This is a genomic window from Agrobacterium sp. DE0009, assembly GCF_007680755.1.
Classification (GTDB): Bacteria; Pseudomonadota; Alphaproteobacteria; order Rhizobiales; family Rhizobiaceae; genus Agrobacterium; species Agrobacterium tumefaciens_B.
On sequence record NZ_VEIU01000003.1, the window covers coordinates 1 to 55,391 of the forward strand.

The window sequence follows — 55,391 nt, forward strand, 5'->3', positions numbered from 1 at the left end:
GGAGCAGCCCGGTAGCTCGTCAGGCTCATAACCTGAAGGCCGCAGGTTCAAATCCTGCCCCCGCAACCAATTCAAAATATTTAGACAAGATATGCCGCCCTTCATGGGGGCGTTTCTTTTTTGGGCGCGAACGGGGCACGAGGACCACGTTTCGATCGGCCATCGCGAGTATAATGTGGCCGATTCCTTGGCTCGCAACTCGGCCATACCACCCGTGACCGGGCCGTATGAAACCCTGTAGAAATCGGTAGCGACTGACCTGAGACCCAACTTCCCTCCAGATTTCGGGAGAGTCTTGGGTTTTCAATCTGGCCTCATGCGGCTTGTTTTTCCATAGCCATTTTCATTGCGAACTCGCTGGGGGGTGATATTGCCCAGCGACGAGTGCGGCCTGTTCCTGTTGTAATCCTCCTTCCATACAGTGATGGCGGTGCGGGCCTGAGCGAGCGACGAGAACAGCGTCTCGTTCAGGCATTCGTCACGGAAACTGCCGTTGAAGCTTTCGACGAAGCCGTTTTGCATCGGCTTGCCGGGAGCGATGTAGTGCCATTCGACCTTTGTCTCCTGGCACCATTTGAGGATGGCCATGCTGGTCATCTCCGTGCCGTTGTCCGAGACAATCGTTCTCGGTTTTCCGCGTTTGGCGATGAGACTGTCCAGCTCGCGGGCAAGCCTTGCCCCCGACAGGGATGTATCGGCGACCAGGCACAGGCATTCACGGGTGAAGTCGTCGACCACCGCCAGAATACGGAACCGGCGGCCGTCGGTGAGGGCATCGCTGATGAAGTCCAGGCTCCAGCGCTCGCCCGGACGCGACGGCAGAGCCAGAGGACGTCTTGTGCCCAAGGCTCGCTTTCTGCCGCCACGCTTGCGCACCGTCAGCTTCTCCTCCCGGTAGAGACGCCGAAGCTTCTTCAGGTTCATGACGATCCCCTGCCGGTCGAGCATGACGTGAATGCGGCGGTAACCGAAGCGCCGCCGCTCTGACGCCACCTTCTTCATTGCCTCGCGGATTAACGCATCGTCCGCCCGCACGCTGCGATATCGCATGCTCGACCGATCTACCGATAGAACCTCGCACGCCCGACGCTGGCTCACTCCATGCTGCGCACAGACATGAGCCACCACATTCCGCTTCACATCGGGCGTCACCATTTTTTTGCAGCGACATCCTTCAGGATCGCATTGTCCAGCATCGCTTCGGCCAAGAGCTTCTTCAGTTTGGCGTTCTCGTCCTCGAGCGCCTTCAACTTGCGGGCATCGGACACGTCCATGCCGCCATACTTCGCCTTGTATTTGTAGAAGGTTGCATCCGAGATGCCGTGCTTGCGGCAGACATCAACCCTCTTCGCGCCCGCCTCCTGCTCCTTCAATATCCCGATAATCTGCTCTTCCGTAAACCGTGAACGCTTCATCCGTCCGTCTCCTAGCTGTGACGGACTCTACCAAATTCTGGAGGAAGTTCGGGGTCTCAGGTCAAAACTCTTCGGCCATGCAATCCTTAGACCTTCATTGCTGCGCGGGAATTCGTCAGGCTGGCTGCATGTAAGACCCTCCGTGCTTTAGAATTGCCCAGGCGACGCGAGCCATCTTGTTCGCTAGCGCTACGATCGCGAGCATCGGTGGCTTTCTGTGGAGGATGCTGGAAGGCCAAGCGCTTGGCTTGATCTTCCCACGCCTTACCCAAGAAACGACGGCACTGGCCCCCATGATCAGCAGACGTCTGAGCGTCCGTTCGCCCATCTTGGATATTCGTCCGAACCGCTGCTTTCCTCCGGTGGATCGCTCGAGCGGGGTTAAGCCAACCCATGCCGCGAAGTCACGTCCCTTCCGGAAAGTCGCCGGATCGGGAGCCAGGGCCGCGATCGCTGCCGCTGTCACAGGTCCGATCCCTGGCACAGAAGTCAATCGACGGGCAACAAGGTCGTCACGCGTCGGCTTTTGGATTTCCCTGTCGAACTCTGTTAGCTGAGCTTCACACGATGAGAGATGCTGCCATAGTGAACGCAGGATGCCTTGAGCTGCGGGCGGCAGATTATCATCACTCTCGATGACCTCCTGCATCTTTGCAGAAGCGACGGCACCCTGGGGGAAGATGTAACCAAATTCCGCCAAATGGCTTCGTATCGCATTCAGAAGCTGGGTCTTCTGGCGTACCACCAGATCTCGTGCGCGAAAGACAATACTCGCGGCCTGCGATGCCTCACTCTTCACATGAACGAAGCGCATGTCCGGCCGCTGCGCCGCCTCCGCGATGGCCTCGGCGTCAGCAGCATCGTTCTTCTGCCTCTTCACAAACGGCTTGACGTAATCTGGAGGTATCAGAAGCACTTCATGCCCCAACTCTTGCAGCTGCCGCCCCCAATAATGCGCGGTGCCGCAAGCCTCCATCGCTGCCCGGCAGTGGGGAAGTGACATCAGCAGCGTGATGAGCTGTGCTCGCCGGACCTGTCGGCGGAAAACGACATGTCCGTCTGCAGCTACGGCATGCAGTTGGAAAACATGCTTGGCGACATCCAAGCCGATGAGAACGATCTGGGTCATTGGGTCAACCTCCTGGTGCTGGACATCCTCGATACTGCCACAAGGTGGCGAAGGAGGCGTCCACTCCATCAGGCTTATGTCTAACGACCATCGAGACCTTGAATTGCTGACGGCGATGTTCGCCGCAGTGGTGGACAAGCGAGCAAAAGCTGACAACCATTTATACCATCGCTCAATGATCAGAACTCATTGGCCCATTTGCGGTGACCGATGGACATGATGCGCCATGGCTGACTTTCGAGTTTCCGCCAGGCCTCGCAGCAATGGTCGACGACGGCGTGCGCGTCGCCATCGACATGGCGGAAGATTTCGGCCAGATGCTACGTCATCGCATAGGTGTCGCACCACGGCATGACGACTGCCGCCGCTTTGCCGAACTTCGAACAGATTGCACCGAAGATGTAGGCCGACCCTGTGCCCTGGTCGTGGGGTGCTGAAGGTCGCGTTCCGCGCTTGGCCCAACGGCGCGTGATTTTGTTCTTCTGGCCGATCCGGGCCTCGTCCCGGAACCAAATCTCAACTTGTTTTCCTCGGGCTGCTCCGGCAGCAATTTCTGCCACAGCGGTAGGGGAGTTTTTTTAAATTCCTCAATCGCTTGGCTATCCTGAGCATGATGTTTCGGCCGGGCCGTGAGTTTGCGATAGCCCATCGCATTCAGTTCGCGCCCAAGCGTCTGACGGCTCACCGAGATACGGTGTCCCTGCCAAAGCCACTGCACCGATCGACAAGCCTCCAGCGCACGACACCATCGAGATAGGGAACGGGACCTTCCTCGACCGCCTCGATGAGCGCCTTGCGTTGCTTGTCGTTCAGTAACGGCTCACGGCCCTTGGCCTTTCCGGTCTTTAGACCGTCTGGGCCGTGCTGATTGAAACGCTCGACCCAATCGCGGATGATCTGCAAACCGACCGCACCAATTGATGCGGCATGGCTCCGAGAACCGCCTTCGTAGATCACCGACAAAGCAAGTAATCGGCGGGACCAGTCCGCGTCCCAGCTCTTTCTTGCAAGCTGACGCAGATCATCTGCCGTGAAGTCCTGACGCATATTGGGGGCCGTTCCCATGGCGAAATCTCCTTCCCCATGTTGAATCATGATTTGCCTGAAAAGGGAATCCCGTGAGTCAACTTCATCGAGCCTCGGTATGAGCAGAGTTCCGAGCCAGGCGAGACAGTATCGTCGACCGCTCGCCGTCATGGCGTCGCGCCCAATTTCCTTCATCGGTGGCGCAGGCTCTTGAGCGAGGGAGGTGCTGCTGCCGTGGATTCTGACGAGCCGGTTATCGGGAATTCAGAAGTGAAGAAACTGGAAGATCGCGTCCGGGAGCTGGGGTGCATGCTCGGTCGCAAGACGGTGGTGGTTCAAATCCTCCGCGAAGCCGTTTCCAAAGCGGACGCAGAAAAAACGCATTCGCGGCCGATCTTGCTGCGGAAGGACGGTTCGCTATGAGGGCGGTCGCAGACGCGCTGGGCGTATCCCGTTCCTACCTCGCTGAGCAGCTGAAGGGCAAATCAAAGCCGCGTGAGCCATACCACAAGGTCGAGGATGCAGAGCTTCTGTCCGCCATTCGCAGGCTGGTGGATCAAGGGCCGACCTACGGCGATCGGCGGATCGCCGCGCTCCTCAATCGCGAAAGGCGAGCCGCCGATAAGCCTGTCGTCAACGCCAAACGGGTTCATCGCATCACGGGCAACCACGACATGCTGCTGGAGAAGCACTCGGCCGTTCGCAAGGGGCGCCTCCACGACGGTAAGGTGATGGTCATGCGCTTGAACTTGCGCTGGTGCTCGGACGGCCTGAAGTTCACTTGGCTCGGAATGGTGAGGTGATTGGTCTCGCCTTCATCATCGACGCCTTCGACCGCGAGATCATTGCCTGGACAGCAGTTGCCAATGCGGGAGCGCGGCAAACGACGCAGGGTCGAGTCTGTACAGATGGTTGAGCCATAAGGGGAGGGGGACGATGATGATGGCGTCGACCTCCCCGGTGTCGATCTCGGTGCCATCGATCCGTTGCTCGCACGATCGGAAGCCAAGATCGAACAGGCAAAGCGGCCCGGGCGAGCTGACGCCGGTGAACGAGGCATTCTCGTCTATGATTTCGACTGGGACGAGGATGCGCGGCTGGACGAGTGGCGCGGCGTGCTGCGCCAAACCGAACACCTGCCGGCAGTGCTGCAGGCGATCGTCGCCCTCGACGCCCAATATAGACCGAGTGGCCTGTTTCATGCCCCCGCGGTCCTTAGGCGGTAGGCCAGTTGCGCTCGACTCAAGCCCAGGGATTGCGCGGCTTTCGCCACGTTTGCGTTCGCGCGCTCCAGGGCAAGCTCATAAATCAAGCGGTTGAATTCTTCGAGCTCGAAGCCCTTTTCGTCCAGCGCGGCCTCAGCCAATGACCGGAGCACGGGATCGCGATGATCGGCTTGCGACCACACGGCGGCCGCTTTTTCGATGGCGCCGGCGTCGATCCGTTTCAGAGGCGAAACCGCCATTTGCGCATTGGCAAGGACGGCCTCAAGGGTCAGCAGATTTTCCGGCAGAGCCAGCGATGCCAGTTTTTCCAGGGCTGTGGGGTCGATGTCGCGCGCCGGCAGGTGCAATTTTTCCGCCACGACATCCGCCAAGGCAAGAGCAAGCGCCGGAATATCGCCGCGTCTTGCGCCCAAGGCAGGCATGACGACCGGCTTTATCGAAAGCAGGCGGCGCAAAGCGGGGCGCAGGCGCGTATCCGACAGGAAGGCGGCGGGCGAGGCTTCCGTCAGCACGATCAGAAAGGTCTGCGTGGTGACCTGGCTATGCGATCGAAGGTGATTTTCAAGCAGGGCCTGACACGCCGCGTCGAGATGCTCGACGTCCTGCAACAGCGCCACGGGCTGTCTGCCCGAGCGTGTCGAGGAGGGCGACAAAAGACCGCGCAAGCCATCGGGGGCCAATCCGTGGCCCGACGTCCATTCGGGCATCGCGCCGCCGGGCGCGGCGATGCTCGCCATCTGACTGGCGGCTATTCGTTTGCCGCTGCCCACGGGACCCGAAAGCAGCACGGGCAAACGCGCGCGCGAACAGGCTTCGATCTGGTCCATGACCGGAGACAGGACGGCAAGATCGTATCTTGCCGATGCATCGCCTTCCGAGGGGCTGGATTTGCTCTTGACTGGACGCGCGGCGATTTCCTCGCTCAGATAACGCGGCATGATCTGCCGGCGAAAGCGTTGAACATCGGGATCGTTTTCGCCCCAGGCATCGGCCGGCTTGCCGACGACGCGGCAATGCCTGTGACCCATCGCCTTGCACTCGATCTCCTTGTAGACGATCAGCTTGCCCAGCGCATGGGTCGCATAGCCGGAGGCGTAACCGATCAGCGACCAGCAAACCGGCTCGATCGCGTCGCCGTAATGCTTGCGGTGTTCGGAGGCTTCGGCGCTTTCGTGCCAGAGAAATTCGCCTGAGAACTTGCCCTTCTTGAAGTCGAAATCATTGTGGACCGTTTCGACGCGCGTCACGCCGCTGACGGTGTGAAGGCGCGTGCCGGCGGTGAAGGCGTCGCCGGGGTCGAGATTGGGCCATGAGACCTTGACGAAGCGGGAATCCTCGACGCCGGCCTGAAAGCCGAGCCGCATCAGCAAAACGAAGGCATCCTCGCGTCCATAGCTGCGCACGATCTCTTCGCGCAGATGGCTTAGAAAGCTGGTTCTTTGAAGCACCATTCGCGTATCGCCGAGGCGCAACACGCCATTGACGGGACTGAAGACGAGATGGGTGAGAAGTTCGCGCAAGGTGGGCCGCCCGCCCCGATCGAGAAGGGCTTCCTGTCCGCCGTTGATCTTCATGTCCGCCTCCCGTTCACGGCGCGCCGGCACCACCCATGTCTTTGCGCCGCATCGTTGATGAAATGATAAACACGAATTGATCTTTTCATAAATACACAATTCAAATACGCGCCGCAGCGTGCCGTTTCATTGCCGTGCGCCTGCGAATTATGAATAGATATTTCAGTGCGTTATAAGGATTTTTCCGAAAGTCGCGGCCGGCCGCCGATTATCCCGTTGACCCTTGGCAGGCACGAAACACAGACTGGCTTCAACTTGCTGAACCACGGAAAATCGGGAGGAGATTTCCATGAACAAGCCGGCCCATATCGTCAAGCTTCCGGAAGAGCCCCACCATCAGACGATCCTGAAATATGCGCGCGAAGGAGCCCATATTCCGGGAGACGACGACAGGAACCCCTGGGTTCCCTTCGGCGACAGCGCTGCCATCAAGCACTTCTGTTTCGACGTGCGGACCAATTCGGTCGCCAATATTCTCTGGGTCAAGGGCGGCGGCCGCATCGGCACGCATCGCCATCGCGGCGTCGTCTCGGCGCTGACGCTTGAAGGCTCCTTCGCCTATTACGAATATAGCTGGGTCGCCCGTCCCGGCGATTTCGTCTACGAGCTGCCGGGCACCGAGCATACGCTCTATTCGGACGATCCGAACGGCGTGAAGGCGATTTTCTGGATCAACGGGCCGATCGAATTCTACGACGAGCAGGGCAAGTACGATTTCACCGCGGACGTATTCTGGTTCATCGATCACTATACGAGCTACTGCGAAAAGAAGGGCATTCCGATCAACAAGGAAATGTTCATCTGACAGCCCTCAAACGAGAGCATCCCGGCCCTTCGCCAATGCTCCGGCTCTTTGTTTCGTCGCGGTTTTTGACAGATGACCGCGTGACGGTTCCATTCAAAACGCTCGAAAACGGATTGTTCGCATGTCATTGCAGGAAATGTTCGACGTCGCCGGAAAAACGGCCATCGTGACGGGGGCGGCCAGCGGTCTTGGCCGCGCCTATGCGGAAGTTCTCGCCGAAAACGGCGCCAACGTCTGCCTCTTCGACGTCAACCGCTCGGCGCTGGAGGACACGCTCGACGCGTTGGCCCGCGCCGGCGGCATTGTTTGGGGCGGCAATGTCTGGGGACAGATCGTTGACGTCACCGACCGGGCGAACATGGAGGAAGCCTTTGCCCGGGTCTTTGCCGAACGCGGCAGCATCGACATCGTTTTCGCCAATGCCGGCATCGATGCGGGGCCGGGCTTCCTGACGCCCGAAGGCGAGCGCAATCCCGACGGCGAGATCGACAATCTCGAAGACAAGCACTGGGACAAGGTGATCGCGACCAACCTGACGAGCGTGTTCAACACGATCAAGCTTGCGGCGCGCTACATGAAGCAGACCGGCGGCGGGCGGATCATCGCCACCTCGTCCTGCGCGGCGCTCTACAATGACGGCATTGTCGGCACGCCCTACATGCCGGCCAAGGCCGGGGTCGCGCATCTGGTGCGCCAGGCGGCGATGGAACTCGGCCGCTACAACATTCTCGTCAACGCGATCGCGCCAGGTCCCTTCGTCACCAATATCGCCGGCGGACGGCTACGCAATGTCGCGGACCGGGCCGCCTTCGAAAAATGGTCGGTGCTGCATCGCGTGGCCGAAACATCGGAAATCAAGGGCCTGGCGCTTTATCTCGCCTCGCCCGCGTCGTCTTACGTAACGGGCGCTCAAATGGTGATCGACGGGGGACTGCACCTGCGCCCCGGAGATTGATCCAGTCAGGCATCGGGTCGTGGAGGAGACGAGCCGATGCAGGTATTTTTAAAACTTGGGAGGAGAGCATGAATACACTATTGGAAGGCATAAGCCAGACGCGGCTTTCGCGTCGAACGGCGTTGAAAACCATGGGCGCCGCCGCAGCGACGCTCGCCATGCCCGGTTTGACACGCGCATCCGGCGGCAAGATCAAGGTGGGTTTCATCAGTCCGCTGACGGGACCGCTTTCGCCCTTCGGCGAATCCGACGGCTACACCGTCGAGATCATCAAGACGCTGCTGGCCAACGGTATCCAGAACAACGGCAAGACCTACGAGGTCGATATTCTGGTGCGCGACGCCCAGTCCGATCCGAACAAATCGGCGGAACTGGCGGGCGAACTGATCCTGAACGAGAATGTCCAGCTTCTGATCCCGGCATCGACGACGGATGTCATCAATTCGGCCGCCGATCAGGCGGAACTGAACGGCGTTCCCAGCATTTCGTCAGCCGCGCCCTGGCAGGCTTTCGTCATGCCGCGCGGCGGCGACAAGAAGCCGTTCGACTGGACCTACCATTTCTTCTGGGGACTTGAGGATGCGCTCGCAACCTTCGTCGGTCTCTGGCAGTCGCTCGAAACCAACAGGAATGTCGGCATGCTGTTTCCGCGCAATGCCGATGGCGAGACCTGGGGCAATCGCGGCTACGGCCTGCCGCCGGCGGTCGAAAAAGCCGGCTTCAAGACCATCGTGCCGAGCATGTTCCAGCCGCGCACGAACGACTTCTCCGCGCAGATTTCCCAATATAAGAGCGGCGGCTGCGACATCGTCGGCGGCATCACCTATGTGTCGGACCTGAAGACCTTCATCACCCAGTGCAGCCAGCAGAAGTTCAATCCGAAGGCCGTCACCGTCGCCGCGGCACTTCTCTTCCCCTCGGGCGTCGAGGCCATGGGGCCGCTCGGCAACGGCATGAGTTCGGAAGTCTGGTGGACGCCGGCCTTCCCGTTCAAGTCGTCGCTGACCGGCGAAGTCAGCCGCGATGTCGCCAATGCCTGGGAAAGCAAGATGAAAAAGCAATGGATCCAGCCGCTGGGCTATGCCCACGCGCTCTGGGAGGTTGCCATCGATACGCTCAAACGCGCCAAGGACCCGATGGACCGCACCTCGGTGCGCGACGCGCTCAAGGCGACCGATCTCAACACGCTTGTCGGCCCGATCAAATTCGGCGCCGGGCCGCATGCCAATATCTGCAAGACCCCGATCTTCGGCGGCCAGTGGGTGAAAAGCGACAGGTGGATGTACGATCTGAAGATCGTCGACAATTCCGTCAGCAAGCTCATCGAGCCCGAAGCCAAGCTGCAACCGATCAAATGGTCCTGATCGCGTGAACTGTCCACTGACAGGTCGAAGGCGATCTGTCCGTGGACGACAATTCCAATGCAGACGAAGGGCATGCGATGGCGCAGACGATTCTATCGGGGACGGGGATATCCAAGTCCTATGGCGCGCTGAGGGTTCTCCATGGCGTGAACATCGACGTCCGCGAGGGCGAAATCCTCGGAATATTGGGCCCCAACGGTGCGGGCAAGACCACATTGTTCAACATGATCAGCGGCGACGCGACGCTGGATGCCGGGGAGTTGACCTTTAACGGCGAAACGCTCCGTTCCGAGGCGCCGCACCGGCGCTGTCGCCGCGGCATCGGCCGCACCTATCAGATTCCGAAGCCCTATGCGGGCATGACCACATTCGAGAACCTCATGGTCGCAGCCATGTTCGGCGCTGCGTTGAGCGAACGCCGCGCCAACGCCTTCTGCGCGGCCATTCTCGAGGAATGCGGCCTCGCGGCGAAGGCGAACCTGGCCGCCGGTTCGCTAACGCTTCTCGACAGAAAGCGGCTCGAACTGGCGCGCGCGCTGGCGAGCGATCCGAAGCTGCTGCTGCTCGATGAGATTGCCGGCGGCCTGACCGAGGAGGAGGCGCGCCAGCTCGTCGCGCTCGTTCGCCGCATCAGGCAGCGCAACATCACGATCGTCTGGATCGAACATGTGCTCAACGCGATCATGGCGGTGGCCGACCGGCTCCTCGTGTTGAATTTCGGGGAAAAGATCGCCGACGGTCCGCCAAGAGAGGTGATCGCCAATCCGGATGTCCAGCGCGTGTACATGGGGATCGAAGCATGATGACGACATTCGATCTTCTCTCCACCCGAAGTCTCAATGCCCGTTATGGCGACTTTCAGGCGCTTTTTTCCGTCGATTTCCGCATTGCCGAGGGAGAGGTCGTCGCCCTGATCGGCGCGAACGGGGCGGGTAAATCGACCTTCCTGCGCGCCCTTATGGGCCTTCTTCCCGTCGGTCGCGACATGGTGCTCTTTGAAGACCGCCCGGTCGGCGGCGGCGCGCCGCACCGCATGGTGCAGCTCGGCATCGCCATGGTGCCGGAAGGGCGGCGGCTGTTTGCCGGCATGTCCGTCGAGGACAATCTGAAGGTCGCCGTCGACCATGCCCGAAAGGCAGCCGAAAAGACGTGGACGCTCGAACGCATCTACAGGCTGTTTCCGATCCTTCAGGAAAGGCGAAGGAGCCAGGTCGAGAAGCTGTCGGGCGGCCAGCAGCAGATGGTGGCCATCGGCCGGGCGCTCCTGGCCCAGCCGCGGCTTCTGCTTTGCGACGAGATATCGCTCGGGCTCGCGCCGAAGGTCATTCGCGAGATCTACGAGGTGCTACCGCAGATCGCCGCCACCGGCACGTCGATCGTGCTTGTCGAACAGGACGTGATGCTGGCCCAGCGCGCCTCCGACCGCCTCTACTGCATGCTTGAAGGCCACATCACGCTCGAAAGCCTGTCGTCGAACGTTACCCGCGCGGATATCGCGCAAGCCTATTTTGGAGCCGGTCATGACGTGGCTTGACGCATTGATACAGGGTGTTCTGCTCGGCGGAATGTATGCGCAATACGCGCTCGGCATGGCGCTGATGTTCGGCGTCATGCGGATCGTCAACATCGCCCATGGCGACCTCGTCGTCCTGCTCGCGCTGATCGGCATATCGGCCTCCGTCGCCTTCGGCGTCGGGCCCTTGCCGCTCGTTCTGCTGCTCGTACCCCTGGCGGCCGTCATCGGCTGGAGCCTGCAGAAATTCGTGCTCAACAAGGTGGTCGCGGCGGATTCCCTGCCTTCCCTGATCGCCACCTTCGGCGTCTCGATCGCGCTGCAGAACCTGATGCTCGAAATCTGGTCGGCCGATACGCGCTCGATGAGCGGCGGCGGCATCGAGGCGGCGTCCGTCGATATCGGCGGCATCTATATCGGGCTTCTGCCGGTGATGATCCTGATCGCGGCGACGCTGCTGACGCTTGGGCTCGACCTGACCATGCGCCGCACCCGTTTCGGCCGGGCCTTGCGCGCCGCCGCCGCCGACACGGAAGCCGCGGCCATGACCGGCGTGAACCCGCGCGTCGTCTACGCTTATGCGACAGCGATCGCGGTCGGCATTCTCGGCCTTTCGGGCGTCTTCTTCGCGCTGCGCGCCACCGTCTCGCCGGCCGACGGTCCGGCCCAGCTGATCTATGCCTTCGAGGCGGTGATCATCGGCGGCATGGGCTCGATCTGGGGCGGCTTTGTCGGTTCCATGGTTCTCGGCATCGCGCAGGCCATCGGCTTTCGCATCGATCCCGGCTTCGGAACGCTGGCCGGCCATCTCGTTTTCCTCACCGTGCTGGCCACCCGTCCGCAGGGCCTGATGAGCAAAGGTTGAACCCATGATACTGGCAAACCCCGTCCCTCCGGCCGATGCCGGACCGTTTGCGGCCGAACCGGCCCATGTCGCCGTTATCCGTCACACCGGGTCCAGCCGCGTTGCGGCGGCTGTCTCTCTCCTCATCCTGGCCGCCATGGTTTCGATGCCCTGGTGGGGGCAACCCGGTCACATGCGCTGGGTGGTGGAGTTTTCCGTTTATCTGGCCATTGCCCAGATGTGGAACCTGCTTGCCGGATATGCGGGGCTTGTCTCCGTCGGTCAGCAGGCCTTTATCGGCGTGGCGGGCTATGCGATGTTCGTGCTGGCCTCGAATTTCGGCATCAATCCGTTTCTGGCGGTCTGGATCAGCATTCTTGTCTCGGGCCTGCTGGCGCTTCCCACCTATGCGCTGCTGCACCGTCTCGACGGTCCTTATTTCGCCATCGGCACCTGGGTGGTGGCGGAAGCGGTGAAGCTCGTCGTGTTGAACATCGACTATGTCAACGCAGGCTCGGGCATGACGCTTCGCGTCATGAGCCAATATTCCCTGCATGAGCGGCAAGTCGGACTGATGTGGCTTTGCGCCGCGATGCTTCTGGTGACGGTCGGCGGCAGCTATTGGCTCCTGCGCTCGCGCCATGGCCTTGCCCTGACGGCGATGCGCGACAATCCCGTCGCCGCCGAAAGCCAGGGGGTGAACGTCAAGCGGCTGCGCTTCCTGATCTTCGTGGCCGCCGCCATGGGCACGGGGCTTGCCGGCGCCGTCTACTACATGGCGCAGCTGCGCATCACGCCGGCGGCCGGCTTTAATCCGAGCTGGGCCAATATCGCCATCTTCATCGTCATGGTCGGCGGTGTGGGGACCATTGAAGGCGTTCTCGTCGGCGCGCTGATCTATTTCGTCGCCGATCGCTTCTTTGCGCAATACGGCGCGGTCTACATGGTGGTGCTCGGTCTCATGACCCTCCTGACCGCCCTTTACGCGCGCCAAGGCATCTGGGGGCTGATCTCGAGCCGCATCCACGTTCCCCTCTTCCCGGTGGGCCGAAAGCTGGTCGTCTCGAGCACCGTTACGAAAGGGTCGCATCCATGAAAGCCGCGCTTTTCGACCGGATCGGGGCGCCGCTTGTCGTCGGCGATGTCGATGATCCGAAACCGCAACGCGGGCAATTATTACTCAAGGTCTGCCGATGCGGCATTTGCGGCAGCGATCTTCACATGACCGCCGAGGAGGTGTTCGGGGTTCGAAAGGGCGACGTGCTCGGTCACGAGTTCTCCGGGGAAGTCGTGGAGATCGGCGGCGAGGCGGGCGGCCTGAAGGTCGGCGATCATGTCAGCGTCGCGCCGATGCGCGGATGCGGACATTGCCCATCGTGTCTGCGCGGCGAACCGGCCTGGTGCGAAAAAATGACGCTGATCGGCGGCGGCTATGCGCAATATGCCGCTGTCGATGCCTCCCAATGCCGGCGCCTGCCCTGGGGCATTTCTCCCGCCGACGGCGCGCTCGCCGAGCCGCTTGCCGTCGCCCTGCACGGGATTACGCAGTCCGGCCTGAAACCCGGCGACACCGTCCTCATTGTCGGGGCGGGCGCCATCGGCCTTGCCGTCGCCTTCTGGGCGCGACGGCAAGGCGCGCGAAAGGTCGTGTTGGCGGATCTTTCGGATTTGCAGGCGCAGCGGGCCATGGCTCTCGGAGCAACCGGTTTCGTCGTCTCGCACGACGACATCGCCGTCCAGGCAGCGGCGGCCTGCGACGGACGGCCCGATATCGTGTTCGAATGCGTGGGGCGGCCGGGCATGATCGATCACTGCATTTCACTGGTGCGGCAGCGCGGCAAGATCGTGGTCCTGGGGCTCTGCACGGCTGTCGACCACATGGACTCCTTCCGGGCGATCTCGAAGGAAGTGACGATCGTCATGTCGGTGTTTTTCAACATGCACGAATTCGCAACCGCGATCGATGCCCTCGATTCCGGACGCTTTACGCCGCAGAACCTGATTTCCGATGTCGTGGGCCTCGGCGACATGCCTATGGCATTCGAGGCGCTGCGAAAGCGAACGACGCAATGCAAGGTGTTGATCGATCCGTTCGGCAAATGAGCTTATAGAGGTGGCTCAGGAAATCTGTACAGCTACAATAAGTGGAGTTTCTACCTGAGATCGGCTTAGATGCCGGGAACAGGAGGTGCCATGACGTAAGGACCGCGCCGGAACACAGTACGGCTTTCAAGGCGAGGGTGGCGTTTGCTGCCATCAAAGGTGCACAGACGATGGTAGAATTGTATCAGCAGTTCTACGTTCGTGCCCACTCGGACAAACAGTGGAAAGACCAGTTCATTGAAGAGGGCGACAGGCGTATTTGGAGATGAAACCAGCCGAACCGGCAGAACCGATCGGCGATGTCAAAACGCTTCACGCCAAGATCGGCGAACTGACACTGGAAGCGATTTTTTGCACGGCTTAACAGGCGAAATGCTGGTGACGCTGCTGGACATGTAAGTCGGCGGCATCCGAATAAGGTTATATATGTAGGTCAGCCGTTTGGGGTCATGGGGAGAATGCAGCCAGACCATGGCAGTGGCATCGACTTGCAGGACGCAAGGGAAAAAGACTGCGACCGGCGGCCTCACCAATACGCTGACGTCCAGCCTATGAGTTTGGCGCATTGGCTGCGCACGAATACCGATCCCGCATCAAACTCTTGACGCAGAAATGGTTCAGGGGCCCGGAGCGGGGCAAGGCGAAAACTTGGCTCGTGTTTGGTCGGAATGAACGCGACGACCCCGTTGGACAAGGGTTGAAACGGCTTTTCTCAAGCCCCAAGGGTAAGCATCCGGCCAAGCTTGTGATTGCCCATAAGTAGCTGACTCGTTAACGAAAAGCTCTCGCTAAAATCTTGAATCGAGAGAATTACTTGTGATTCTGTGCCGAGCACCTGACTCTTTTTAGGCGGTGCTTTCTGCCGGTTCGAGACGACGTCGATGGCGTCTTAGAGGCCGAGTTCGGGCGGAATGCGCTAATCGGAGGCATCATGTTGAGCAGGCGAGGGTGCAGCCAAGCAGCTGTCTGGAGTCGAGGTGCCGCGGCTAGTGGTCGCAATACGAGATAATAATACCTTCCGGCGAAGGCGAGCCGATCAAAGCACAATAAGTTCGGTACCCTTAGAGAGGCGCCTGTAGTGCCTTTTCTCAGTTCAACAGACCCGACGCGTTTCTAAACGCTTCCGACCAGACCGCGTAGCCTGCTGCGTTGAGGTGGACCAGATCGGGTAGGTAATAACGGAACATCGGCAGGCCATTCTCACCAAGGAGGCCGGCGTTTGGATCACACCATGTCGTGCGGTCGCGGCTCTCGCACCAGTCGCGCGCCATCTGATTGAAAAGATCGAATTCGTGTCGATAAATCCACCGCGCCGGACTGGGCTTGATGGCTAGGACAAACACCTCCGCCTGCGGGAGGGTGCGAGAGATGCCGCCCCGCAAATCCTGCAGGTGCCGAAGCGTGGTCCCGGCCTTGAGGCCGTCGCTGGCAATGTCGTTCTCGCCGAAATAAAGCACCACCTTGCCGGGCCTCAAGGGAACCAGCAACTGGTGCAGGTAGTGGCTGGCGGAGAGGTAGGTGCCGCCGCCAAATCCCAGATTGACGATATCCAGCGAGCCGAGATCCTCGGTGATGGAGTTCCAGATTCGAAACGAGGATGACCCATAAAAGGCGATCGGATTGGTTGGAACGCCGATGCGCTGAAGGCGGGCAAGGACGGCAAGGACATCGTTTTCGTGACGGCTGGTGCCGATATTGACCGGAAAGTCGTACATGATTGGTCCTGAAAAATTCTGTTGGAAGCAGGATGCCGTCATTTAGGCGCCCCGCGATCGGCAAGGGTCACGGAAGGGCGTGCTGCAGCACAGTCAGGGCACCTTTTGTAAGGGCGTCATCCGCCCCCACGGATGTCTTGAGACCGAACACCTCTGCGGCAACCAGATAGAGATCGTTCAGGCCGTCATTGCCGACGATAGCGGCTTCGTCTCCCTCCGCATACCATCCGGCCTCGCGGGCCTGGCGAAACTCCTGCCCGATGACCAGTCCGCGCACAAAGGAGCGCAACTGATCCGGTGAAAGCCGGCCGGCAAGCCCGCCGGTTCGCGCTGAAAACATGAGCGACAGCATGGCAGCGGATCGTTTTGCCTCTTTCAGACCCCAGAGATAGGCCTCTTGATCATCGACCGGCGGCTGCGTGGAGCCACGCGCGATGAAGGAATAATTGATGAGCAGGTTGAAGATTTCACCGGTCACGAATGTCTGAAAACCGTCGATCCGCCGTGCCTTCACCCGCGCCCATTTGCTATGGGTTCCGGGGATGATGAGGGTAGCGTCTTCACCAGGGCCGTGGCCGACGATCTGGGTTTCCTCACCGCGCATCACGTCCGGAAAGGGCTGGCGGGCGGGGTCGTTGAGACCCGGCAGGAAGACGAGGTCGGAGCCGTTCGGCAGCGACCTGCGCACCGTGCCGGCCGCAAGTTCCGCCGGGCCTGCCGGGCACGGCACATAAGCGACTTCGACCCAGCCGTTGCGGCTGGTGATCATGCCGAGCGCGGCGACGGGCAATGCCCCGTGGCGTGAAAACCAGGGTGCGAGCGCAGCCATCAACGCCGCCTCGTGTTCACCCTTGGCGAGGCTCGAAATACCGTCGGCGGTTTCAAGATGATCGAGCTCTTCGCCGTCTTCGCCAACGAGCGCCGCCCTCAGCGATGTCGTTCCCCAATCGACGATAATCGAGTTCGCCGCTGCTGCCATGTCTTGAACCTCCTCGTTCATCTCATCTTGGGGCTTGTCATAAGTCGCAAGTCTATGTAGTGTCAATTAGTGAATTCAAGGTATCAAAATATGATACTTAATTGGGAGGAAAATGATGATGGCTGGCCTCAAGGGGATTTTGCCTGTTTTGCCCACGCCGTTTCTGGCGGATGGCGGCATTGACGAAACGGGCATGAAGCGGCTGGTGGTCTTCGCGCTCGACAAGGGTGTGGATGGTGTCGTGTTTCCCGGTTTCGCCAGCGAAGTTGAGACTTTGAATGCCGCCGAACGCGCGACGTTGCTGAAGATCGTCGTCGATGCGGTGGCAGGTCGGGTGCCGGTCGTGGCCGGCGCCAGTGCGGCCGACTGGCGTGAGGTGGTCGAGCATGGGCGGGCGGCATCGGCGCTTGGCATTCGCCACCTGATGGTGCAGCCGCCGAAATCGGTCGGCACGGATGCGCCAGCGCTGATCGAATTCCTCGGCAGGATCATCGAGGCGCTGCCCGAAGTCGAAATCATCCTGCAGAACGCGCCTGCGCCGCGCGGCTCCGATCTTTCGCCGCAGGCCATCGTGGAAATCGTGCGGGCGTTGCCGCAGGTGGCCTATGTCAAGGAAGAGACCCTTCCGGCCGGCCCGGCCATCAGCCACATCATCGCCCATGCGCCTTCGACGCTGAAGGGCGTCATCGGTGGCGGCGGTGCGCGTTACATTCTCGACGAATATGCCCGAGGCGCTACGGCGGCCATGCCAGCGCTGGAGATCGCCGAGGAACATGTGGCCATCGACAGGGCGCTTGTTGCCGGGCGGCAGGAAGAGGCTCGCCGGATTTATGTCCGCACATTGCCGCTTCTGGTGTTGCAGGCGGTCTATCGCATGCGACTGACCAAATATGTGCTCGCCCGCCGCGGCGTGATCGAAGGTATCGGCGTGCGCGCGCCGACACCCGAGCTTGATGCTGCGGCCATTGCCGATATCGATGCCAATCTGGTCGAGCTTGGCCTTGTTGCCGCGGAGGCCGCATGAACAGCCCCATCGCAACCGTCGAGGTCTTCACGCTGACCCAACCGCGCAAGGTTCCCTATCTCGGTGCGCTCAGGGAAGGGGAGGTGGTCAATCCCAACGGCTACATCGTGCGCAAGGGCAATCGAACGGTCTACCCCACCTTCGACCGCAGCGTGCTGGTGCGCATGACGACTGAGGCGGGCACCGTCGGCTGGGGTGAGACCTATGGTATTGTCGCCCCTGGCGCGGTTGCCGCCCTCATCAACGATCTTCTCGCCGGTTTCGTGATCGGCCGGGATGCGTCCGATCCATCGGCTGTTTACGACGACCTTTACGACATGATGCGGGTGCGCGGTTATACCGGCGGCTTTTACGTCGATGCGCTTGCCGCGCTCGATATTGCGCTCTGGGACATTGCCGGGCAGGAAGCCGGAAAATCCATCCGCGACCTTCTTGGCGGCGGTGTTGACAGCTTTTCGGCCTATGTTTCGGGCCTGCCTGAAAAGACATTGAAGGCGCGCGGGGAACTGGCGAAATATTGGCAGGATCGCGGTTTTGATGCTTTCAAATTCGCGACGCCGGTGGCTGATGATGGCCCGGCGGCGGAAATCGCCAATCTCCGGCATGTCCTCGGCCCGCAGGCAAAAATCGCCGCTGACATGCACTGGAACCAGACGCCGGAGCGGGCGCTGGAACTCATAGCCGAGATGACGCCGTTCGACCCGTGGTTCGCCGAAGCGCCGGTCTGGACGGAAGACATCGCCGGACTGGAAAAGGTTTCGAAGGGAACAGACGTCCCGATTGCCGTCGGCGAGGAATGGCGCACCCATTGGGACATGCGTGCCCGTATCGAACGCTGCCGCATCGCGATCGTGCAGCCGGAAATGGGCCACAAGGGCATTACCAATTTTATCCGCATCGGCGCGCTCGCGGCCGAGCACGGCATTGACGTGATCCCGCACGCAACAGTCGGTGCAGGTATCTTCCTTGCTGCGAGCCTGCAGGCGTCATCGACATTGCCGACCCTGAAGGGGCACGAGTTCCAGCACTCGATTTTCGAACCCAACCGCCGCCTGCTCGCCGGCGACATGGATTGCCGCGAAGGCAGATATTACCTGCCCTCCGGACCGGGACTTGGCGTCAAGCCGTCGGAGGCGGCGCTCGCCCTTATTGAACGTATCTGAACTGGTTTTCTGGAGGAGGAACCCATGACCAAAAGAATAAAAAAGCTGGCGCTTGGCACAGCGACCGCGATGTTGATGACCGTAGGCGGATTTGCTCCCGCCATGGCCGATACCGTTTTGAAATTCATTTCCTGGCAGACGGACGATGCTGGCACGGGCGAATGGTGGCGCTCTGCCATTGCCGCCTTCGAGAAACAGCATCCGGGCGTGAAAATCGAATTCACCAAGGCCGAGCGCAGTTCCTATGCCGACACGATGACGACGCTTTTTGCGGCCAACCAGCCGCCGCAGATCGTGCATCTGGCGTCCTTCGAATTTCAGATGTTTGCCGATAGCGGCTGGCTCGAGCCTCTCGACCCGTGGCTGAAGAAAGACGGCATCGACATGACGGGCTGGGCCGGCCAGCAGAAGTGCGAATGGAATGGCGAAACCGTCTGCATCATGACCAACTACTTCGGTTTCGTGATGGCCTACAACAAGAAGATTTTGGAAGAGGCGGGCGTCGCGGTTCCGAAGAGCTATGATGAGTTTCTGGCTGCCGCAAAAGCCACGACTAAGGATCTGAACGGCGACGGCATTATCGATCAGTTCGGCACCGGCCATGAAACGAAGGGCGGTCCAGGGCAATATCTGACGGAGATGCTGAACTACATCCTCGACGCCGGCGCCTACTGGACCGACAAGGACGGCAATATCACCATCGACACGCCGCAGATGGTGGAGGGTCTTTCACGCTGGAAAACCGTGATGAAGAGCGGCATCAGCCCGGTCGACATGAGCGCCAGCGATGTGCGCAAGCTCTTTGCCGATGGCAAGATGGCGATGCGGCTCGATGGGCCCTGGCTTTACGGTACGACCGAAAAGGGTTCGGCCAAGGCTGACATCGTTTACGCCGCGCCACCGCTTCATCCGCCGCTCGGCGGATCTTCCAACGTACTGGCGATGCCAGCCGATATTCCCGACGACCAGAAGGCCCTTGTCTGGGATTTCATCAAGCTGACGATGTCACCGGAATTCCAGCGCAGCTATGCCACCCTCGGCGGCAACACCCCGCCAAGCCCGAAGGCCGACGTCTCGGGCGTTGAAAAGACCATCCCGCATTTTCCGGTGCTGATTGAGACGATGAAGGCCGCGTCGGAAGCCGGTATCGACCGCATTCCGACCGGACTTGAGCTTTTCTACAACGAGTTCAGCAAGATGGTGATGGAAGAAAGCCAGCGAATGATCATTCAGGATCTCGATCCGGCAGAGGTGGCCAAAACCATGCAGGCAAAGGCCGAAGCCATCAAGGGTTGATCCCGTCGTTTCGCCATGGCCCGCTTGAAAGGGCCACGGCCATCATCCGCATCCGGCAGGAGGACCATCCATGACCGAACCCGTTCGGGCTGGGCGTCGCAAGTTTTTCGATCTGGCACGTCCCAGCCGGCAACATCTTCTCGGCTATATTCTGATCGCGCCCGCGGTCCTGATGGTTGCCGCCATCATCGTCTGGCCGCTCGTTTTGGCCATCGACCTGTCGTTCCAGCAGGTCAAGATACCAAGGCTCGGCGGCGCCAGCCGGCCGTTTTCATTGGCCAATTATAATTGGTTGTTTTCCTCGCCGGAATTCTGGCTGGCCTGCTGGGTGACGCTGAAACTGGTCATCGTCGTGACCGCCGGCAGTGTTGCTGTTGGCCTCAGCACGGCGCTTCTGGCCAATAACCGTTTCAAGGGCCGCACCGTCGCGCGGTTGGGAATGGCACTCCCCTGGGCGGTGCCGGAAATCATCGCGGTCGTCATCTTTGCGTGGATGTTCGACACGTCCTTCGGCCTGTTCGGCTGGCTGGCGATAAAGCTCGGTTTCACCGATCAGATGATCCCGTGGGTCAGCAGTTCGACAGCCGCCTTCTGGGCCGTTGCCATCACCATGGTCTGGAAGGGTTTTCCTTTCGTCTCGATCATGTGTCTGGCTGGCCTGCAGTCCATCCCCGCCGATTATTACGCGGCCGCCAAGGTGGATGGCGCCAGTGTGTGGCAGCGTTTCCGCTGGATCACCATGCCGCTTTTGATGCCGGTGCTGGGCGTGACGCTGGTGCTGACGCTGCTGTGGGTATTCCGCGACTTTTCCATCATCAAGGTCCTGACCGGCGGCGGGCCGCTGCGTTCGACCCAGACATTGTCAATCATGACCTACGACCAGGCCTTCCAGTATCACAATTTCGGTCGTGCCGCCGCCGTCGGCGTGCTGACGCTGGTGATCTGCATCGTCGCGAGCCTTCTGATGCTCGGCCGGCGTTCGAAATCGATCTATTGAGGAGGCTTTGATGAAACGCACATTTTTACAGAGCCTTGCCCTCTACGCGACTGTGATCTTCACGCTGGTGATGATCCTGTTCCCGGTCTACTGGCTTCTGGTCACAGCACTTTCCACCACCGATGAACTGTACCGCCTGCCGCCGACCTTCTGGCCGGATGATGCGCAATGGGATATTTTCGCCAGGGTCTGGGCGGCAAAACCGATCCTGCTGTGGCTCTGGAACTCGATGCTGGCGGCCATTGGCTCGGTGGCGCTGTCGATGCTGGTCTCGGTCAGCGCCGGTTATGCGCTGTCGCGTTATTCCATGCGGGGCGGTGCGACCATGGGTCTCTTCGTTCTGACGGCGAAGATGCTGCCCGCGACCCTGCTGGTCATTCCGCTGTTTTCGATCTTTTCAAGCTTTGGACTGATCGGCAGCCTGTGGACGCTGGTTCTGGCGCATTCAACGATGATCATTCCTTTCGCCACATGGATGCTGAAAGGCTATTTCGACACCATTCCAAAGGAGTTGGAGCAGGCCGCCATGGTCGACGGCTGCTCGCCGATCGGCGCGATGGTGCGTGTCGTGCTTCCCATCGCCACGCCCGGTCTTGCCGCCACCGCACTCTATGCCTTCGTGCTCAGCTGGGCAGACTATGCCTATGCGCGCACCTTCCTCGTCAACTCGCCGGACAACTGGACGGCCAATCTCGGCATCACCACGATGCAGGGCGAATATGTCACCTACTGGAACGACATCTCCGCCGCATCCGTGTTCATCGCGCTGCCGATCATCGCAATCTACCTGTTCCTTGAACGTTATTTGGTCGGCGGCCTCACCGCTGGCGCGGAGAAATAAGCATGGCCAATATTTCCATTCGCAACGTCAGCAAGTCCTATGGCGCGCTCAACGTTCTCAGGCCCTTTTCGCTCGAGATCGAGAATGGCGAGTTCGTGGTGCTTGTCGGGCCTTCCGGCTGCGGCAAGTCGACGATGCTGAAAATCCTCGCCGGTCTAGAACCGGCAAGCGAAGGGCAGATTTTCATCGGCGAAAACGAAGTGACGGACCTTGCGCCGGGTGACCGCGACATCGCCATGGTGTTTCAGAACTATGCGCTTTATCCGCACCTGACCGTTCGCCAGAATATCGGCTTTGGCCTCAAGATGCGCGGCACGGACAAGGCCGAGATCGACCGCCGCGTCGACGACGCGGCGCGCATTCTGGAAGTCACCCCATATCTCGACCGCAAGCCCAAGGATCTGTCGGGCGGCCAGCGGCAGCGCGTGGCACTTGGCCGCGCCATCGTGCGCCAGCCGCAGGCCTTCCTGATGGATGAGCCGCTGTCCAACCTCGATGCCAAGCTGCGTGTCCATATGCGGGCCGAAATCGGTGCGTTGCACAAGCGCATCGGCGTCACCACCGTTTATGTGACGCATGATCAGGTGGAGGCGATGACGATGGCGGACCGCGTTGTCATCATGCAGGGCGGCGTCATCCAGCAGATCGCCGCTCCGGACGAGCTTTTCAACAACCCGGCCAATCTTTTTGTTGCCGGTTTCATCGGCTCGCCCGGCATGAATTTCCTGAATGCGGAACTGCGTGACGGCACAGTGACCCTCTTTGGGCAACAGGTTTCCCTGCCGGGAGCCAGCGACCGTCAGGGCAGCGTGATCGTGGGCCTGAGGCCAGAACATCTCGTTCTGGGCGATGCGCCTGTTACCTTCGATGTTCGGCCGACGCTGGTTGAAAGCCTGGGATCGGAAAAATACGTCTATTTCGATGCGGAAGGCGCAAGGGTGGCCGATGGCGAAGAAGGCAAGTCCAAGGGGCTGATCGCACGCGTCTCGCATACCGGCAGCCTTCCCGGCAATGCGGCGCTCCGGCTCGGTTTCGATCCGGCGCAGCTTTATCTTTTCGATGCAGAGACCGGAGCACGGCTATGATCCTTGTCACCGGATCGTCAGGTCGTGTCGGCCGTGCCGTTGTCGCCGCCTTGCGCGCGCAGGGCCGAACCGTTCGCGGCTTTGATCTCAGACCATCGAGAACCGGCGGCGAGGAAGTCGTCGGGTTACTTGAGGATGCGCAGGCACTGTCCGACGCCACCAAGGGTGTGAGCGCCGTCCTGCATCTGGGCGTTTTCATGTCCTGGGCTCCGGCGGATCGCGACCGCATGTTTGCCGTCAATGTCGAGGGCACGCGCCTGCTGCTCGACGCGGCCGCCGCGGCTGGTGCGCGGCGGTTCGTTTTCGCCTCATCGGGTGAGGTCTATCCCGAAAACCGCCCGGAGTTCCTGCCAGTCACCGAGGACCATCCACTTCGACCCAATTCGCCCTATGGTCTGACTAAGCTTCTGGGCGAAGAGCTGGTGCAGTTTCATCAGCGGGCGGGCCGCATGGAAACGGTGATCCTGCGTTTCTCGCATACGCAGGATGCAACAGAACTGCTGGACGAAGAGAGTTTCTTTTCCGGCCCCCGGTTTTTCCTGCGGCCGCGCATTCTCCAACAGCAGAATTTCGGAAATACGGCTGTCGCCGAATTGCTCCGGTCCCGCGATATTGGAGAGCCGTCGCATATACTGGCGCGGAATGAAAACGGCCGGCCGTTCCGTATGCACATCACCGATACGCGCGACATGGTGGCAGGCATCCTGCTTGCCCTCGACCATCCCGACGCGGCGGGCGGCATCTTCAATCTCGGCGCGGACGACCCTGCTGACTTCAGCGACGTTTTGCCAAAAATGGCGGTGCTGACCGGACTTCCCATCGTGACAGTCGATTTTCCCGGCGACGGTGTTTATTACCATACATCCAACAAGCGGATCAGAAACACTCTGGGATTTGAACCACAATGGACGATGGACCGGATGCTGGAAGAGGCGGCCGCCGCAAGACGGCAGCGCCTCGCGACGGAGCGGACATAATGAAGCCGGAAACGCCGGGAGGAACGGCGGCGCTCGCCAAAGGGCTGACGCTTCTGGATATGGTAGCGGATGCGCCGGAGCCGCCACGTTTTGCGGAGCTTTTGCGTGCCTCCGGCCTGCCGAAACCGACGTTTGCCCGCATTTTGCGTACCCTCATCGCCTATGGGCTGGTGCGGCAGGACGAGGCGCGGGGCACCTATGTGCTTGGTCAACGCTTTCTGGAAATGTCGCATAAGGTCTGGGAGAGTTTTGACCTCGTTTCGGCCGCAACGCCGGAACTCGAGCGGCTCGCGGCTGAGCTGGGCGAAACAGTTGCGTTGTGCCGGCTTGACGGCACGATGACCCAATATCTCGCCGAACGTTCGCCGAATGGACTGTCGGTCCGTGTCGAAGTGGGGCGTCGTGTTCCCCTGCATTGCACGGCGCCCGGCAAGGCGCTTCTCGCTTTCCAGGACCCCGCCGTCGGCCGCGCACTGCTCGATCGTCTGGCGTTCGATGTGCAGACGCCGAAAACCCTCACCACGCTCGACGCGCTTCAGGCGGACCTGACGCTGACACGCGCACGGGGTTATTCAATTTCCTATGAGGAGCATCTGCCGGGCGTCAATTCAGTGGCCGCGCCTGTCATGGGTCGCGACAATACGCCAATGGGGGTGCTCGTTGCGCTCGGTCCCTCGTCGCGGCTCGATACGTCCAACGTCCATCCGGCCGGTCGCGAGCTGATCGCCGCCGCGCGCCGCATCACGGGCGCTGCCGGGGCCGTTGCCATCAGCTCCAGGCCGAAACCGCGATCGGCAACGGGCCGTCCGAGCGCCGATTTAAGTTGCATCCTGCCATGGGGCGCGCAACTTGGCGAGAGCCCCGTCTGGCATGAGGGGGAGAACACTCTCTATTGGGTGGACATTCTCCACCCCGCCGTTCATCGCTTCGACCCGGCGACCGGTCGCAACGAAACCTGCGAGACCGGCAAGCTGGTCAGCGCGGTCATTCCGGTTGGCGGCGGCCGTCTGCTGGTGGCATCCCAGGACGGGATTGAGTGGCTTGATTTTCCATCCGGCCGCCTCACGCCCTTTGTCAGCCCTGAGGCGGGTATCGTGGACAACCGCTTGAACGATGCCAAATGCGGGCCCGATGGCGCGATATGGGTCGGATCGATGCGGATCGATGCCTCTAAACCCACCGGTGCGCTTTATCGTATCAATGCCGATGGCGCCTTCGAACGCAAGGAGGGCGGCATCATCGTCTCCAACGGGCTCGGCTGGAGCCCGGATGGGAGAACGTTCTATTTCGTTGATACCGTGCCCGGTCTGATCCACGCCTATGATTGCAACCCTTTGACAGGAGCGCTGTCGAACCGGCGCGAGTTTGCGCGCATCCCCGTCGCCGACGGCCGGCCGGACGGTCTCGCCGTGGATGTGGAAGGCGGCGTCTGGTGTGCCATATGGGACGGTTGGTCGGTGCGTCGCTATCTTCCGAACGGGAAGCTGGATCAGGTGATCGAGATGCCGGTGCCGCGCCCCACCAGCATCGCTTTTGGCGGGCCGGATCTGACGACGCTGTTCATCACCAGCGCCCGCACTCGCCTGCCGGCGTCGACACTCGCTGACGCGCCGCTCTCGGGCGGTCTGTTTTCCTGCCGACCGGGCATTGCCGGCGCGCGCGTTTCCTTGTTTGAGGGTTGAACAATGTCCCTGGAGACTATCTTCGGCCTGAAGGGCCGCACCGCGCTTGTCACGGGATCAAGCCGTGGCATAGGCGCGGCGATCGCCGAAGGGCTCGCCGGTGCGGGCGCACATGTCATCCTGCACGGGGTGAAGCCGGGTTCGACGCTTGCCGTACAGGAAAAAATCGCTGCAAGCGGCACCAGCGTGAGCGAACTTGCGGCTGATCTCGCCGAGCCCGGTGCCGGGCATGATCTGATAAGACGCGCCGAAGAGATCGCCCCGGTCGATATCCTTGTCATCAATGCCAGCGCGCAGATCAACGCGCCCTTGGCAGAGCTGACAAACGACGATCTGACGTTTCAGCTTGCGGTCAATCTGGGCTCCACCGTCGACATGCTGCAGGCCGTGCTTCCGCGCATGGCGGCCCGTAAGTGGGGCAGGGTGGTTTCGCTTGGCTCAATCAACCAGCTGCGGCCCAAATCAATTGTCACGGCCTATGCCGCCACCAAAGCGGCGCAGCATAATCTGATCCAGAGTCAGGCACGCGATTACGCCCGCGACAATGTCCTGCTCAACACGCTCGCTCCCGGCCTCGTTGACACGGACCGCAACGCCCATCGTCGTGATGGGGACCCCGAAGCCTGGGCCGAGTATACGCGAACCATCAACTGGATGGCGCGGGCCGCGCATCCGCAGGAAATGGTGGGCGCCGCGATCTTCCTGTCGTCCGAGGCGTGCAGTTTCATGACCGGCGAAAGCATATTTTTGACGGGGGGAGTTTGACGGATTTGGCCTGCGGGGAGTGGTAATCGCCGGCGAGACGATTGCTGACCACACGCTTCCTCAGCTGATCGACATGACAAGTCACTGCTGACGGTGGGTCATTCACGTGGCTTTGGTTTGGTGAGCGCATTGTTTTGCCGATGCATGTCGTTCGGCATGGACCGTGCGACTGCTGCCTTCTCCGCGCATCATAAGACCGCAAGCGTTCGTACAAAATCCGCGCTTTGATGGGCGTGGACGCGGGTGAACCGTATCAGCTCATCGAAATGCCGCTGCATCTTTCGGATGGATTCGGCGTTGTTCAGCACGAGATACATCCCGCCGACGAAAATCGCAGCGCGTTGCGATCCGAAGATCGTGTAGGGTACGGAGAACCGTTCCTTCTCATTGAAGAGGAACAAGCGGAAGGACGGATAGAGCTCGTTGATGAGTGTCGACATGTACTGAAGCTGTTCGGCGCGGATTTCCTTTTTCAGCCTTCGCCACATCCCGCGGCCCTCAGCAAAGGCTTCGAGTGTTTCGCGTGGCATGCACACTTCCATGTCTGTGCCAGGTTGGCGATTGTAATCGAGCCGGAAGGCCGTCTCGCTCGCCTGCGCCTTGACGCTCTGATGCGCCGATTTTGCCTCGAATGCGATGATCTGCGGTGTTCGAAGAAGGTCGGGAATGCGGGCCGGCACGTATCGTATCTTGGAGCCGGCGGCCTCCGCATGCCATTTCATCAGGAGCGTATCGGTATAATCTTCGCCGCCTTCCTCTATTTCAAAACTTGGACGTAACTCTCCCATCAAGCCCGGATCGTGCGAGATGCCGAGCAACCAGTCCAGCGAGACCGAGTGGCGCTCGGCAATATTCAGGAGCGTTTCGACGCGCGGAAGCCTCGCCGAATCACTGGATAGAAGCTGCGAGAGGGCTGACCGATCGATGCCTATGCCGGCTGCGAAAGCGGAATGACTGACGCCGGCGCGGGTAACGAGATCACTCAGCCTGACGCGAAACAGATTTGACAGAGCGCGTTTGTCCACTAGTCACCTCATTGTTTACAATTGTCATCATATTCTACTTTTCGTGATCAGAATCAACGATTGGTCACCATAATCTCGTTGTGCCATGCGACCTCCGATGAAAATCTCTCGATCAGATTTTGTCGGGGCATGAAATGAGCGAAATTTCCAGGGATGGGCATCTACAATTGATCGGCCGACGCCGGTCGAGGGGTTTGAGAATAGAGTGGCCAACGGTCGGCTTGCTGGTGATCTGCTACGGTCTTTGGGGAGGAGCCGGATACGCTCTCTATCCACATTATCCGCTGCTGGCGTTGGTCTTGATGGGTGTCGCTGTCGCCCTGCATTCATCGCTTCAGCATGAGGTCTTGCACGGGCACCCGACCCGCAACGCAAGGCTTAACGAAGCTCTGGTCTTCGCACCGCTCGGCATTTTTTATCCCTACCGCAGTTACAAGCGGACCCATCTTCAGCACCACGCCGATGAGCGTCTGACCGATCCGTTCGATGATCCGGAAAGCTACTATCGCGCTATGGGCGACTGGGAGAAGCTGCCGGGGTTTCTAAAGACGCTGCTGGGGTGGAACAATACATTGATTGGACGCTTGTTGATCGGACCGCCATTGATGGTGATCGGATTTACGGTATCGGAGTGGCGGAAGATCGCCAAAGGTGACCGGCGTGTCATGTATGCCTGGGCCCTGCATCTAGCCGGACTGGTTCCGACGGTGTTCGTCATATCGCTGCTATTTGGAATTCCCCTCTGGCTCTATATCGGCGTTGCCGCCTACCTCGGGATTTCCATCATCGCTATTCGCTCCTACTGCGAGCACCAATGGGCAGAACGTCCGGACGGGCGCACGATCATCGTTGAAAACTCCATTCTGGCCCCCCTGTTTCTCTATAACAACCTGCATTTCGTGCATCACAAGCTGCCGACTGCCGCATGGTACAGGCTACCATCCCTGTATAAAGCACGCCGCGCCGAGTGGCAGACCATGAATGAGGGGTATGTCTTCGCCAACTATTTCGAGGTTTTCCGCGCCTTTGCCCTGCGTGCAAAGGAGCCCGTGGTACATCCCGCCTTGAGGCGGACCGAGACCGTCGCAATGGCGCCGGCCGTCGCCTATGTGCCAACAGACGTCGTCGCCTACGTCATGTCGGAGAATACACTGAGAACGGATATTGCAACGTGACCCTGATCGCGGCTCTGCCGATGTATGACTGGCCGGAATTGCGTGCCGAGACCGACGCTTTATGGGCGGAAATGCGCGCGACGTTTCGCGCCCATGGCATCGACGCTCCAGAGCGTCTCGTGCGGCGCAATGGAGAGATGCCAGCCGTTCCCGGCGGCATTCGCGGGGATGACGGCTCCATCATCGCGGCGGATCCTGCCACACTGGATCCCGAAATGCTGGATCTCGCGGTCTTGTGGCGTCACCCGAACCTACTGGTCTCCCAGACGTGCTGGGGTCCTATGGAGCTTGGCCTTCAAGATCATGTGGAGGTCATTGGCGAGAGCAATTATGACGGGATTGCAGGGGGTAAGGGTCCATTTTACTCAAGCGCGATCATCGCCCGTATCGGTGAGGGCGGCGGCGATATCGGCCCGTCCGACGATGGCGAGGCAGTTTTGCCGCTGAGCTTTTTCCATCAAAAAAGACTGGCGTTCAACGAGCATCGGTCCCTGTCCGGTTACCTCAGCCTCAAGCGGGATTTGGAGGCTGCTGGCAACAGTCTCGACACGTTCGGCGACCTTCTGGAGACAGGCTCGCATCGCGCGTCGCTCATCGCCGTCGGGCGCGGGGATGCCGATCTAGCCGCGATTGATTGTAAATCCTGGGCGATTGCACAGCGATACGAGCCGGTGGCTTCCCACCTGCACGTCATTGGCTGGACCGCGCGGCGCAAAGGACTGCCTTTCATAGGCGCCAAGGCCCTGGGTGTAAAACTTCCTCTGTAGCGAAGAAGCCAAGAGGGATGCCCGGCCTGCCCGAACTGCCGGCAACGCCGCCATGTTTCAGGATGGCGGCGTGTTCCGTATCATCAGGGAGCGGGCAACCTCGATATCCGCCGATAGCGGTCGATCATCCGCATAGGGCGGAAGATGGGCGCGGAGCAGGCGATGAAGTGCGTCGGTGCCTGCCGCCCTTGCCGCAACGGATGCGACCAGATCATGCGCCTGCGTCGCCGCCATCCATTCAATCGACAGGATATATTCGGCATTATCGATCATCGTGAGAAGTTTGCTGGCGGCGGCGGTCGGATGCGCCAGAAAGTCTTCCTGCAGAGCGGAGGTCAGTCCTCCGTCGGTCGAGGCGGGCGCTGCAAGCCGGCGATTTTCGTTGGAAAGGGCTGCTGCGGTATATTGCGCGATCATGAAACCGGAATGGCTGCCAGGATCGGAGGCGAGAAATGGCGAAAGCCCGCTCACCAGCGGGTTGACGAGCCGGTCGATGCGCCGTTCGCTCATGGCCGCGATTTGCGCAACTGCGATGGCGAGACTATCGGCCGCCTGCCCGAGCGCCGGCGCTACCGCGTGAGCCTGCGACCACACCATCGGCTCGTCGGGGGTCCCGGCGATCGCCGGGTTGTCTGTCACCGAGGCCAGTTCGCGGTTGACAATGGTCGCGCAGCTATCGAACACATCGCGCGCCGCACCATGGGCGTGGGGAATGGCGCGCAGGCTGAGAGCATCCTGTGTCCGCCTGCCTCGCGACGCTTCGATGAGACCGCTGCCTTCGAGGCGGGAACGGATGGATTCACCGACAGTCGCAATGCCGGGTGACGTGCGTAGCAAGAGCACAGGTTCCGCGAAGGCCGACATCTGTCCGCCAGCGGCTTCAAGCGTCAGTGCGGCTACCGCGTCGGCCCAATCGAAGAGCCGTTCTGCGCGCGCTAGAGCGACACTGGAAAGCCCCGTGGAACAGGCCGTGCCGTTAACAAGGCTGAGACCTTCTTTGGCGCCAAGAACGAGCGGTTCAAGGCCCATGGCCGCCAGGGTGTCGCTGCCGCTCAGCGGTTTGCCGGCGAGCTTAGCCGAACCTTCGCCGATCAGCACGAGTGCGATGTGAGCATTATGGATCAGATAGCCGGCTGACCCTTTTGAGGGAACATCAGGAACGCAGTCGTGCTCCAGAAATTTCGTGAGATAGGCGACGACATCCCTGTGAACACCGGAATGGCCATGGGCGAAGTTGGCGATCTGTGCCGCGATGATCGCGCGCACTTCGGTCCGGCCGAGCAACGGGCCGACGCCGCAGGCGTGGCTGAGAACGATGCTGCGGGAGAGTTTCCCCTGCGCTGCGCGATCGACGACCGTGTCCGACAGGGCGCCAACGCCGGTACTGATGCCATAGGCGCGAACACCGTTCTCAACGATGCTCTCGACAATCCGACTTGCCCTTTCGATCCGCTGATAGGCGTCGTCTGAGAGAACGAGATGATCCCCCTGGCTCACGAGGGCAACGTCGCGCCATGTCAGGCCTTTGTCCAGCAAGACGGTCACAGGTTTTTCTCCGGGGCGGAAGGCAGGACAGGCGAAAGAGGCATTGCAGGTTCCAATGGATGGTCGGGATGCTGGGCCTGACATTTGGGAATGTCAGGTGCTGTAAAGACGGTAGCGGCTTCCGGGATAGAGCAGCCGAACCGACGAGATGACCCCCACTTCGGACCAGGTCCGGCGTCGCACCAAGAGGCAGGGCTCGGCCTTGGAAATTGCCAGCAATTTGCACTCCCACGGCTGCGCCGTAACAGCCTCGATATGTTGTTCAGCCCTGATAATGGGTGCCACTGCAGTGAGATAGCCGTTTGGCGTCCTCGTGTTGAAATCCTGATTGACGTAATCCGGCACGATCTCGTGGTTGACGAAACGATCTTCGATCTGCATCGGAACGGAATCTTCAGCGTGGACGATGATTGAATGTGCGACCGTTGCCCCGACATCGACAGAGAGCGCTTCTGCGAGATCCGTATCGCTTGTCTCCGTGCGAAGCAGAATGATCTTTGCCGAGTGTATGCCGCCATTCTGGGTAATCTCGTCGGCGATGTTGGGAACGCTCTGAAACTGGGACGTCCGCTTTTTGCTGGCGACAAACGAGCCTTTGCCACGGACACGGACCACGAATCCCTCATCCGCAAGCTCGCGCAGGGCACGGTTAGCCGTCATCCGGCTGACCCCAAGCATGTCCACCAATTCATTTTCAGATGGCACGCGCTGGCCGATGGCCCACTCGCCTGTTTCAACACGGCTGCGAACGTAGTCCTTCAGTTTGACGTAAAGCGGCGGGGTAGCAGCTGCTTCGTCCTGCCTGATGTCAACCTGTTGCTTTACCGTGTGCATGGCGTTCCGAGGCGCTGGGGTGTCAAGGCCGCCCGTGTCGGCGCCTGAGTGTAGGGGAAGCGTCTGCGGGTATGGAGCTGCCATACCCGCAGATCAGGTCAGTTCAACTTGTGGGCCGTGAGCCACTCTTCGGCCACCACATCGAAGCTGTCGTGATTGGCAAGGCGACCGTTCATGACGATGAGGTCCTTGGTGGTCAAGGCTGCGGAGACGGCGTCAAGCGTCGTCGTCACGACGTCGTTCACCTTCGGCGTCGCGATGACAGGGACGATGTTCTGGGCTGGGAACAGGTTTTTCACATCTTCCAGAACGATGAGATCATTGGCGGCGATGGCGGGATCGGTCGAGAACAGGTTTGCGGCCTGCACCTGGTCGTTCACCAGCGCGGAGAGCGTCAGAGGACCGCCGACATCGAGCGACTTGAAGGACTTGAACTCCAGGCCATAGATGTCCTTGAGCCCGATTATACCCTCTTTGCGGGTTTTCCATTCGGGTGGACCGCCGAGCACCAGCTCGGAGGCGACTGGGGCCAGATCGGCGATTGTCTTCAGCTTGTATTTCTCGGCGGTCGCGCGTGTCACGGCAACACCGTCCGAGTCCTGCGCCTCAGAGGGTGTGAGCATCGACACGCCCTTTGGCAGAGCGGCCTTGAGCGCAGCCGCCACGTCGGCTGGCGAGTGTGCGGTGGCGTTCTTGTCGAGATAGCTCAGTGTCGCGCCCGCATATTCGGGCAGGAGATCGATCGAGCCGTCGAGCAGGGCGGGGATGTAGACCTCGCGGCTGCCGATGCTCAGTTTCGTCTCGACCTTGATGCCCTTTGCGGCGAGCGCCTTGGCATAAATGGTCGCCAGAAGCTGGCTTTCGGGGAAGTCAGCAGAGCCGACGATAATGGTCGAGGTGTCCGTCCGAGCCGCCGGGGCAGCTCCAAGCGGGTCGGTCTGGGCAAATGATGTGGTCGCCGAAAGCGCCACCAAGGCCAATGCGCCAGCGGCTTTAAAGATCCTGAATGCCATGCAGCTGCTCCTGTTGTTTTTGACTTGGATGAAAATGCGTCTGTCTTTCAGGCATGCCGAGCCTAGTGGCGGCGCGCCAGGCCGGGTGAGATCGTGAGCTTCGAAATAATTCCTATGGTAAGATCGACGGCAAGCGCCAGAACGCCAACGAGCACGGCGCCGGCCGCCATCTGGTAATAATCGTTTTGCGCCCGCCCATCGATAATCAACCGGCCCAGTCCGCCCAACGACACGTAAGCGGCAATGGTTGCAGTCGAGATGATCTGCAATGTTGCACTGCGCAGCCCCGAAAAGATCAGTGGCAACGCACATGGCAGTTCCACGTCGAAAAGAATGTCGAGTGGGCGTTTACCCATGCCGCGCGCTGCATCAACGGCGGCCGGATCAACCGCCGCCACGCCGGCATATGTGCCGTTCATGATCGGCGGCACCGCCAGAAGCACCAGAACGACGATGCTGGGCACGATGAAGGCCATGTCCGACGAAAAGACGGGACCGAACAGGATCACCAGCAGAACGATGAGGCCAAGGCTTGGAAGCGCGCGAAGGGCATTGGCGAGGCCAGCAATGAGAAACACACCCCGTCCGGTATGTCCGACATAAAGGCCGATCGGCAGGCCGATCAGGCAGGCGAAGAATAGCGCAATTGAACTATAGATCAGATGCTGCAGCACAAGCGCCAAAACACCGTCATTGCCCATCCAGTGTGCGGGGTCTGAGAACCAGTCAATCATTTTTCAGCACCTCCTGCCTGCCATGGCGTGAGACGACGCGCAATGAATAGCACAATGGCATCCAGAAGTACCGCCAGAACGATGCACAGGATAATGCCTGCGATGATGGGCGTCAGGAACCGCAGTTGCAGCCCCTGCGTAAACAGCAGGCCAAGCTGGGGCGTGCCCACGAGCGCTGCGACCGACACGATGCTGACATTCGAGACCACCGCCACGCGCAAGCCAGCTGCAATGACGGGAACGGCCAGCGGCAGCTCGACGAAGAGCAAACGTTTGAGCGGCCGGTAACCCATCGCGTTTGCGGCCTGCACGACATCCGGAGACACCGACTGAAGTCCGTCGCTGACGGTGCGCACCAAAAGTGCCAGCGCATATATCGTCAGTGCGACGACGACGTTGAGTGGATCGAGGATGCGTGTGCCCAACACGAGGGGAAGAAGCACGAAGAGCGCGAGCGAGGGAATGGTGTAAAGCAGCCCGGCGGCGCCAAGCATGGTTGAGCGGAAAAAACCTGCCCGTTGCGCGAGCCAGCCGAGCGGCAACGCCAGAATGAGGCCGATCACGACGGGGATGACTGAAAGCCAGATGTGCCAGGCAAACAGTTCGGCGATGCGGCCGGATTCACGGTATAACCAGTCAAATCTCATGATCGCAGGCCCTGACGTGCGTTGCGCGCGGCTTCGATGGCGGACACAACATCAGGCAGGGTGACTGTGCCGACGAGTTCACCCGATGGACCGACAATGACACCGCGGCCGGATGGCGAACTCAGCGCTGCGTCGAGAACATGCCGCAGGCTTCCGCCCTCTACCGCGAGCGTTCCGCTGAGATTGAGATCGCCGTCGCGAACAGGGCCCTTGATGCTCTCACTATCGACCCAGCCGAGTGGGCGGTTTGCGGCATCCGTAATCAGGACCCACCTGTCCGTGGCGTTCTGCCGAAGCGACGCGGGGTCGGTGCCGAGCGGTGCCGTGGGTTCCTTGCCAAGGGCGACACCATTTCTAAACTCGGCAAATCCGAGAATTCGATAACCGCGGTCCCGGCCGATGAAGTCTGCGACGAAATCATCCGCCGGCCGCGCCAGGAGCTCCTGTGGCGTGGCGATCTGTGCCAGCGTGCCGCCGGTGCGCAAAACGGCGACCTGATCGCCAAGCTTCAGGGCCTCGTCGATATCATGCGTCACCATGATGATGGTCTTGCCGATCTCGCGTTGAAGTCTCAGGAACTCATCCTGCAACTGTGCCCGAACGACAGGGTCGACGGCACTAAAAGGCTCGTCCATCAACATGAACTTCGGATCCGACGCCAAAGCGCGGGCAACGCCCACCCGCTGTTGCTGGCCACCGGATAGCTGCCATGGGTAACGATCGGCAAAGGAAGCAGACAGTCCCACGCGCTCCAGCAGATCGTGGGCGATACGGAGCGCCTGCTGCTTGGGGGTGCCGTTCAGGCGCGCCGTGGTGGCAATGTTCTGCACCACCGTTCGGTGGGGAAAAAGACCGGCGTTCTGGATGACGTAACCGATCCGACGCCGCAGCAGGGCGACATCCATCTTGTCCGTCGGCTCGCCATCAAGAAGGATCGACCCGGATGAGGGCGTGATTAGCTGGTTTATCATGCGCAGCGACGTGGTTTTGCCGCAGCCTGACGGGCCAACAAAAATCGTCAGTTTTCCGGTGGGGGCGGTCAGCGACAGATTGTCTACAGCCGTTGTTGCTCCACGATAATGCTTGCTCACCCGATCGAACGTTATCACGCACACAATCCTCTGTAGCCAAGGATATTGGTCACCCTCGAGCATCCCTTGAAGTTGTCTATACAAGCACGAAGCTTTGCATTCCGCAAGCGGGGTGCCTAAAGATTTCGCGTGTCGCGATTGTGATAATTCTTTGAGCGGTTTTTGCGCCTTATCGGTATGCCTGATCGAGAGAGGCTGTGCGGTCGAGATGACCCTGCCTTCGAACATTTAGCTGGGACTAATGCGATGTTGCTGACACCAGTCAGTCAGTTCAATCGCTCAACGCAAACGCTGCAGATTGGTTCAATGGCACCTGCATTCCTGTCGGGCGCATATGCAAACATCGTTACCCCTTTATCCCGCTCGCGGCGATGCTGGAGATGAACAGCCTTTGCAGGAGGAGGTAGAAGATAAGGACGGGCAGCGTGATGATGGTGAGGTAGGCCATGACTTCGCCCCAGGGAGTATTGAGCTGGAAGAAATATTGCAGGCCCACCATCACCGGCCGGTAGGCCTCGGACTGGGTGACGAGCAGGGGCCAAAGATATTGCTGGCTATACATCACAAGGAATTTCAGGATCGCGGCCGTAGCGATAACGGGGCCGCTGAGCGGCATCACCACCTGCGCGTAAATCCGCAGCCAGCTTGCGCCATCAATGCGCGCCGCCTCCAGGAGCTCTTTCGGCAAATCCTTGAAATATTGAACGAAGAGGAAAATCGTCAGCCCGTCGGCTATCCAGGGAATGATCTGCACATGCCATGAATTCAGCCATCCCCAGGTGAAGCCTTCGCTGCCGATCCATGGCAGATTATTGACCTCCAGGAGCAGAGGCACGGCGATCGTCTCGAAAGGGATGATGAGGGTGGCCAGAATGACGGAGAAGAGGACGTCTTTTCCGCGCCAGTTCAGATAGGTGAAGGCAAAGGCTGCCAGAGAGCCGAGTAACAGGGCGAGGAAGACGGTTACGCCCGTTACCAGTACCGAGTTGAATATGAAGGTCGCAATTGGCGCGCGCGCAAAAGCCGCCGTGTAGTTTTCGAGCGACAGATCACCCACCGGCATGAATGCCCGCAGGGACGTCGCATCCCGCAACAGCTGCTCGTTTGGCTTCAGCGACGAAAAAACCATGAAGAGCAGGGGCAGGATGAAGATCGCCGCAAAGGCGAGCATCAGCAGGTAGTTGCCGATGAGGAACGCACGGCTTTTGCGTTGTCCTGCCTGCATCACTGTTTCTCCCGTGTAAGATAGCGCTGCACCAGCGAGATCAACAGGACAAGCAGGAACAGCACGACCGAGATTGCTGATCCCGCTGCAATATCCTGCTGTCTGTAGCCGCGCTCGACGGCCTGATAGACGATGCTTTGCGTTGCGTCGCGCGGTCCGCCCTTGGTCATCACGTCGATCTGCGCAAATAGCGCAAAGGCTTGCATGGTGATGACGATGACGATGAGGACGGCGGTATTGCGCAGGAGCGGCCAGGTTATCATGCTGAACTTCTGCCAACGGCTGGCGCCTTCGATATCAGCGGCTTCATAAAGATCAGGGGAAATGGTCTGCAGGCCCGAAAGCCAGATAACCATGTGGAAACCGACGCCCTGCCAGACCGACATCACCAGAATGGCCCAAAGAGCCGTATCGGTTCGGCCGAGCCAGTCGACAGGTTGAAACAGGCCGAAACTCATATGGCCAAGAACACTGTTCAGAAGACCGTTATCGGCGGCATAGATAAACCGCCAGAGCAGCGCCACCACGACGACGGACAGAACGACGGGCATGAAATAGACCGCGCGGAAAACCGTGACGCCCGGAATTTTCTGGTTGACCAGCACTGCGAGAAACAACGCCAGCGCCGCCTGAACGGGAGCAACGACCGCCACGAAGGAGAGCGTATTGACAAGCGCCGTCAAGAACACGACGTCGCGCGCCAGAATGACGATCTGTTTCTCACCCCAGGTAAAACTTTTATATTCCCGCATTCCGTCGAGATGCGGATAATCGCGGTTTCCGCGGGTAAAGCTGCGGAGGCGCGGATAGGAGAGCGTGCCGTCAGCATCCTGCTTGAGGCTTCCATCCGCCTTACGCTCCGGCTCGAGCGCGAGGACCCCAACTCCGAGCAGCCGGGTGTAATTTTCAAAGCCCACAAATTCCGTCGGGTTGGGGGAGGTCAGCCGCTGGTTGGTGAAGGAGAAACCCAGCCCGAGCAGGAAGGGCGTGATCAGAAAGAGACCAATCAGCACCATCGCCGGTGCGGCCATCAGCCAGCCCGTCAAGCCGTCGCGGGAAAGTTTCTCCTTGGACGAGAAGAACGCCATTGATCGCTTCCCAATCTCGGCCCTATTTGGGCTTGTAACCGGCGTTGCGCTCGATGTTGTTGTTTATCTCGTCGGTCGCGTTGTCCAGCGTGTCGGCAACATCAGCACCATTGGCTATATCCGACACAGCCTTGGCAAAGACCGGCGACATGAAGGCGTAGGCCGGCGTCACCGGGCGCAGGGTCCCCTGGCGTTTGGAAAGTTCGAAGAAAACTTCAAGCGGTCCGCCCTTCTTGTAGTTCTCAGTCATCTGTGCGGCGGAAGAGGTGGCAGGGATCAGACCGATCGCATCGGAAAACTGCGCAAGATATTTGTCCTGTATGGCAAACTCAATGAAGGCGGAGGCTCCCTGCGGATGTTTGCTGGCGGCCGATACGCCGAACTGCCAGGACCCGGCACCGATTTTCGGGCCGTTGCCAAAATCCGGCGCGGGGAGAAACAGCAGATCGTCCCCGTATTTCTCCAGCGCTTTCACCGCAACCCAGTTGCCCATCCATTGCAGGGCATGCCTTCCCTCCAGAAACCGGGTTTCGTGGTCGGCGGGCGATTGTGATGTGCCGGGTGCCAGTTTCTTCTGGAACAGCGCCTGCCACCATTCCCCGAACTTGATGGCATTGTCTCCGTTGAGGGCATCTTCGGCAGTTTGATAATTTTCCTTGTTGATCAGGCTGCCGCCGAAGCTTTCCAGAAACGGGGTGAAGGCATAGCTGTACCATTCCGTCTTGTCGGCCATGCCGAGGTCGATCGCATAATCGAACTTGCCGCTCGCCGCGAGCTTATCGAGCGCCGCATTAAACTCCTCGCCGGTCCATGGCTGGTCGAGTGTCGGGATGCGGATGCCATTTTCATCGAGAACGGATTTGCGGGCGAACACCGCGACGGCGGCATCCCAAAGCCCGACGGAGTAGAGCTTGTCGCCCCATTTTCCGATCGCACCCGGGAGGAAATTGGCGAGCTTGGTTTCGTCGATCTGCAACGGCTGAAGATAACCGGACCATGCCCAGTTCGGCATGTTCGGCCCGTCTACGTCGAGGATGTCAGGCAGCTTGTTGGAAAGTGCTGCGGCGGTGACGGATTCGTTATAGGCGTTTTGCGGAAACTCCTGAAGAGACACGCGCCATTCGGACTGGGACGAATTGAAGTCCTCAATGATGCCAGCCAGTATCTTGCGCTCTTCGACGTTGCCAGCACCGTGATACCACATCGTAAGGTCGGTCTGGGCGAGCGCCGCGCTGGAAAAAAGCATCGACAGAACGGCGGCAGTGCCTGCAAAAACGGCTTTTCTGTTCATGGATGGTCCTCCTCCTGAAGGAGGGTAACTTCACCATCTCCAGATTGTTCCGAAAAAATTTGCATTCAGGCGCTGCATTTTTTCGCGCGGCAAGTATGGCTTTGCGCGCCTCGCAGGGCTGAAAGGCTTAAATCCGGCGCGCTCACGCCGCCGGCGTTCCGGAACCATTGCGCGTCTTCGTTGTTCGAAGCGAGGACATGCAGCGCATCGTATCGGACCACACCGCCTCTGGCTGATCTGACAGGTGCGTCGGCATCGTAAGATATGAGGTGCAGCGCGCCATGAACAGGTTCTTTACGCAATTTGCGAGCCGTATTGCGTCGTTTTCCGGTTCGCCGACGGCCTTTGTAGTCGCACTTGGGACCGTGATCGTCTGGTGCATTAGCGGACCGCTCTTCGGATTTTCAGAGGTCTGGCAACTGGTCATCAATACGGGCACGACCATCGTCACCTTCCTGATGATTTTCCTCGTGCAGAATTCGCAAAACAGGGATTCGGCGGCGATGGAAGCGAAACTGGATGAATTGCTGCGGGCCGTTGAGCAGGCAAGGGGGGATTTCATCGGCATCGAGCATCTCACCGAGAACGAAATCGAGGAAATTCGCGCCCGCCTCGAAAAGGAAAATGGCTGTGCTGAAGGCGGAAAGCCGCCGCCGCATCACGCCATGTCGCGGTTGCTGTCCCGACGCTAACGCCTTGGCTTTGGGGCGGGCATGGTCCTCAGCCAGACAAGCCATGATCACCGGAAAACACCATGCGGCAAGGACCGCTGACAGAAGGAAACATGATGTCTCTTAAAGCCATTGCCCTGAATGCGACCCTCAAATCCTCAACGTCGGAAGAGCCGTCTTCGACGGGAAGCCTACTCGACCTGATCGTTCAGGAGCTCGGCACTCTGGGGGTTCAGACCGAGACCGTCTGGCTTGCCGATCATGACATCAAACCGGGCGTCAGCTCAGACGAGGGGGAGGGAGATGCCTGGCCGGCCATTCGAAAGAAGATACTGGCGGCGGACATTTTACTTGTCGGTACGCCGATATGGCTCGGCCAGCCCTCCAGTGTCTGCAAAAGAGCACTGGAGCGTATGGATGCCTTTCTGGAGGAAACCGACGCGCAGGGACGTATGGTGTCCTACGGAAAGGTGGCTGCCGTGGCGGTCGTCGGCAACGAGGATGGGGCGCACCATGTCTCTGCTGAGATCTTCCAGGCCCTGAACGACGTCGGCTTCACCATCCCCGCGAATGCGGTTGCCTATTGGGTGGGAGAGGCGATGGGGTCGACGAATTTCGTCGATCTGGATGAGACGCCTGATGCGGTAAAAACCATGATCAGCATGCTGGCGCGCAACACGGTGCATCTGGCCGGTCTCCTGAAGAACAGCCAATATCCCGCAAGCAAAGAATGAGGTCTTTCGTTTTCGGCGCTGTCCCGGGCGGTTGCTACTCATGGCAACGCCGCCGTGCGATCCAAAACCGCTTCTCCTGATGCTGCGAAATATTTTCGGAACTCTCCGCATGCCGCTTTGTTCGGGAGGCGTCCGTGCTGGCTCAGGAAGGTTTTCTCGTCTCGCGGGAAGTTTCTGGGAGCATGAGATCAACGATGCAAGCGGAGGAACAATCCCAATGAAAAAGACTGTTTTTGTGGCTTTGCTTCTCGGGAGCGGTGCGCTGTCTGCCTTTGCCCAGCAGGCACCCACCGCCAATCCGGGTGGCGACACGCCGGCGGTTGCCACCCCGGGTGTCAATAACCCGACAGCGCCCGTCGAAGGTGCCAACAGCTTCACCGAGGCGCAGGCCAAGGAGCGGATGGAAGAAGCAGGGTACACGCAGGTCAAGGATCTGAAGAAGGACGACAAGGGCGTGTGGATGGCATCGGGCATGAAAGACGGCAAGGCCGTAACCGTCGCGCTCGATTATCAGGGCAACGTCGTCGCCAAGTAAGGCGCGCAGCATTTGGGAGAAATGACATGAGAACCGTAACCGGACTTTTCGACGACTATGATGATGCGAGCGCTGCCGTTTCCGAACTGGAGAGAGCGGGCGTGCCCTCCAGCGATATCAGTATCGTTGGCAGCAACGCCGACAGGCGGCATGGCGAGGATGAGACCAAGGCCGCGGAAGGCGCAGGCACGGGTGCCGGCATTGGCGCTCTTGTGGGCGGCGCCGGCGGCCTGCTGACCGGCCTTGGTTTGATGGCGATACCGGGCGTCGGCCCCGTGGTCGCAGCGGGCTGGCTTGCCGCGACGGCTGTGGGCGCCGCAGGTGGTGCTGTCGCCGGTGGCGCAGCCGGCGGGCTGATCGGCGCCATGACCCGCTCGGGTGTCTCCGAAGACGATGCCCATGTCTATGCCGAAGGGGTGCGCCGGGGCGGTACGCTCGTCACGGCCCGTGTCGAGGACAACCTGGTTCCGGAAGCTGAAGCGGTCCTCAAGCGGCAGGGCTGGGTTGATCCGTCGGAGCGGCGCGCCGCCTACCGCGAACAGGGCTGGACGAGGTTCGACGAGACAGCGAGGCCCTATGCCGCGGAAGACATCGAGCAGGAGCGCAGTCGCTACCGTCGATCGGTGCTTTGACGCGAAGCCTGTCATCCGGGGGTCTGGCTTGCACAAGGCCCCCGGTCAACGCCCTCAGGAGCTCCCATGGCCAAGAAACCAGAATCCATTTCATCCGCCACCGTCACCATTCATGACCAAAAGCTCGTCCGCGGTGCGGGGGGCGAACTGCACCAGACCGCCAGCGGTGGCGAGCCGGTGCTCACCACTGCCCAGGGCGGGCCGGTTGCGGACGACCAGAATTCGCTGCGGGTGGGGCCTCGCGGGCCCCTTCTCATCGATGATTTCCATTTCCGCGAGAAGCTTTTCCATTTTGACCATGAGAGGATTCCAGAGCGCGTGGTTCACGCCCGCGGGTATGGCGCGCATGGCTATTTCGAAACTTACGATTCCCTTGCCGCCCATACCAAGGCCGATCTCTTCCAACGGGCCGGTGAAAAGACCCCGGCCTTCGTGCGGTTTTCGACGGTTGCCGGCAACAAGGGCTCGGCCGACCTTGCGCGGGATGTGCGCGGTTTCGCCGTGAAGATTTACACGAAAGAAGGGAACTGGGACCTCGTCGGCAACAACATTCCTGTTTTCTTCATACAGGATGCAATCAAGTTTCCAGATGTCGTCCATGCTGCCAAGCAGGAGCCCGACCGGGCGTTTCCGCAGGCGCAGACGGCGCATGACACCTTCTGGGATTTCATCAGCCTCACGCCGGAAAGCATGCACATGGTCATGTGGATCATGTCAGACCGGACAATTCCGCGTTCCTTCCGGTTCATGGAAGGGTTCGGCGTGCACACCTTCCGTTTCGTCAACGCGAAGGAAGAATCGACCTTCGTGAAGTTTCACTGGAAGCCGAAGCTCGGCTTGCAGTCGGTGGCTTGGAACGAGGCGGTCAAGATCAACGGCGCCGATCCCGATTTCCACCGGCGCGATCTCTGGAATGCGATCCAGTCCGGCAATTTCCCGGAATGGGAGCTGCAGGTGCAGCTGTTCGACCAGGATTTCGCCGACAGCTTCGATTTCGACGTCCTCGATCCCACCAAGATCATCCCTGAAGAGATACTGGCGCCAAAGCCGATCGGACGGCTGGTTCTTGACCGCATGCCGGACAACTTCTTTGCCGAGACCGAGCAGGTGGCGTTCATGACGCAGAACGTGCCGCCGGGCATCGATTTCAGCAATGATCCCCTGCTGCAGGGGCGGAATTTTTCCTATCTCGACACACAGCTCAAGCGTCTGGGCGGCCCGAATTTCACGCATCTGCCGATCAACGCGCCCAAGTGTCCTTTCGCGCATTTCCAGCAGGATGGCCATATGGCGATGCGCAACCCGACCGGCCGGGCCAATTACCAGCCGAATTCCTTCGGTGAGGGCCCGCGGGAATCGCCGGAGCGCGGCTTCCGCCATTTCCCTTCGCAGGAGCAGGGGACAAAGGCGAGGCTGCGGCCGGAGAGTTTCGCCGATCACTATAGTCAGGCGCGGCAGTTCTACATCAGTCAGACCCCGCCGGAGCAGCGCCACATCGCGTCTGCGCTCACCTTCGAACTCAGCAAGGTGGAAACTCCCGTCATCCGCGAGAGGATGGTAGCCCATCTTCTCAACATCGATGAGACCCTGGCCGCCACGGTTGCGCAGAAGCTTGGCTTTAAAACCATGCCGAAGGCGGCTGATGCCGCCATGCCGACACGTCAGGACCTGGAGCCTTCGCCAGCGCTCAGCATCGTTGAGAGGGGCCCCAAAAGGTTCGAGGGTCGCAAGCTCGGTATCCTCGTTACCGATGGTGTCGACACAAAACTGCTGAAGGGTCTGACAAAAGCCGTAACGGCAGAAAAAGCCGTGTTCGAATTGATCGCCCCAAAGGTGGGCGGCGTAACCGCGGCGGACGGCACCTTCATCGAGGCGCACCATATGATCGATGGCGGACCTTCCGTGCTTTTCGACGCGGTTGCGCTGCTGACATCGGCGGCGGCGATCGACGAACTGGTCAAGGAAGCCACGGCCCGCGATTTCGTCGCGGACGCGTTCCAGCACTGCAAATTCATCGGTTACGACCAGTCGGCGCTGCCGCTGCTCGAAAAAGCGGGAATCGCTGATGCCATGGACGAAGGGGTGCTGGCCTTGCCGGGCGAAGGCGGCCTTGCGGCTTTCGTGTCCGAGCTCGGCAAGCTCCGGGTCTGGGGGCGCGAGCCGTCCGTGAAGCTCGGCAAGGCCTCCATCCCCGTCAGTGATCAATGAAGAAGCAACTGATTTCGCACTCACCAACCACAGCAACAGGAGACTAAAAATGGCTGAGAAGACATTGGAAGACCTTTTCCTCGACACGGTGAAGGACATTTATTTTGCCGAGCGCCAAATTCTCAAGGCGCTTCCGAAAATGGCGCGGGCTGCGCAGTCGCCCGAGTTGAAGGCCGCGTTCGAAAAGCATCGGGATGAGACCGAGGTTCACGTCGAGCGTTTGCAGAACGTCTTCGAGCTACTGGGCAAGCCGGCACGTGGCAAGACCTGTGAGGCGATCCAGGGCATCATCGCCGAAGGCGAAGAGATCATGGAGGAATTCAAGGGCTCGCCCGCACTCGATGCCGGGCTGATCTCTTCGGCGCAGGCGGTGGAGCATTACGAGATCACCCGCTATGGAACCTTGAAAACCTGGGCGACCGAACTCGGCATGAAGGAAGCGGCCAAGCTGTTTGAGCAGACGCTTGGCGAAGAAAGTGCGACGGATACCGCCCTGTCGTCGCTCGCGCAGGCGAGCGCCAACGTCAAGGGCAAGTCCAAGGCGGCGTAAGCCGGTCGTTAACGGTAGGTGCCGCCCGGAGCGGCGACACCTACAGGTAAAAACTGTTCTTCTTTCATGCGAGGCTGAACCATGGGGCTGTTTCGCGGTTCGCATCCGTCCACACCTCATCCTGCTCTATCCCTGGCGCCAAGGCCTGTTTCTCATGGTCAAATCAGGAGGTAAGGAGGAGAAGGATGGTCGAATTTTCGCCCGATGGAGACTGGCGCCACCTGTGTGTCGATATGCAGCGTGTCTTCGCGGAGGATACGCCGTGGCACGTCGAATGGATGGACCGCATCAGCGAAGCGGTGGAGGCGGTGGTTGAGGCCGATCCGGCGCGCTGCATCTTCACCTGTTTTGTGCCACCTGAAACCGTCGCTGGCGCGCCCGGTGCCTGGCGCGTCTACTATGAAAAGTGGCCGATGATGACGCGGGAGGCACTAGCCCCTGAACTCATTGAGATCATTCCGTCGTTGTCCCGTTACAGTCCACCCGCCCGTGTCTTTCGAAAAAGCGTCTATTCGCCATGGCAGCACGGCGGCCTTGCCGACATTCTGCGGAAGGAGCAGGTCTCGACGGTGGTGATTTCGGGCGGAGAGACGGACGTCTGCGTTCTTGCCACCGTTCTGGGAGCGATAGACCAGGGTTTTCATGTCATTCTTGCAGAAGATGCACTGTGCAGTGGCACGGATGCGACACATGATGCAGCGCTGGAGCTTCTCTCCGGCCGCTTCTCGACGCAGTTGCAGGTGTGTACGACGGAGATGCTGCTTGCGGCCCTGCCTTCCCGGGCAGCACCGCAGTTCAAGATGCCATAGGCAGATCAATCGCCCTCCGGCTCGGCCATTTTCCGATGCTGTCTGGCAAGGGTTTCGGCTGGCATTACATTCGCGGCGGCGGTCGTCAGCTTGTTTTTCCAGCCGGAGACGACGTCGCCCTCTCCATTCATCATGGCCTCGTAACCCACCTGCGCAACAAAGCCCGGGTCATCCTTCTTCTGTTTGCCGACCGGGGTGTCGAGCATGTCAGCACGTTCGAAAAACGCCGTCTCGGTTGCGCCCGGCATCAGGCAGGTGACTGTGACGCCGGAGCCGTTGAGCTCTTCGCGAAGTGCGAAAGAGAAGGAATTGATGAAGGCCTTCGTGGCGTTATAGACGGCCTGAAAGGTGCCGGGCATGAAGCCTGCAATTGAGCCGGTGAACAGAATCCGCCCGCTGCCGCGCTGTCGCATGCCGTTGCCGATCGCATGGACCAGCGCCACTGTGCCGCTGATATTGGTGGCTATCACCCTTTGAATCGCCTCCATTTGCTGGTCGAGGAAGCCATCGCCCAGCCCCTGTCCAGCATTCGCAAACAACAGGTCGACTGGCCGTCCGTCCGCTGCGATGCGGGAGAGGAGCTTCTCGACGCCTGCCTGCGTGGAAAGATCGGCCTGCACCGCCTCCACCTCTGTGCCCGCTGCCCGCAACCGGGCTGCTGCGCTTTCGATTTCCGTCTCGTCAGCCACCACGATGAGGTCGTAACCATCCTGCACGGCGCATCGCGCCAGCTCGTATCCGATGCCGGAGGAAGCGCCGGTAACGACGGCCAGCCCTTTGCGGGAAATATCCGGGTTCATGTTCGCCTCCTATGGCTTCAAAACGACCTTGATGCAGCCATCGTCGCGATGGCTGAACGTTTTGTAGAGATCGGGGCCATCCTCGAGGCCGGCGCGGTGGGTGATGACGAAGGACGGGTCGATCTCGCCCTTCTCGATCCGTTCCAGCAAAGTGGGCAGATAGGCCTGCACGGGCGTCTGCGCCATCCGGAAGGTCAGGCCGCGATTGATGGCCGAGCCCATCGGAATCTTGTCGAGGAAACCGCCGTAAACGCCGACGACCGAAACGGTGCCGAAGTTGCGGCAGCAATAGATCGCCTGCCGCAACACATGCGGACGGTCCGTCCCCATGAAGGTCGCGACCTTGATACGGTCAATCCGCGAATCCCAGCCTGCGGCCGGATCCGGCTCGGTGCCCACGGCGTCGATGCAGGCATCCGCACCTCGGCCATGGGTCAGTTCCATGATCCGCTCGTAAATATCCTCATCCAGGTAATTCAGCGTGAGCGCGCCGGCAGAGGCAGCAAGGGCGATCCGATCAGGGACGGAATCGATTGCAATCACCCTTTCGGCACCCAGAAGGAAGGCGGAGCGAATGGCCATCTGGCCGACGGGTCCGCAGCCCCAGATAGCGATGGTATCACCGGGCTGGATATTGCAGAAATCCGCTGCCATGTAACCGGTCGGGAAAATATCCGAAAGGAACAGGACCTGCTCGTCCGTCAGCCCGTCGGGAACCTTGAGGGGCCCGACATCGGCGTATGGAACCCGCATATATTCGGCCTGTCCACCGCTGAAACCGCCGAGCAGGTGGGTATAGCCGAACAGGCCTGCAGGGGAATTGCCCCACATTTCCTTGACCTTGTGTGGATTGGGGTTGCTGCGCTCGCAGCCTGAATGAAATCCTCTTTTGCAAAAGAAACATTCCCCGCAGGCAATGGTAAAGGGAACGACGACGCGGTCACCGACCTTCAGCGCCTTGTTGTCCCTGCCGACTTCTACGACTTCGCCCATGGTCTCGTGGCCCATGATGTCGCCGCGATGCATGTCGGGCATGATGCCATTATAGAGGTGGAGATCCGAGCCGCAGATGGCGCAGGCCGTCACTTTAATGATTGCGTCGCGGCCGTGCTCGATTTTTGGATCGGGGACACTCTCACAGCGAATGTCGTGCTTTCCGTGCCAGGTGAGTGCCTTCATTGTCGGAGTTCCTTCCGTATCGAGGGATGGCAAGTTGCGCCGCGTCCGGGCCTAACCGGGGTCCTCCGTCGAAGTTCCCGACAGTTTGGCATCGATAAGAGGGAACAAGCCCGACCGAGCGCGGTTAGGCTGCCTATCTTCCAACAACAGGAGGTCGAGCCGTGACCCAGACGACCCAGAAAGTCGATCATGAAGCCGCAGACAGCCTGAACATCGAGGCCGCCACCCCGAAAGTGATCAAGATCGTCGTGGGCGAGCGGACGGTCCTTGAGGGCGTCTTGAACACCGGCAGCGTTCTCAGGGTGGAAACCCGGGAGGGTGCTGAGCCGCAGTCCATTGAATTGACGATCGAGGACCTGGCGAAGTGAGGGCCTGAAGCATTTCCGGTGACCATCGCGGCACGGGAAATGCTCCATCCCTTTGTTTTTGGCAGCTGGTTCGACGCCGATGCGAACACGCTTCGGCGGCTCCAGCCGTCAGGTCAACCCCTGAAATCGCCTTCATTACTGTCTCGCTCGTCGTAGTTCAGGTCCCAGTCCTTCTCGGGTTTTTTGGCGCCGGGAGGTAATTTGTTTGCGGTCGCGTCGTCCGAGCCGGTGATAACCCTCGGTTTTGCACTCGCGACGCCGTTGTTATCGGATGTTTTTTTGCCGCGGGCGAATTGAGGTTCGCTGTCTTTGTGGATTTGGTTGAGCTTGTCGTCCTTGGTCATGACGTCCTCCTTGATGGCTGCCTAACCATTCTGAAGCCGCCCTGTTCCCGCGTGTTGCGACACTCCTTCTGGAGTAAGGCGGCGGATATTGCGCCATTGTACGCTGGCGTACTGCAACCAAGGCCCGGCCGAGACATTTGCCTATCGTGAAAGGATGGGAAGATGACCAAGCACGCAGTGAGTGGAGTTTCCGGAAACACATTGAGTGAAGAGCAACTGGAGGTGTTGCGCACGGGCATTGCGGATCTGGCGCCGGCTTTAACGGCTTTTGCCCGACGCTTTGTCAGAAATGAGGAGGATGTCGACGATCTCGTTCAGGAGACGATGTTGCGGGGGCTGCGGTCACTGCACGGGTTTACACCCGGCACCGCATTGAAGTCGTGGCTTTTCACGATCCTGCGTAACACGTTCTGCACCCGCTACAAGGTTTCCAAACGCGAATGTGTCGGCCTTCCCGTCGGCATCGAACAGACGATGTCCACGCCCGCCAATCAGGAATGGCGCGTGCAGCATCACGAGGTCATGCGGGCGATCCGCGATCTCGACACGGACCAGAAAAAGGCCCTGCTCCTGGTCGCCGGCGGAACGAGTTACTCGGACGCCGCCTCGATTTGCGGCTGCCGCGTGGGCACCATCAAAAGCCGCGTTAACAGAGCGCGGGAATCGCTACGGCGCAATCTCGATTAAAGTCTGATTGCTCATCGAGCGGGCGGCTCGTCCGACCAACCGTATGCGCTGAAAAGCCTCTCCGGCGAATCGCCGGAAATCTTTTTCCAATGAATTGAACCGGCCGCGCAAAACATTGCCGCGGCCGTTTTCTTTCCTTACTCCTGTCAGCGGTCACCGATCGCAAATTGCAGGGCATAAGCGCCATAGTCCGTGCCCTCGATACTGCCGTGCCGGAGAAAGGCTTCCCCCTGCACAGCTGGAAGACTGGTGAGGTTTGGTGAAAGGTTGGCGCGCATTTCCAGCCGCCCCGCTGTGAAATACCAGTCGATCGCCAGACACTGCGTCTCACAGTCTAGGGAAACGCCCCTCTCGAAATCCGAGCGCAGGAGCGACCAGATGTACCGACGTCGTTTCTCAAGTAACGCCTTCATCCTTTCCCTCGCCAGCTTCCCCTCGGTCGTTTCCGCTTCATCCCACTTCAGGGTTGAGACCTGCATCGTGTGCGGATCATTCGGATCCAACACCACCTGTGGGGCATCGGGCGGCAATTCGCCCTGGAAGCTTTCCGCCTGTTTCAGCCGGTTCTTGATCTCCTGCTCCCGGTCGTTTTCGGGGTGGTCGGAAAAAAAGAAGAACGGGTTGGTCGAACCATGGTCGTCGCCCATGAACATCAGCGGCGTCTGCGGGGCAAGGAGGAGGATCGTCTCAAGCGTATCGAAAAGGGGACGTTGTATCAGGGAACGCAGCCGCTCGCCCCGCAGGCGGTTACCGGCCTGATCGTGGTTATGCAGAAAGTTTACGAACCGGTGGGGCGCAAGATGGCTGCTGGGTTCACCGCTGCCGGCAAAATTATGAGAAGGCCGCGGGTGGCCCTGATAGACAAAGCCGGTTGCGAGCGAGCGGCGAAGACCGTCATAGGGCTGCTTGGCGAAATCTTCGTAAATGCCACCATCCTCCTGCGTGGTGGCAACATGGATCACGTGGTGAAAGTCGTCGTTCCATTCCGCATCGACAGCGACGAGGCCATCAGACGAAGGTGTCATCGGTGAGGCTGCATTTCGCGCGTCTTCGGTGACGATATGGACATGCCTGTCTGTTATCGTCCGCTTCACGTGCCGTGCCATCTCGATCAGAAAATCCACGTCTCCATCGCCGCCGGCGAGATGGTCGGCGGCATCGATCCGCAGCCCGTCAAACCGATAGGCCTCGAGCCAGTAGAGCGCGTTCTGGAGAAAGAACGACCGCACCTCGGCGCGGTTGAAGTCCGGCGCGGGTCCCCACGGCGTTCCGCCCTGTTTGAAGAACGCTGGCGCGAAGGTCTCAATCGCGTTTCCCGTCGTGCCGAAGTGGTTATAGACGACATCCAGCAACACCATCAGGCCATGGCCATGGGCCTCATCGATGAAGGCCTTGAGGTCTTCGGGCGTGCCGTAATCCCGCTGGGGCGCGAATTGCAGAACGCCGTCATAACCCCAGCCGCGACTGCCCGAGAAGGTCGCAAGCGGCATGAGTTCGACCACTGTCACACCGATGCTTGCGAGATATTCGAGCTTTGTCGCGGCGGCGGCATATGTTCCTTCTTTTGTAAAAGTTCCGACATGAAGCTCATAGACGACCGCTTCGTGCCAGGGCCGGCCTTTCCAATCGGGGTTTTTCCAGTGGAAGTCATGGTTGACGATCAGGGAGGGGCCGAGCGGGCCTTCCTCCTGCCGGTGGGAAGCGGGATCTGAAACCCTTGTCCCGTCATCCAATATGAAGCCGTAGCGATCGCCGGCGGAGGTGGGTTTTGTGATGTGATGCCAGCCGTCCCCGGCCGGTTGCATGTTGGATTCCGCATCGTTCAGCCATAATCTCACTGCGGCCGATGCGGGCGCCCAGATCGTAAATTCCGTTTCGCCGGATTGCTCTCGCTGGGCGCCCCATTTGCGATATTTGCCTGCATCCATCATCAACCTCCTGTTGTCGGAGGTCTAACCCGTTGATGATCCTGCGGTTCCCGCCAGTCGCCTGTCAGCCCTTATCTTTGCGAAGGTCTCGGACGTGATGTGGGGAAAGGTGTCTCCGGCGGATGCGTCCGGGCCGACGAGGCTTTCGAAAAGCGACATATACTGCGCGGCACTCTTGTCCCAGGAAAAATTGGCCTGCATTGCCTGCGCCTGAAGCCGTCTGAAAAGCTGGCGGTCATTATAGGCATCAATCGCGCGGTCGAGTGCTGCGCGCAAATCCTCCTCATTTGCCGGTTCGAACTGAAAACCCGTCGCCACCCCCGCCTCGATGGCCGCGTCATTTGCATCTATGATGGTTTCGGCAAGCCCGCCCGTGCGGCTGACGATGGGAAGCGCACCGTAGCGGAGCGCGTAGAGTTGTGTGAGCCCGCAGGGCTCGAACCGGGAAGGCTGGATGATGAAGTCTGAGCCCGCCTGGATCATATGCGCGAGCCGTTCATCGTAACCGATATGGGCGCAAACCAGCTCAGGGTACCGCTTCGCCAGCGCCCGCAGATTTTCTTCCAGCGCCGTGTCACCCTCGCCATGAATGATTAGCCTGCCTTTTCGCGCGATGATCAGCGGCACGACCTGCGGGAGGAGGTCTATACCTTTTTGCCAGGTCAGGCGGCTGACCACGCCGAAGACAGGACCCTGCGTCGGGGCAAGGCCGAGGGCCTGAAGCAGGGCATATTTGTTCAGGCTTCGTCGGGTGGCCGTCGCAGCGGTGAAATTTGCTATGATGTAAGGATCGGTTGCAGGGTCCCACACATCCTGGTCGACACCGTTGACGATGCCACGCAGGTCATCGCGCCGAACGGCCAGCACACCATGCATGCCCATGCCCATGTCCGGTGTCAGGATTTCTCTCGCATAGGTCGGACTGACTGTCGTCACGGCTGAGGCCGTCGTGAGACCGCCCTTCAGAAAGGAAATGTCGCCATAATATTCAAGGCAGTCGACGGTGCAAAGGTGCGGGGGCAAGCCCAGCACGCCGGCCCGGCCCATTGCATATTGCCCCTGAAAGGCCAGATTGTGAAGGGTGAGGACGGTGGGCACCTTGGGTGTCGCCTCTGAAAGATAAACGCAGGTCAGCGCCGCATGCCAGTCATGGACATGGACAAGATCGGGCTTCCAGTCGGCCATGGCCCCAAGGGCAATCTCTGCCGCCACCTTGGATAGCACCGCGAAGCGCAGGTCATTGTCGCCGAAGGGCTCGCCTTTCATGCCGTAGGGATGGCCGTCCCTGTCGAACAGGTCTGCCGCCTCGAGAAGGAGAAGTCGATGCCCTTTGGCGGCGACGGCGTAAACCGATACTGGCCATCCGAGAATATCGGTCTTCAGACACGGTGTCTGGCCGCGAACGAGGGGGATCAGCTTGCGGTAAAGGGGCAGCAGAGTGCGAACGTCTGCGCCCAGTTTTGCGAGCGCCTCCGGCAGCGCCCCTGCCGCATCGGCCAATCCGCCGGTCTTGACGAAGGGAAACAGTTCGGCCGTGACGGCAAGAATGCGCATGTGGCGCCTCCGGGAACGCGTGGATATCAAACGGCAGGAACCCGGAGACGGAGCGGCGGCAGCGCGCAGCCGTCTACCGGAAGCAGGGGGCTATCGGTCCTGCTGGTGACCCTGGTGGGTGGTGTTGATCTTGATGTTTGCCTGCCTGCCGGTCCGTGTTGAAACCTTTTGTTCCTTGACCGGAGAAGCCTCTTCCGTGTTCAGGCGTTCATTGTCGCCTGACCCCTCGTGGCTTCTGTTTTCCTCGGGGATGGGGAGCGTTTTGCGGGTCATCGTCTACCTCGTCGGGCCTGAGTTCGTGGAGCAATCCGAACCATGCCCGCGTGGCTTTGTTCCTGCCTGTTCGATCACCTTTTATGGTGCGGTCGGGAAGAATTCAAAGGCAGGATGAGGCGTAACAATCCTGCTGGCCGCGGTGGGAACTTCGGCCGTGACGCGTTGCCTTTCATCCCGAACGGGATGTCAACGGACCCGTAGCTTGGTCCTGAAATAGAGGGCGGTCAGTTGCTGGAGTTTCAGCGGGTCAACGACGCCACGATCATACATTTTCAGAACGTAGCGGGCGACTTCGGCGCGGCAGAGGGCAGGGTCCGGCTCGGCCGAGACGACATTGTCGAAGGCTGCCTTAACGATATTGATGTCGTCGTCCAGGAATATTCCCGAACTCTGGTACTCGTGATTGGCATACATTTCACCTCCTCGAAATGCGTCCGGCATTTCACAGCGTGAGGGAAGATGCATCCATCTTATAGGGAAACCGCCAAAGGTAAATGTCCGCCACCGTACCAAACCGATGGCGCGAAAATCCTCCCGTGCGGCGCCTGCTGCCGCTTCAGACCGCGGTAAGATTACCCAGCGGCGGCTCCGAAGGGTGCGCGCGCCGGAAGCGAGCGAGCATGCGGTTTCCCTCGTCTTCGGGCAGACCGTAGAGCTCGCCGGCATAGGTTTCCAGTGTCTCGCGGTTCCTGATCGTGATCCGACCTCTTTCAGAACGAATGAAGCCATGGCTCTCAAGAACGTGCAGCGCATCCGTCACGCTTGCACGCCGCACTGCCAGCATCGTTGACAGAAAGTCGTGTGTCAGATGCAGGGAATTGCCTTCGACACGGTCGTGACACATCAAAAGCCAGCGCGCGAGACGCTCGGTGACCGACTGGATGGCGTTGGAGGAAGCCGTGCACTCAACCTGCACCCTGGCGATATGATGCGCGCAGGCCAGAATGTCGAAGAACACCCGATGTTTTGCCAGCAGCGTTTCAAACGACCCTATGTCAAGGGCAAGTGCCTCACCGGGGGCCTGCATCACGATCTCGGTCATGTTTCTCGGCGCGCCCGCCACTGCGGCCATGGGAACGAAACCCTCTCTGCCAATGAGTCCCGCTTCAGTCTTTCGCCCGGATTTCGAGACGACAACGACGGACGCGATGCCGGAAGAAAGGAAGAAGACGCGCTCGATCGGCGCGCCAGCGGATATCAGCACATCGCCCAGCACAAGCTCTACCGCGCTGCAGGCTCCCACTACCTCGCGCCTGACATCCTCAGGCAAAAGAGAAAACAGAATATTCGCTTCACCATGGCCCTGCGGTCGCTCCAGCATAACACGTGCCTCGCTCTAATGCCTGGTGCCTCCTCCCTGCGCAACCAGGGCGGAGACGATGGTTTCGATATCTTCCGAACGCTCGGAGAGGATAAAAGGTCCCGGTGCACTGTCGATAACGGTCGCGGGAACGAAAAAAAGATAGGGTATTGCTTCGGCTTCCAGTCTCTCGGTCAGCTGCAGGATAACGTCCGGCTCGTAACGGATGTCGACGATCGCCGCTGCGAATTCCAGCGCGTCCTCCCGTTCCAGGTGATCAGCCGTGTAGGGCCCTTCTAGGCCAACGCGGGCATTCGACCAGGCCTTCGTGATCTCGGGTGTCACGGTATCGGTCATCCCGATGATAGCGATGGTGAGGCGTTTGACAGTCTCCATGGCTTTCTCCTCGCATCCCATCGCATGCACTGACCTTCCAGGCCACCATAGCGCCTGAAAGGCGCAATTCCAGCCGTCCAATCAAGCGAAATCTGAAATATGCGCAAGAGAGGCAAAGGAGCCACGGATCGATCCGATCTTGGCGCCTGGATGAAGTTCCATGGTAAGTGGACCTCATCATGGTACAGGCGCAGGGGGCTCGGACAGCTGCCGCACAGACCGCCGCCCCATCGAGACGCGGCTGGTCTTCGATGCCGCTTAAATCTTGCCGGCTCTTAGACTGGAGCGGTCAAACGATGCGGGGTAGCTGACCTCGCCACTCCTGCGCCGCAAAGGCATATCCACCTGATAGGGCACTGCTACTGTTGGCTGTGATGAGGTGCGCCACCGGCTGATGGCCGCGGCATCGGTCAAGGGCGAATTGGCGACCGGACCGGAAGCCTTTGCCGTGTCCGCGGATAATAAATCGCTTTGAAGCTCTTTTGCCGCTGACAAAGCCATATGGCGGCTGGGGTACACGCCTCGTATCACACCGGAGATAACGACAGCCCATCCATTTTCATGGGCGATGATCTTGTGTTCGATTTTCTTGTGCATGGTTTTAACGCCTCCCTGTTTGGGAGTCCCTAACCACGATGGGAAAGGCTTGTTCCTGATGGTCGGACCGAATGCAGCAGATGCGGCGGTTACGAGGTTTCGGCAAGGATCTCCTCTATCCTGTGCAGGTCGGCGATGAACGCGCGCTGCTGTCGGTGGGCATCGTCGCGGTCGCGAAGGCGCAGGAGATAGGAGGGGTGTATCGTGACCAGGAGGCGCGTGCCGAAAGGCGTCGTCAGGAGGTTGCCGCGTTCGCTGGTCACGCCGGTTCTACGCCCGGTCAGTGTATAAAAAGCGGTAGCGCCCATGGCCACGATCAGCTCGGGGGCAAGCAGGCGCAGCTCTGCTGCCAGCCACCAGGCGCAGCTTTGAACCTCGCCGCTATTCGGGCGTTCATGCAACCGCCGCTTGCCGCGCTGTTCGAATTTGAAATGTTTGACGGCGTTCGTCACATAACATTGCGAGCGGTCGACGCCGGCTTCCTGGAGACATTGGTCGAGGAGACGGCCGGCTGGTCCGACAAAGGGTCTGCCTTTCCGGTCCTCCTCATTGCCGGGCTGCTCACCGACGAGAACCACGCGCGCTTTCGCGCTGCCTTCGCCGAAAACCAGCTGGGTGGCGTCTCGGTAGAGATCACATCTCCGGCACCCCTTTGCCTCGTCCCGGAGGGCTCCCAAAGAGGTGGCATCCGCGCCACCGGACTGGAAGGCAGGAGGCGGTTTTCTGCTTGGCCTTTTCTCCGTCACGGCGGTTTCTCCATCCTCGCCGGTTATCAGGACCGTTCCCCATCATTTGGCAAGCCATACCCAATCGCGGTATTTCGGGTTATCATGCTGTTTCAAGCTTGGGCAGGAATTGCGAATTTTGGTCATCCTGCGAGGCAGAGACGCCCCTTTCTGCAAATTTGTAC

The 55,391-nt window shown here is 60.1% G+C and carries 54 protein-coding genes and 4 pseudogenes; 31 read left to right on the top strand and 27 right to left on the bottom strand.

The annotated features are described in order from the left end of the window. Positions 1 to 303: 303 nt before the first annotated feature. The 3 genes and pseudogenes from FS804_RS12615 to FS804_RS12625 all read right to left on the bottom strand — a co-directional run bounded on the left by FS804_RS12615 (position 304) and on the right by FS804_RS12625 (position 3,639). Positions 304 to 1,415 (bottom strand): IS3 family transposase gene (locus FS804_RS12615; protein ID WP_144576971.1). Its coding sequence is split into 2 segments (ribosomal slippage): positions 304 to 1,154 and positions 1,154 to 1,415, totalling 1,113 coding nucleotides; the frame shifts between segments, so codons are not numbered across the junction. A gap of 115 nt (positions 1,416 to 1,530) precedes the next feature. Further along, on the bottom strand, positions 1,531 to 2,544 hold the full coding sequence (locus tag FS804_RS12620) for an IS110 family transposase (protein ID WP_144576973.1): 1,014 nt from the start codon (positions 2,542 to 2,544) through the stop codon (positions 1,531 to 1,533). Between the two features lie 179 nt (positions 2,545 to 2,723). Next, a pseudogene (locus FS804_RS12625) lies at positions 2,724 to 3,639 on the bottom strand (IS630 family transposase). A 51-nt stretch (positions 3,640 to 3,690) separates the two neighbouring features. Here FS804_RS12625 and FS804_RS12630 point away from each other — a divergent pair. Continuing rightward, positions 3,691 to 4,444 (top strand): annotated as a pseudogene (locus FS804_RS12630) (transposase); the annotation flags it as partial. 49 nt (positions 4,445 to 4,493) lie between these two features. After that, a pseudogene (locus tag FS804_RS12635) lies at positions 4,494 to 4,778 on the top strand (DUF1612 domain-containing protein); the annotation flags it as partial. Here the strand turns inward: FS804_RS12635 and FS804_RS12640 are convergent. Further along, positions 4,769 to 6,370 (bottom strand): sigma-54-dependent Fis family transcriptional regulator, encoded by a 1,602-nt coding sequence (locus FS804_RS12640; protein WP_144576975.1) that lies wholly within the window; start codon positions 6,368 to 6,370, stop codon positions 4,769 to 4,771. The pseudogene FS804_RS12635 and the gene FS804_RS12640 overlap by 10 nt on opposite strands. A gap of 289 nt (positions 6,371 to 6,659) precedes the next feature. Between FS804_RS12640 and FS804_RS12645 the strand changes: the two genes are divergently transcribed. The 9 genes and pseudogenes from FS804_RS12645 to FS804_RS25170 all read left to right on the top strand — a co-directional run. Next, positions 6,660 to 7,175, top strand: a complete 516-nt coding sequence (locus FS804_RS12645; protein ID WP_144576977.1) for a 2,4'-dihydroxyacetophenone dioxygenase family protein — start codon at positions 6,660 to 6,662, stop codon at positions 7,173 to 7,175. Between the two features lie 121 nt (positions 7,176 to 7,296). Next, the gene (locus FS804_RS12650) at positions 7,297 to 8,130 is read left to right on the top strand and encodes an SDR family NAD(P)-dependent oxidoreductase (protein ID WP_144576979.1); all 834 of its coding nucleotides are present in this window, start codon (positions 7,297 to 7,299) and stop codon (positions 8,128 to 8,130) included. Between the two features lie 68 nt (positions 8,131 to 8,198). After that, entirely contained in the window at positions 8,199 to 9,494 is a 1,296-nt protein-coding gene (locus FS804_RS12655) for an ABC transporter substrate-binding protein (RefSeq protein WP_144576981.1), read from the top strand. A 77-nt stretch (positions 9,495 to 9,571) separates the two neighbouring features. Beyond that, positions 9,572 to 10,297: an ABC transporter ATP-binding protein gene (locus tag FS804_RS12660; protein ID WP_063948189.1), complete on the top strand. Its 726-nt coding sequence runs from the start codon at positions 9,572 to 9,574 to the stop codon at positions 10,295 to 10,297. Next, the gene (locus FS804_RS12665) at positions 10,297 to 11,028 is read left to right on the top strand and encodes an ABC transporter ATP-binding protein (RefSeq protein ID WP_144577482.1); all 732 of its coding nucleotides are present in this window, start codon (positions 10,297 to 10,299) and stop codon (positions 11,026 to 11,028) included. The genes FS804_RS12660 and FS804_RS12665 overlap by 1 nt, the downstream gene beginning before the upstream one ends. After that, entirely contained in the window at positions 11,015 to 11,872 is an 858-nt protein-coding gene (locus tag FS804_RS12670) for a branched-chain amino acid ABC transporter permease (RefSeq protein WP_063948146.1), read from the top strand. The genes FS804_RS12665 and FS804_RS12670 overlap by 14 nt, the downstream gene beginning before the upstream one ends. 4 nt (positions 11,873 to 11,876) lie before the next feature. Beyond that, positions 11,877 to 12,947: a branched-chain amino acid ABC transporter permease gene (locus tag FS804_RS12675; RefSeq protein ID WP_144576984.1), complete on the top strand. Its 1,071-nt coding sequence runs from the start codon at positions 11,877 to 11,879 to the stop codon at positions 12,945 to 12,947. Continuing rightward, complete coding sequence (locus tag FS804_RS12680; RefSeq protein ID WP_144576986.1) at positions 12,944 to 13,954, top strand: alcohol dehydrogenase catalytic domain-containing protein; 1,011 nt, start codon at positions 12,944 to 12,946, stop codon at positions 13,952 to 13,954. The genes FS804_RS12675 and FS804_RS12680 overlap by 4 nt, the downstream gene beginning before the upstream one ends. Positions 13,955 to 14,023: 69 nt before the next feature. Beyond that, positions 14,024 to 14,306: pseudogene (locus tag FS804_RS25170) on the top strand (transposase); the annotation flags it as partial. A gap of 736 nt (positions 14,307 to 15,042) precedes the next feature. On the opposite strand, the gene FS804_RS12695 reads toward FS804_RS25170, so the two are convergent. Continuing rightward, on the bottom strand, positions 15,043 to 15,669 hold the full coding sequence (locus FS804_RS12695; protein WP_144576988.1) for a GDSL-type esterase/lipase family protein: 627 nt from the start codon (positions 15,667 to 15,669) through the stop codon (positions 15,043 to 15,045). 67 nt (positions 15,670 to 15,736) lie between these two features. Beyond that, positions 15,737 to 16,648, bottom strand: coding sequence for a 2-dehydro-3-deoxygalactonokinase (locus FS804_RS12700; RefSeq protein ID WP_144576990.1), 912 nt, complete (start codon positions 16,646 to 16,648; stop codon positions 15,737 to 15,739). Between the two features lie 115 nt (positions 16,649 to 16,763). On the opposite strand from FS804_RS12700, the gene FS804_RS12705 reads away from it, so the two are divergent. The 9 genes from FS804_RS12705 to FS804_RS12745 all read left to right on the top strand — a co-directional run bounded on the left by FS804_RS12705 (position 16,764) and on the right by FS804_RS12745 (position 26,478). Beyond that, positions 16,764 to 17,672, top strand: coding sequence for a dihydrodipicolinate synthase family protein (locus FS804_RS12705; protein WP_144576992.1), 909 nt, complete (start codon positions 16,764 to 16,766; stop codon positions 17,670 to 17,672). Beyond that, a complete protein-coding gene (locus FS804_RS12710) occupies positions 17,669 to 18,835 on the top strand; it encodes a mandelate racemase/muconate lactonizing enzyme family protein (RefSeq protein ID WP_063948140.1) in 1,167 nt (388 codons plus the stop codon). The genes FS804_RS12705 and FS804_RS12710 overlap by 4 nt, the downstream gene beginning before the upstream one ends. 24 nt (positions 18,836 to 18,859) lie before the next feature. Next, positions 18,860 to 20,131: a sugar ABC transporter substrate-binding protein gene (locus FS804_RS12715; RefSeq protein WP_144576993.1), complete on the top strand. Its 1,272-nt coding sequence runs from the start codon at positions 18,860 to 18,862 to the stop codon at positions 20,129 to 20,131. A 70-nt stretch (positions 20,132 to 20,201) separates the two neighbouring features. Further along, the gene (locus tag FS804_RS12720; RefSeq protein WP_063948138.1) at positions 20,202 to 21,128 is read left to right on the top strand and encodes a carbohydrate ABC transporter permease; all 927 of its coding nucleotides are present in this window, start codon (positions 20,202 to 20,204) and stop codon (positions 21,126 to 21,128) included. A 10-nt stretch (positions 21,129 to 21,138) separates the two neighbouring features. After that, entirely contained in the window at positions 21,139 to 21,969 is an 831-nt protein-coding gene (locus FS804_RS12725; protein ID WP_142172418.1) for a carbohydrate ABC transporter permease, read from the top strand. A 2-nt stretch (positions 21,970 to 21,971) separates the two neighbouring features. After that, positions 21,972 to 23,054 carry an ABC transporter ATP-binding protein gene (locus FS804_RS12730; protein WP_144576994.1) on the top strand — a complete coding sequence of 361 codons (1,083 nt, stop codon included), beginning with the start codon at positions 21,972 to 21,974 and terminating at the stop codon, positions 23,052 to 23,054. Next, positions 23,051 to 24,031, top strand: coding sequence for an NAD(P)-dependent oxidoreductase (locus FS804_RS12735; RefSeq protein WP_144576995.1), 981 nt, complete (start codon positions 23,051 to 23,053; stop codon positions 24,029 to 24,031). The genes FS804_RS12730 and FS804_RS12735 overlap by 4 nt, the downstream gene beginning before the upstream one ends. After that, on the top strand, positions 23,959 to 25,713 hold the full coding sequence (locus tag FS804_RS12740; protein WP_186376788.1) for an SMP-30/gluconolactonase/LRE family protein: 1,755 nt from the start codon (positions 23,959 to 23,961) through the stop codon (positions 25,711 to 25,713). The genes FS804_RS12735 and FS804_RS12740 overlap by 73 nt, the downstream gene beginning before the upstream one ends. 3 nt (positions 25,714 to 25,716) lie before the next feature. Further along, a complete protein-coding gene (locus FS804_RS12745; RefSeq protein WP_144576997.1) occupies positions 25,717 to 26,478 on the top strand; it encodes an SDR family NAD(P)-dependent oxidoreductase in 762 nt (253 codons plus the stop codon). Between the two features lie 188 nt (positions 26,479 to 26,666). On the opposite strand, the gene FS804_RS12750 is transcribed toward FS804_RS12745, so the two are convergent. Next, positions 26,667 to 27,503: a helix-turn-helix domain-containing protein gene (locus FS804_RS12750; protein WP_144576998.1), complete on the bottom strand. Its 837-nt coding sequence runs from the start codon at positions 27,501 to 27,503 to the stop codon at positions 26,667 to 26,669. 134 nt (positions 27,504 to 27,637) lie between these two features. On the opposite strand from FS804_RS12750, the gene FS804_RS12755 reads away from it, so the two are divergent. Both FS804_RS12755 and FS804_RS12760 read left to right on the top strand, forming a co-directional pair. Further along, positions 27,638 to 28,678 (top strand): fatty acid desaturase, encoded by a 1,041-nt coding sequence (locus tag FS804_RS12755; RefSeq protein WP_144576999.1) that lies wholly within the window; start codon positions 27,638 to 27,640, stop codon positions 28,676 to 28,678. A gap of 20 nt (positions 28,679 to 28,698) precedes the next feature. Continuing rightward, positions 28,699 to 29,445, top strand: coding sequence for a PhnD/SsuA/transferrin family substrate-binding protein (locus FS804_RS12760; RefSeq protein WP_144577484.1), 747 nt, complete (start codon positions 28,699 to 28,701; stop codon positions 29,443 to 29,445). 57 nt (positions 29,446 to 29,502) lie between these two features. Here FS804_RS12760 and hutH read toward each other — a convergent pair whose 3' ends face one another. The 9 genes from hutH to FS804_RS12805 all read right to left on the bottom strand — a co-directional run bounded on the left by hutH (position 29,503) and on the right by FS804_RS12805 (position 38,913). Further along, complete coding sequence (hutH, locus tag FS804_RS12765) at positions 29,503 to 30,990, bottom strand: histidine ammonia-lyase (RefSeq protein ID WP_144577000.1); 1,488 nt, start codon at positions 30,988 to 30,990, stop codon at positions 29,503 to 29,505. A gap of 93 nt (positions 30,991 to 31,083) precedes the next feature. Continuing rightward, positions 31,084 to 31,824, bottom strand: coding sequence for a histidine utilization repressor (gene hutC / locus FS804_RS12770; RefSeq protein ID WP_144577001.1), 741 nt, complete (start codon positions 31,822 to 31,824; stop codon positions 31,084 to 31,086). A gap of 98 nt (positions 31,825 to 31,922) precedes the next feature. After that, positions 31,923 to 32,837, bottom strand: a complete 915-nt coding sequence (locus tag FS804_RS12775; RefSeq protein WP_144577002.1) for an ABC transporter substrate-binding protein — start codon at positions 32,835 to 32,837, stop codon at positions 31,923 to 31,925. 62 nt (positions 32,838 to 32,899) lie between these two features. Next, positions 32,900 to 33,571, bottom strand: a complete 672-nt coding sequence (locus tag FS804_RS12780) for an ABC transporter permease (RefSeq protein WP_144577003.1) — start codon at positions 33,569 to 33,571, stop codon at positions 32,900 to 32,902. Next, complete coding sequence (locus FS804_RS12785) at positions 33,568 to 34,218, bottom strand: ABC transporter permease (RefSeq protein WP_063948126.1); 651 nt, start codon at positions 34,216 to 34,218, stop codon at positions 33,568 to 33,570. The genes FS804_RS12780 and FS804_RS12785 overlap by 4 nt, the downstream gene beginning before the upstream one ends. Beyond that, positions 34,215 to 35,327, bottom strand: a complete 1,113-nt coding sequence (locus FS804_RS12790) for an ABC transporter ATP-binding protein (RefSeq protein WP_144577004.1) — start codon at positions 35,325 to 35,327, stop codon at positions 34,215 to 34,217. Before FS804_RS12790 ends, FS804_RS12785 begins: the two co-directional genes overlap by 4 nt. Positions 35,328 to 35,655: 328 nt before the next feature. After that, positions 35,656 to 36,534 (bottom strand): carbohydrate ABC transporter permease, encoded by an 879-nt coding sequence (locus FS804_RS12795; RefSeq protein ID WP_186376789.1) that lies wholly within the window; start codon positions 36,532 to 36,534, stop codon positions 35,656 to 35,658. Continuing rightward, the gene (locus FS804_RS12800; protein ID WP_144577006.1) at positions 36,534 to 37,622 is read right to left on the bottom strand and encodes a carbohydrate ABC transporter permease; all 1,089 of its coding nucleotides are present in this window, start codon (positions 37,620 to 37,622) and stop codon (positions 36,534 to 36,536) included. The genes FS804_RS12795 and FS804_RS12800 overlap by 1 nt, the downstream gene beginning before the upstream one ends. A 22-nt stretch (positions 37,623 to 37,644) precedes the next feature. Beyond that, a complete protein-coding gene (locus FS804_RS12805; RefSeq protein WP_144577007.1) occupies positions 37,645 to 38,913 on the bottom strand; it encodes an extracellular solute-binding protein in 1,269 nt (422 codons plus the stop codon). 281 nt (positions 38,914 to 39,194) lie between these two features. Here FS804_RS12805 and FS804_RS12810 point away from each other — a divergent pair, with 281 nt between their 5' ends. From FS804_RS12810 to FS804_RS12840, 7 genes are all read left to right on the top strand, one after another. Then, positions 39,195 to 39,605 (top strand): low affinity iron permease family protein, encoded by a 411-nt coding sequence (locus FS804_RS12810; protein WP_144577008.1) that lies wholly within the window; start codon positions 39,195 to 39,197, stop codon positions 39,603 to 39,605. 95 nt (positions 39,606 to 39,700) lie between these two features. Next, the gene (locus FS804_RS12815) at positions 39,701 to 40,318 is read left to right on the top strand and encodes a flavodoxin family protein (RefSeq protein ID WP_144577486.1); all 618 of its coding nucleotides are present in this window, start codon (positions 39,701 to 39,703) and stop codon (positions 40,316 to 40,318) included. A gap of 217 nt (positions 40,319 to 40,535) precedes the next feature. Beyond that, positions 40,536 to 40,853: a PepSY domain-containing protein gene (locus tag FS804_RS12820; RefSeq protein ID WP_144577009.1), complete on the top strand. Its 318-nt coding sequence runs from the start codon at positions 40,536 to 40,538 to the stop codon at positions 40,851 to 40,853. Between the two features lie 26 nt (positions 40,854 to 40,879). After that, positions 40,880 to 41,485, top strand: coding sequence for a general stress protein (locus FS804_RS12825; protein WP_063948120.1), 606 nt, complete (start codon positions 40,880 to 40,882; stop codon positions 41,483 to 41,485). A 66-nt stretch (positions 41,486 to 41,551) separates the two neighbouring features. After that, positions 41,552 to 43,693, top strand: a complete 2,142-nt coding sequence (gene catE / locus FS804_RS12830) for a catalase C (RefSeq protein WP_144577010.1) — start codon at positions 41,552 to 41,554, stop codon at positions 43,691 to 43,693. A 49-nt stretch (positions 43,694 to 43,742) separates the two neighbouring features. Then, positions 43,743 to 44,243 carry a ferritin-like domain-containing protein gene (locus FS804_RS12835; RefSeq protein WP_063948118.1) on the top strand — a complete coding sequence of 167 codons (501 nt, stop codon included), beginning with the start codon at positions 43,743 to 43,745 and terminating at the stop codon, positions 44,241 to 44,243. 185 nt (positions 44,244 to 44,428) lie between these two features. Further along, a complete protein-coding gene (locus tag FS804_RS12840) occupies positions 44,429 to 45,052 on the top strand; it encodes a cysteine hydrolase family protein (protein WP_186376790.1) in 624 nt (207 codons plus the stop codon). A gap of 5 nt (positions 45,053 to 45,057) precedes the next feature. Here the strand turns inward: FS804_RS12840 and FS804_RS12845 are convergent, their stop codons facing one another. Together FS804_RS12845 and FS804_RS12850 are read right to left on the bottom strand one after the other, a co-directional pair. Continuing rightward, positions 45,058 to 45,852, bottom strand: a complete 795-nt coding sequence (locus tag FS804_RS12845) for an SDR family oxidoreductase (RefSeq protein ID WP_144577011.1) — start codon at positions 45,850 to 45,852, stop codon at positions 45,058 to 45,060. A gap of 9 nt (positions 45,853 to 45,861) precedes the next feature. Next, positions 45,862 to 47,031, bottom strand: a complete 1,170-nt coding sequence (locus FS804_RS12850; protein ID WP_063948115.1) for a zinc-dependent alcohol dehydrogenase — start codon at positions 47,029 to 47,031, stop codon at positions 45,862 to 45,864. 161 nt (positions 47,032 to 47,192) lie between these two features. Between FS804_RS12850 and FS804_RS12855 the strand changes: the two genes are divergently transcribed. Then, entirely contained in the window at positions 47,193 to 47,399 is a 207-nt protein-coding gene (locus tag FS804_RS12855; protein WP_063948114.1) for a hypothetical protein, read from the top strand. Positions 47,400 to 47,512: 113 nt separating this feature from the next. Here FS804_RS12855 and FS804_RS12860 read toward each other — a convergent pair whose 3' ends face one another. Next, positions 47,513 to 47,743, bottom strand: a complete 231-nt coding sequence (locus tag FS804_RS12860; protein WP_144577012.1) for a hypothetical protein — start codon at positions 47,741 to 47,743, stop codon at positions 47,513 to 47,515. 162 nt (positions 47,744 to 47,905) lie between these two features. Here FS804_RS12860 and FS804_RS12865 point away from each other — a divergent pair, with 162 nt between their 5' ends. Continuing rightward, on the top strand, positions 47,906 to 48,430 hold the full coding sequence (locus FS804_RS12865) for a sigma-70 family RNA polymerase sigma factor (protein ID WP_063948112.1): 525 nt from the start codon (positions 47,906 to 47,908) through the stop codon (positions 48,428 to 48,430). Positions 48,431 to 48,576: 146 nt separating this feature from the next. Here the strand turns inward: FS804_RS12865 and treZ are convergent, their stop codons facing one another. The 8 genes from treZ to FS804_RS12905 all read right to left on the bottom strand — a co-directional run bounded on the left by treZ (position 48,577) and on the right by FS804_RS12905 (position 55,227). Further along, positions 48,577 to 50,358: a malto-oligosyltrehalose trehalohydrolase gene (gene treZ, locus FS804_RS12870; protein ID WP_144577013.1), complete on the bottom strand. Its 1,782-nt coding sequence runs from the start codon at positions 50,356 to 50,358 to the stop codon at positions 48,577 to 48,579. A gap of 24 nt (positions 50,359 to 50,382) precedes the next feature. Next, positions 50,383 to 51,912 carry a glycogen synthase GlgA gene (gene glgA, locus FS804_RS12875; protein WP_144577014.1) on the bottom strand — a complete coding sequence of 510 codons (1,530 nt, stop codon included), beginning with the start codon at positions 51,910 to 51,912 and terminating at the stop codon, positions 50,383 to 50,385. Positions 51,913 to 52,002: 90 nt separating this feature from the next. Next, on the bottom strand, positions 52,003 to 52,185 hold the full coding sequence (locus tag FS804_RS12880) for a hypothetical protein (protein WP_063948109.1): 183 nt from the start codon (positions 52,183 to 52,185) through the stop codon (positions 52,003 to 52,005). A gap of 189 nt (positions 52,186 to 52,374) precedes the next feature. After that, a complete protein-coding gene (locus tag FS804_RS12885) occupies positions 52,375 to 52,602 on the bottom strand; it encodes a hypothetical protein (RefSeq protein ID WP_144577015.1) in 228 nt (75 codons plus the stop codon). Between the two features lie 142 nt (positions 52,603 to 52,744). Continuing rightward, a complete protein-coding gene (locus tag FS804_RS12890) occupies positions 52,745 to 53,509 on the bottom strand; it encodes a Crp/Fnr family transcriptional regulator (protein WP_144577016.1) in 765 nt (254 codons plus the stop codon). A gap of 15 nt (positions 53,510 to 53,524) precedes the next feature. Continuing rightward, positions 53,525 to 53,884: a hypothetical protein gene (locus tag FS804_RS12895; RefSeq protein ID WP_144577017.1), complete on the bottom strand. Its 360-nt coding sequence runs from the start codon at positions 53,882 to 53,884 to the stop codon at positions 53,525 to 53,527. A 258-nt stretch (positions 53,885 to 54,142) separates the two neighbouring features. Then, on the bottom strand, positions 54,143 to 54,481 hold the full coding sequence (locus FS804_RS12900; RefSeq protein WP_144577018.1) for a hypothetical protein: 339 nt from the start codon (positions 54,479 to 54,481) through the stop codon (positions 54,143 to 54,145). An 89-nt stretch (positions 54,482 to 54,570) separates the two neighbouring features. Continuing rightward, on the bottom strand, positions 54,571 to 55,227 hold the full coding sequence (locus tag FS804_RS12905; RefSeq protein WP_144577019.1) for a UdgX family uracil-DNA binding protein: 657 nt from the start codon (positions 55,225 to 55,227) through the stop codon (positions 54,571 to 54,573). Positions 55,228 to 55,391: the final 164 nt, after the last annotated feature.

What these genes read in the sequence shown, in the direction of transcription:
- hutC (WP_144577001.1), bottom strand. Translation starts at nt 31,824, where the DNA reads ATGCACACGGTAAAGCAACAGGTTGACATCAGGCAGGACGAAGCAGCT.
- catE (WP_144577010.1), top strand. Translation starts at nt 41,552, where the DNA reads ATGGCCAAGAAACCAGAATCCATTTCATCCGCCACCGTCACCATTCAT.
- FS804_RS12655 (WP_144576981.1), top strand. Translation starts at nt 8,199, where the DNA reads ATGAATACACTATTGGAAGGCATAAGCCAGACGCGGCTTTCGCGTCGA.
- FS804_RS12895 (WP_144577017.1), bottom strand. Translation starts at nt 53,884, where the DNA reads ATGGAGACTGTCAAACGCCTCACCATCGCTATCATCGGGATGACCGAT.
- FS804_RS12745 (WP_144576997.1), top strand. Translation starts at nt 25,717, where the DNA reads ATGTCCCTGGAGACTATCTTCGGCCTGAAGGGCCGCACCGCGCTTGTC.
- FS804_RS12730 (WP_144576994.1), top strand. Translation starts at nt 21,972, where the DNA reads ATGGCCAATATTTCCATTCGCAACGTCAGCAAGTCCTATGGCGCGCTC.
- FS804_RS12675 (WP_144576984.1), top strand. Translation starts at nt 11,877, where the DNA reads ATGATACTGGCAAACCCCGTCCCTCCGGCCGATGCCGGACCGTTTGCG.
- FS804_RS12725 (WP_142172418.1), top strand. Translation starts at nt 21,139, where the DNA reads ATGAAACGCACATTTTTACAGAGCCTTGCCCTCTACGCGACTGTGATC.
- FS804_RS12735 (WP_144576995.1), top strand. Translation starts at nt 23,051, where the DNA reads ATGATCCTTGTCACCGGATCGTCAGGTCGTGTCGGCCGTGCCGTTGTC.
- FS804_RS12780 (WP_144577003.1), bottom strand. Translation starts at nt 33,571, where the DNA reads ATGATTGACTGGTTCTCAGACCCCGCACACTGGATGGGCAATGACGGT.
- FS804_RS12775 (WP_144577002.1), bottom strand. Translation starts at nt 32,837, where the DNA reads ATGGCATTCAGGATCTTTAAAGCCGCTGGCGCATTGGCCTTGGTGGCG.
- FS804_RS12825 (WP_063948120.1), top strand. Translation starts at nt 40,880, where the DNA reads ATGAGAACCGTAACCGGACTTTTCGACGACTATGATGATGCGAGCGCT.
- FS804_RS12740 (WP_186376788.1), top strand. Translation starts at nt 23,959, where the DNA reads ATGGACGATGGACCGGATGCTGGAAGAGGCGGCCGCCGCAAGACGGCA.
- FS804_RS12880 (WP_063948109.1), bottom strand. Translation starts at nt 52,185, where the DNA reads ATGACCCGCAAAACGCTCCCCATCCCCGAGGAAAACAGAAGCCACGAG.
- FS804_RS12865 (WP_063948112.1), top strand. Translation starts at nt 47,906, where the DNA reads ATGACCAAGCACGCAGTGAGTGGAGTTTCCGGAAACACATTGAGTGAA.
- FS804_RS12695 (WP_144576988.1), bottom strand. Translation starts at nt 15,669, where the DNA reads ATGTACGACTTTCCGGTCAATATCGGCACCAGCCGTCACGAAAACGAT.
- FS804_RS12815 (WP_144577486.1), top strand. Translation starts at nt 39,701, where the DNA reads ATGTCTCTTAAAGCCATTGCCCTGAATGCGACCCTCAAATCCTCAACG.
- FS804_RS12800 (WP_144577006.1), bottom strand. Translation starts at nt 37,622, where the DNA reads ATGGCGTTCTTCTCGTCCAAGGAGAAACTTTCCCGCGACGGCTTGACG.
- FS804_RS12620 (WP_144576973.1), bottom strand. Translation starts at nt 2,544, where the DNA reads ATGACCCAGATCGTTCTCATCGGCTTGGATGTCGCCAAGCATGTTTTC.
- FS804_RS12710 (WP_063948140.1), top strand. Translation starts at nt 17,669, where the DNA reads ATGAACAGCCCCATCGCAACCGTCGAGGTCTTCACGCTGACCCAACCG.
- FS804_RS12805 (WP_144577007.1), bottom strand. Translation starts at nt 38,913, where the DNA reads ATGAACAGAAAAGCCGTTTTTGCAGGCACTGCCGCCGTTCTGTCGATG.
- FS804_RS12700 (WP_144576990.1), bottom strand. Translation starts at nt 16,648, where the DNA reads ATGGCAGCAGCGGCGAACTCGATTATCGTCGATTGGGGAACGACATCG.
- FS804_RS12885 (WP_144577015.1), bottom strand. Translation starts at nt 52,602, where the DNA reads ATGTATGCCAATCACGAGTACCAGAGTTCGGGAATATTCCTGGACGAC.
- treZ (WP_144577013.1), bottom strand. Translation starts at nt 50,358, where the DNA reads ATGGATGCAGGCAAATATCGCAAATGGGGCGCCCAGCGAGAGCAATCC.
- FS804_RS12645 (WP_144576977.1), top strand. Translation starts at nt 6,660, where the DNA reads ATGAACAAGCCGGCCCATATCGTCAAGCTTCCGGAAGAGCCCCACCAT.
- FS804_RS12835 (WP_063948118.1), top strand. Translation starts at nt 43,743, where the DNA reads ATGGCTGAGAAGACATTGGAAGACCTTTTCCTCGACACGGTGAAGGAC.
- FS804_RS12660 (WP_063948189.1), top strand. Translation starts at nt 9,572, where the DNA reads ATGGCGCAGACGATTCTATCGGGGACGGGGATATCCAAGTCCTATGGC.
- FS804_RS12890 (WP_144577016.1), bottom strand. Translation starts at nt 53,509, where the DNA reads ATGCTGGAGCGACCGCAGGGCCATGGTGAAGCGAATATTCTGTTTTCT.
- FS804_RS12760 (WP_144577484.1), top strand. Translation starts at nt 28,699, where the DNA reads ATGTATGACTGGCCGGAATTGCGTGCCGAGACCGACGCTTTATGGGCG.
- FS804_RS12670 (WP_063948146.1), top strand. Translation starts at nt 11,015, where the DNA reads ATGACGTGGCTTGACGCATTGATACAGGGTGTTCTGCTCGGCGGAATG.
- FS804_RS12705 (WP_144576992.1), top strand. Translation starts at nt 16,764, where the DNA reads ATGATGGCTGGCCTCAAGGGGATTTTGCCTGTTTTGCCCACGCCGTTT.
- FS804_RS12820 (WP_144577009.1), top strand. Translation starts at nt 40,536, where the DNA reads ATGAAAAAGACTGTTTTTGTGGCTTTGCTTCTCGGGAGCGGTGCGCTG.
- FS804_RS12755 (WP_144576999.1), top strand. Translation starts at nt 27,638, where the DNA reads ATGAGCGAAATTTCCAGGGATGGGCATCTACAATTGATCGGCCGACGC.
- FS804_RS12845 (WP_144577011.1), bottom strand. Translation starts at nt 45,852, where the DNA reads ATGAACCCGGATATTTCCCGCAAAGGGCTGGCCGTCGTTACCGGCGCT.
- FS804_RS12720 (WP_063948138.1), top strand. Translation starts at nt 20,202, where the DNA reads ATGACCGAACCCGTTCGGGCTGGGCGTCGCAAGTTTTTCGATCTGGCA.
- glgA (WP_144577014.1), bottom strand. Translation starts at nt 51,912, where the DNA reads ATGCGCATTCTTGCCGTCACGGCCGAACTGTTTCCCTTCGTCAAGACC.
- FS804_RS12850 (WP_063948115.1), bottom strand. Translation starts at nt 47,031, where the DNA reads ATGAAGGCACTCACCTGGCACGGAAAGCACGACATTCGCTGTGAGAGT.
- FS804_RS12785 (WP_063948126.1), bottom strand. Translation starts at nt 34,218, where the DNA reads ATGAGATTTGACTGGTTATACCGTGAATCCGGCCGCATCGCCGAACTG.
- FS804_RS12810 (WP_144577008.1), top strand. Translation starts at nt 39,195, where the DNA reads ATGAACAGGTTCTTTACGCAATTTGCGAGCCGTATTGCGTCGTTTTCC.
- FS804_RS12795 (WP_186376789.1), bottom strand. Translation starts at nt 36,534, where the DNA reads ATGCAGGCAGGACAACGCAAAAGCCGTGCGTTCCTCATCGGCAACTAC.
- FS804_RS12715 (WP_144576993.1), top strand. Translation starts at nt 18,860, where the DNA reads ATGACCAAAAGAATAAAAAAGCTGGCGCTTGGCACAGCGACCGCGATG.
- FS804_RS12680 (WP_144576986.1), top strand. Translation starts at nt 12,944, where the DNA reads ATGAAAGCCGCGCTTTTCGACCGGATCGGGGCGCCGCTTGTCGTCGGC.
- FS804_RS12860 (WP_144577012.1), bottom strand. Translation starts at nt 47,743, where the DNA reads ATGACCAAGGACGACAAGCTCAACCAAATCCACAAAGACAGCGAACCT.
- FS804_RS12640 (WP_144576975.1), bottom strand. Translation starts at nt 6,370, where the DNA reads ATGAAGATCAACGGCGGACAGGAAGCCCTTCTCGATCGGGGCGGGCGG.
- FS804_RS12840 (WP_186376790.1), top strand. Translation starts at nt 44,429, where the DNA reads ATGGTCGAATTTTCGCCCGATGGAGACTGGCGCCACCTGTGTGTCGAT.
- FS804_RS12650 (WP_144576979.1), top strand. Translation starts at nt 7,297, where the DNA reads ATGTCATTGCAGGAAATGTTCGACGTCGCCGGAAAAACGGCCATCGTG.
- FS804_RS12900 (WP_144577018.1), bottom strand. Translation starts at nt 54,481, where the DNA reads ATGCACAAGAAAATCGAACACAAGATCATCGCCCATGAAAATGGATGG.
- FS804_RS12665 (WP_144577482.1), top strand. Translation starts at nt 10,297, where the DNA reads ATGACGACATTCGATCTTCTCTCCACCCGAAGTCTCAATGCCCGTTAT.